Here is a 57,289-nt window from a genome sequence, read left to right as displayed (position 1 = left end):
GGCAGCGGCAGCGGGCGTGGATCTCGATGGCGCTGGCGCAGGAGACCGACCTGATCCTGCTCGACGAGCCGACCACCTACCTCGACCTGTCGCACCAGATCGACGTGCTCGAGCTGGTGGCCCGGCTGCACGCCGAGCGCGGCCGCACCGTCGTCGTCGTGCTGCACGACCTCAACCTGGCGGCGCGCTACGCGCAGCGGCTGGTGGCCATGCGCGACGGCGTCCTGGTGGCGTCGGGCACGCCGCACGAGGTGCTCACCGAGGAGCTGCTCGCCGACGTCTTCGACCTCGAGGCCCGCGTGGTGCCCGACCCGGTCGCCGGCACCCCGATGGTTGTCCCGGTCCGCCGCCTCCCCAGGTGAGGGGACGGGTAGTAGAAGCTCCGCGCACGTCCTGGGCGCCAGGACGTGCGCGGAGCTTCCAATACCTCGTCAGTTCTCGGCGCGGCCCTCGCGCCAGTAGCCCATGAAGGCCACCGAGCGCCGGTCGACGCCGAGGTCGCCGACCAGGCGGCGGCGCAGCTGCTTGACCATCCCGGCCTCGCCGGCCAGCCAGGCGTAGCAGCCCGCACCGGCCGCCGGGTCCTCAGGGACCTCCCACAGCAGCTCGGTGTCGAGGTCGACGTCCTCGGGGGCGGGCGCGGGCGCGGCGCAGACGCCGAGGTCGACCAGCGCGGCGTGCACCGCGGGGACCAGCAGCTCGCCGCGCGGGCGGTCGGCGCGGGCCAGCCAGCGCACCTGCACGCCCTCGGGCAGCCGCAGGTCCTGCAGGTCGCCGGCCTCGGGCACCTCCAGCACGGCGATCGCGCGGCGGCCGGCGGGCAGCGCCTCGAGGATGGCGCTCACGGCCGGCACCGCGGTCTCGTCGCCGGCCAGCAGCAGGTGCGTGGCGGATGCGGGCGGCGCCCACTCGACGCCCCACGCGCGGCCGCGGCCGGGCCGGTCGGGGCCCATGAGGACCATGCGGTCGCCGGGCGCCGCCTGCGCGGCCCAGGTCGCGGCCGGGCCCGCGTGCCCGTCGGTGACGCGGTGCAGGACGACGTCGACGTCGACCTCGGCCACCTCGGGCCGGGCGGCGCGCACGGTGTAGGTGCGCAGCACGGGCCGGCGCTCCTCCGACAGCGCGCAGTACGCCGGGTACCACTCGGCGCCGGCGGCGTGCAGCTCGGCCAGCGCGGTGGGGTCGGGGGCGAGCACGAGCTTGACCCGCTGGTCGCCGCCGGCGAGGCCGAACTCCGCGAGCCGGGGCCCGGTGAGCGTGATCCGCCGCATGCTCGGGCCGAGCGGCGCCACGCGGGCGACGACGGTGTCGAAGAACAGCCACTGGGGCAGCGCGGCGGTCGGGGCCTCGGTCGTGGTGGTCACCTGCAGGTCTCCGTCTCGCCGTCGGACGGCCCTTGCGGACCGCGTGTAAGGCAAGGCTAACCTGTGCGCCGCCCGCAGGGGAATCCCCCTGCCCGACCTGCGAGGAGACCCCGTGTCCCGACCCCCGCGCCTGCTCGGCGCCTCCCTCGCGCTGGTGGCGCTGCTCGCCGCCGGCGCCTGCTCGAGTGCCGAGGACACGGAGGCGGCCGCCGCGACCGACGAGGGCTGGTCGTTCACCGACGACCTCGGGAACACCGTGGAGCTCGACGCCCGGCCCGAGCGGGTCGCCGGCCTCAACGACGTCGCGTCGTCGCTGTGGAACTACGGCATCGCGCCGGTGGCCACCTTCGGCCAGACCTCCGCCGCCGACGACGTCCAGTTCGAGGGCCGCGACCTCTCCGGCGTCGAGATCGTCGGCGAGAGCTACGGCGCGATCGACCTCGAGGCGCTCGCCGCCACCGACCCCGACCTCATCGTCACCACCGTCTACCCGGTCGACTCCGAGGGGACGCTCGACGAGACCCAGCCGCTCTACGGCCTGGAGTCCCTGGAGCAGCAGGAGCAGCTCGAGCAGATCGCGCCGGTCGTCGCGATCGCCTGGCGCGGCTCGGCCGCCGAGGTCATCGAGCGCACCGCGGAGCTCGCCGAGTCCCTCGGCGCCGACATGGACGGCGAGGAGGTCCGCGCCGCCCGGCAGGACTTCGAGGACGCCTCCGCCGCGCTGACCGAGGCCGCCTCCTCCGGGGTCACCGTGCTGCCGGTCGCGGCCTACCCGGACGAGGGCTTCTACATGGCCAAGGCGCCCGACGACCCCTCCCTGCGGCTCTACTCCGACCTCGGCGTGCAGTTCGTCGACCCGGGCGGCGACGGCTACTTCTGGCAGACGGCGAGCTGGGAGCAGGTGCCCGAGTACGCGAGCGACGTCATCCTCTACTCGCTGCGCGGCGCCATGACGCCGGAGGAGATGGCCGGCCAGCCCACCTACGCGCTGCTGCCGGCCGCGCAGGCCGAGCAGGTGTACCCGTGGGAGTACGTCGGCATGGACTACGCCGCCCAGGCCCGCTACATGGAGCGCCTCGCCGGCTGGCTCGCCGACAGCGAGAAGGTCAGCTGAGCTGAGCTGAGCTACAGCGGCGCCGGCGTCTCGGGAACGGGCGCCGGCGCCGCCCGCCGCGCGGTGACCCGCGCGGTCTGGGCCAGCGCGATGCCGGTGAGGACGACGATCCCGCCGAGCACCTGCCAGCCGGTGAGCACCTGCTCCACCCACAGCCAGGCGACGACGGAGGCGAACACCGGCTCGACGGTGGCCACCAGCCCCGCGGTCGTGGGCGGCAGGTGCCGCAGCGCCGCGATCGACAGCCAGAAGGGCGTGATCGCCCCGAGGACGACGATCCAGGCGACCAGCACCCACAGCGGCAGCCGCGCCGAGCCCAGCGACACCGGCACCGCCTCGCCGAGCAGGGCGGGGTCGAACGGCGTCCACGGCGCGACGACGGCCCAGAACAGCGCCGCGGCCACGAAGCTCCAGCAGGTCAGCGCCACCGGGTCGCGGTCGGCGGCCCCGCGCTCGCCCATCAGGTAGTAGGTGGCCAGGCAGACGGCGGCCGCCAGTGCCGCGCCCACGCCGAGGGCGTCGAGCGAGCCGCCGCCCTGCCACACCTGCGCGACGAGCACGAGCCCGCCGAGGGAGAGCGACAGCGCCAGCCAGATGCGCGGCCGCACCGGCTCCCTGCGCACCAGCCGGACCCACAGGGCGATGAGGACCGGCGCGGTCATCTCGAAGACCAGCGCGATCCCGACCGGCAGCCGGCCGATGGCGACGTAGTAGAGGAACTGGGTCAGCGCGACGCCGACCACGCCGAACACCACGAGGAACGGCACCTCGCGCCGGGTGAGCCGCAGCCGCCGCGGCGACACCAGCGCCAGCGCGAGCAGCAGCCCGACCGCGGCGCCGCCGCAGCGCATCGCCGTCAGCCAGGTGGGCGGCACGCCGGAGCGCAGCGCCAGCGTGGAGACGGTGCCGTTGACGGCGAACAGCCCCGCCGCGGCGACGGTGAGCAGGTACCCGACGGCGGGACGGCGGTGCACGACGGCGACAGTAGCCGCCGTCGGCCCCGACGCCGCCTACGTCACGGCGTGCCGGACGGGTCCATCCACATGACCTCCCAGACGTGGCCGTCGGGGTCGGTGAAGCTGCCGCCGACCATGTAGCCGTGGTCCTCGGCCGGCCGCCACGTGCCGCCGCCCGCGGCGAGCGCCTTCTGCACGAGCGCGTCGACCTCCTCGCGGCTGTCGCAGGACAGCGCGTGCATCGCCGACGTCTGCCGGGGGTCACCGGCCTGCCGCCCCTCGGGCAGGAAGGACGCGAAGCGCTCGGTGCTCAGGAGCTGCAGGAAGATGGCGTCGCTGACGACGACGGAGACCGAGGAGTCGTCGCTGAACTGCTCGTTCACCGAGAAGCCGAGCGAGGTGTAGAAGGCGCGGCTCGCCGCGACGTCGGACACGGGCAGGTTCACGAAGATCATGCGCACGGGGGCTCCCGGGGTCGGTGGGCCCGGCGTGGGCCCGTCGGCAGGACAGACGCTGCCGTACGGCGGAACTCATCGGCAGGGGTGGTCCACAGGCAGGGCGGGCACCCTCGGGGCGTGACCGAGCCCCGTCCCCCGTGGTCCCGGCGCCGTCGGCGGCTGCTCGCCGGGCTCGCCCTCGGCGGCGTCGCGGGCGGGCTCGGCGCGCTCGTGCTGCCCGCCGAGGCGGGCGTCACCGCGGCGTACCTCGGCGCGCTGTGCGGGCTCCTGCTGGTCGCCGCCGTCGTCGTGTTCCTGGCGATCCCCGGGCCGGACACCCTCGGCACCCTGCTGCGGACGACGCCGCTGGCCGGCGCGGTGTGCGTCGTCGCGGCGCTGCTCGCGCTGTCGAACCCCGGGGAGTCGCTGCGCTGGCTGTGGTGGACGGCCGCCGGGGCCGGCGCGGCGTGGTCCGCCGCGGCCCTGTGGCTGAACCGCGGCGCCTGACCCGCGGCACGCGACCGCCGGCGCCGACCCCCGACACGACGGCGACCGGTTCGGCGCGAGACTGCCGGGCGTGGACCTCCCCCGCGCCTGCTACCTGCCCGACGGCGACGACGGGTACGTCGCCACCGCGCTGACCATCGGCCCGTGGGACCCCGGCCTGCAGCACGCGGGCCCGCCGGCCGCCCTGCTCGCCCGCGCGGTGGAGCGCACCGGCGGCATCCCGGACGGGCAGGCCGTGCGGCTGGCCTACGACGTCCTCGGGCCGGTGCCGGTCGGCCCGGTGCGGGTGACCGCGCGGGTGCTGCGCCCGGGCCGGCGGATCGAGCTGGTCGAGGCGGCGCTGGAGGCCGGCGGGCGCACCGCCATGCGGCTGACCGCCTGGCGGATGCGCACCCGCGACTCCGCGGCGACGGCCACGCCGCCGCAGCCGTTCGCCGTCGGCCCGGAGGAGGCCCGGCCCGCGGCCTTCGACGTCTTCTCCGAGGACGTCGCCTACCACCGGGCGCTGGAGTGGCGCGCGGCCGCCGGCTCGCTCACCACCACCGGGCCGGCCGCGGCCTGGACCCGCCCGCTGTGCGAGCTGGTCGAGGGCGAACCGATGACGCCGCTGGAGCACCTCCTCGTGATGACCGACGCCGCCAGCGGCATCTCGACCGAGATCGACTGGTCGCAGGCCACCTTCGCCAACGTCGACCTCGTCGTCGCGCTGTTCCGCCAGCCGGCCGGCGACTGGCTGGGCATGGACGCCGTCACCACGCTCGGGCCCGGCGGGGCCGGGCAGTGCGCCGCCGACCTCCACGACCGCCGAGGGCGCATCGGCCGGTCGGTGGCCTCGCTGTTCGTCGAGCCCCGGGAGGAGCCGTCTCCCAGGCGGACCGGGTTGGATGGGGCCCGACCGCGCAGCTGACCGACCGGAGGGGACCCGACACCCCATGGGACCGTTCACCGACCTGCTCGACTGGCTCGCCGGCCGCGGCCTGGAGATCGTGCTGATCATCCTCGGCTCGGTCCTGGTGGCCCGCTTCATCAGCTGGGTCGGCGACCGGATCACCAGCCGCATCGACGCCCGCTCCACCGGCGGCGACGTGCTGGTCCGCTCCGAGGCGGCCAAGCACCGGCACTCGCTCACCCAGGTCCTCACCTGGACGCTCATCGTGCTCGTCTACACGGTGGCGGCGTTCTACGTGCTCGACCGGCTCGGCGTCCCGGTCACCGGCCTGGTCGCGCCGGCCACCGTGCTCGGCGTCGGGCTCGGCTTCGGCGCCCAGCGGGTCGTCGGCGACGTGCTGGCCGGCTTCTTCCTCATCACCGAGCGCCAGTACGGCTTCGGCGACGTCGTCTCGATCCAGGTGGTCGGCGGCGGCGACCCGGCCAACGGCACCGTCGAGGACGTCACGCTGCGGATCACCCGGCTGCGCTCGGCCGACGGCGAGGTGGTCACCATCCCGAACGGGCAGATCGTCAAGGTGGTCAACCTGTCCCGCGACTGGGCCCGCGCCGTCGTCGACGTGCCGGTGCCGACCACGGCCGACGTCACCCGCGTCAACGACGTCCTCCGCGACGTCGGCCGGGCGGCCTTCGCCGACCCCGAGCTGCGCCGCCTGCTGCTCGACGAGCCGAGCGTCATGGGCGTGGAGAGCATCGACCTCGACCAGGTCAACGTGCGGGTCGTGGCGCGCACGCTGCCCGGCCGCCAGTTCGAGGTGGGCCGCGACCTGCGCGAGCGCATCGTGCTCGCCTTCGCCCGGGAGGGCCTGACCATCACCCCCGAGCCGCCGGCCGCCGCCCCGGCCCCGGCGCGGCAGGGGGCCCAGCAGTGAGCGTCCCCGGGGCGCCCCGCCCGGCCGACGGGACCGTCGGCGACCCCGCGGGCCGCGGCCGGTTCGGCCTGTCCGGCCTCCTGCGCCGCTCGCCCGGCCGCATCGGCCGGGCCCGCACGTCGACGCTGGTCCTGGTCGCCCTGTTCCTCGGCCTCGGCCTGCTCTACCTCTACGTCAAGCCCGCCGACGCCGGCACCGACCCGGCCGGCGGCACCACGACGGTCACCACCCCGGCGCCGGCCCCGGCACCGACGACCGCCCCGCCGACGACGGAGGAGGCGCCGGGGACGACGACGCCGGAGGAGACCGCGCCGACGACGACCGCGCCGCCGACGACCACCGCCCCGGACACCACCGCGCCGACGACGACCGCGCCGACGACGACCGCCCCGGACACGACGGCGCCGGAGCAGACCGCGCCGGACCCTCCGCAGGCGCCGGCCCCGACGACGGCCGTCCCCACCACCGGCAGCGCGCCCACCCCCTGAGCCCCCGGGCTGGACGTCGCGCCGCCGCCCGCTAGGGTCGCCCCAGGCTCCTGAGTGACAGCGCGAAGTACCTGGCTGGCTGTCCGGCAACCTCTCCTCCGTCTGAGGTGCTCCCAGGGGAAGAGCCGGCCGCGCTGCGCCCGCAGCACGGCAAGGACGGAGCACCTGTGCGCCGCAGGTCCTCCGGTACGAGAGGAGACGGCGCGATGACCGACCCGCAGAGCTGGAGCTTCGAGACCCGGCAGATCCACGCCGGCACGAGCCCCGACCCCACCACCGGCGCCCGCGCGCTGCCGATCTACGCCACCACCAGCTACCAGTTCCGCGACACCCAGCACGCCGCGGACCTGTTCGCGCTGGCCGAGCTCGGCAACATCTACACGCGGATCATGAACCCGACGCAGGACGCGCTCGAGCAGCGCGTGGCCTCCCTCGAGGGCGGCGTCGCGGCGCTCGCGGTGGCCAGCGGCCAGGCCGCGGAGACCCTGTCGCTGCTCAACGTCGCCGAGGCCGGCAGCCACGTGGTCGCCTCCGCCTCGCTCTACGGCGGCACCTACAACCTGCTGCACCACTCGCTGCCCAAGCTCGGCGTCGAGGTGTCCTTCGTCGAGGACCCCGACGACCCGGAGAACTGGCAGCGGCTGGTCCGCGAGAACACCAAGGCGTTCTACGGCGAGTCCATCGGCAACCCGAAGGGCGACGTCCTCGACATCGCCACGGTCGCCGAGGTGGCCCACCGCAACGGCGTCCCGCTGATCGTCGACAACACCATCGCCACCCCGTACCTGGTGCGCCCGCTCGAGCACGGCGCCGATGTCGTCGTCCACTCGGCCACCAAGTACCTCGGCGGCCACGGCACCGCGATCGCCGGCGTCATCGTCGACGGCGGCCGCTTCGACTGGACGCAGGGGCGGTTCCCCGGCTTCACGACGCCGGACCCGACCTACCACGGCGTCGTCTACGCCGACCTCGGCGCGCCCGCCTACGCGCTCAAGGCCCGCGTGCAGCTGCTGCGCGACCTGGGCCCCGCGATCAGCCCGTTCAACGCCTGGCTCGTGGTGCAGGGCATCGAGACGCTGTCGCTGCGCATGGAGCGGCACGTCGCCAACGCCCAGCGGGTGGCGGAGTTCCTCGAGGCCCACGACGAGGTGGAGTCGGTGCACTACGCCGGCCTGCCGTCCTCGCCGTGGCACGCCGCCCAGCAGCGCTACGCCCCGAAGGGCGCCGGCGCGGTGCTGGCGTTCGAGATCCGCGGCGGCGTCGAGGCCGGCCGGCGGTTCGTCGAGGGGCTGGAGCTGCACAGCCACGTGGCCAACATCGGCGACGTGCGCAGCCTGGTCATCCACCCGGCGTCCACGACGCACTCGCAGCTCACGCCCGAGGAGCAGCTCACCACCGGCGTGACGCCCGGCCTGGTGCGCCTCGCCGCCGGCCTGGAGGGCATCGAGGACATCCTCGCCGACCTCGAGGCCGGGTTCCGCGCCGCCAAGGGCGCCTGACGTGTCCGGGGTGCGGGACGCGGTGGCGTCCCGCACCCCGCCGCGCACCGGCGGGTGGCGCGAGGGCGACCCCGCCGGGGACCGGCTCTTCCTGGACCTGGACGGACCGGTCCGGCTCGAGCGCGGCGGGGTGCTGCCCGGCGTCCGGGTGGCCTACGAGACGTGGGGCGCGCTCGCGCCCGACGGCGCCAACGCGGTGCTGGTCGAGCACGCGCTGACCGGCGACAGCCACGTCACCGGCCCCGCCGGCCCCGGCCACCCGACGCCGGGCTGGTGGGCGTCGCTCGTCGGTCCGGGCGCGCCGCTGGACACCGACCGGTTCTTCGTCGTGTGCGCCAACGTGCTCGGCGGCTGCCAGGGCACCACCGGGCCGTCGTCCGCCGCGCCGGACGGGCGCCCGTGGGGTGGGCGGTTCCCCGAGGTGACCGTCGGCGACCAGGTGCGGGTCGAGGCCGCGCTCGCCGACGCGCTCGGCGTCCGGCGGTGGGCGGCCGTCGTCGGCGGGTCGATGGGCGGCATGCGGGTGCTCGAGTGGGCGGTGGCGCTGCCCGAGCGGGTGGCCGGCCTGTTCTTCCTCGCCTCCGGCGCGGCGGTCACCGCCGACCAGCTCGGCACCCAGACCACCCAGCAGGCCGCCGTGCGCGCCGACCCGGGAACCGGGCTCGGCATCGCGCGGCGGATCGCGCACCTCACCTACCGGAGCGCGCTCGAGCTCGAGGAGCGCTTCGGCACGACCGTGCAGGACGACGGCCGCTTCGCCGTCGCCTCCTACCTGGAGCACCACGCCGACAAGCTCGTCGCCCGCTTCGCCCCGGACAGCTACGTGGTGCTCACCGAGGCGATGAACACCTGGGACGTCGGCCGGGGTCGCGGCGGGGTGGAGGCGGCACTGGCGCGGGTGACCGCGCGGGCCGTCGTCGCCGGCGTCGACTCCGACCGGCTGTACCCGCTGGAGCTGCAGCAGCGGGTGGCTGACGCGCTCGGGGTGCCGCTGCACGTGGTGTCCTCGCCGTACGGGCACGACGGCTTCCTCATCGAGGCCGATGCCGTGGGCGCGCTCGTCCGTGGTCTGCTGGGCACGTGAGCGACGACCTCGACGCGCTGCGCCTGGCCTGCGACCGGGCCCTCAACGCCCACGGGGCGGTCCGCGCCGGCGCCCTGCTGGCCACCGTCCCGGCCGACACCGCGGTCGACCGCTACGGCGCGGGCGGCGTCGTCGCGGAGCTGGAGACCGAGGTCGCCGCGCTGCTGGACAAGCCCGCCGCGGTCTACCTGCCCAGCGGCACCATGGCCCAGCAGGCGGCGCTGCGGGTGCACGCCGGCCGCACGATGCGGCGCACCGTCGTCGCCCACCCCGAGTGCCACCTGTTCCGGCACGAGGGCGGGGCACTGGAGCGTCTCCACGGCCTCGTGCCGCGCCCGGTCGGCGACCGCAACCGGCTGCTCCTGCGCGCCGACCTCGACGCCGTCGCCGAGCCGCCGGCCGCACTGGTGGTGGAGCTGCCCCAGCGCGACCTCGGCGGGCAGCTGCCGCCCTGGGACGACGTCGTCGAGCAGGCCGCGTGGGCGCACGACGTGCACTCCGTGGCCCACCTCGACGGCGCCCGGCTGTGGGAGGCCTCCGCCGGGTACGAGATGCCCGCCTCCGACCTGGCGGCGCCGTTCGACACCGTCTACGTCAGCTTCTACAAGGGCATCGGCGCGCTCGCCGGGTGCTGCCTGGCCGGGCCGGCCGACGTCGTCGCGGAGGTCCGCGAGTGGCGCCACCGGCTCGGCGGCACGCTGTGGGGCCTGTGGCCGGGCGCGGCGTCGGCGCTGACCTGCCTGCGCGAGCGGCTGCCGCTGTTCCCCGCCTACCTGCAGCGGGCCCGCGAGATCGCCGACGCGGTCCGGGACCTACCCGGCGTGCGCGTGGTCCCCGACCCGCCGCAGACGCCGATGCTGCACCTGCTGCTCACGACGACGCCCGAGCGCTTCCGCGCCGCCGTCCGCGGGCTGGCCGAGGACGGGCTGTGGACCTGGAACGACGCCGCCCCGACCGCCGACCCGGCCGTGCAGCGGGTGGAGCTGTCGGTCGGCGACGCCACGATGGCGCTGCCGGTCGAGGAGGTCCGCGGCGCGCTGGCCCGCCTCGCCGGCGCCGTCTGACGCGCTAGTCCGCGGCGTCGCCGGGGAGCGCCGGAGGCGTAACGGAACGTGACCGGATTCGTTACGGATCCGTGGGGAATGCAGAGACCGTGAACGGGGAGCGGGGGTGTACCCGTCGGTCGGTGCTGACCGCGGGTGTTGGACTGGCGGCTCTCGCCGCGGTCGGGTGCACGGACGGGCCCGCGCGCCCGCGACGGACCGCGCCACTGGGGTTCGGGGTGACGACACCCGGCGGACCGCAGGCGGCCGGCGAGCTCGACGCCGTCGAGGCCGTGGCCGGCGAGCGGCCGTCGCTGGTGCTCTCCTACGCCGCACTGGCCGCCCCTCCCCCGCTGGCCGACCTCGACGCCGTCGCCGCGCGCGGCGCCACCCCGGTGCTCACCTGGGAGCCGTGGGACCCGGCGGACCGCGGTCGCTCGACACTGGCCGACCTCGCCGCGGGCGTGTGGGACGGCCAACTCGGGTGGTGGGCCGGCGCGCTGCGGGACTGGGGGCGGCCGGTCCTGCTGCGCTTCGCGCACGAGCAGAACGGCGACTGGTACCCGTGGGCGGTCGGCGTCGCCGGGACGACGGCGGAGGACCACGTCGGCGCGTGGCGGCACCTGGCGGAGGTGTTCGCCGGGGCCGGCGCGGACAACGTCGAACTGTTGTGGAACCCCAACGTCGCCTACCCCGGGTCGACGCCGATATCCGACACCTGGCCCGGCGCCGTGGGGCGGGTGGCGCTCGACGGCTACAACTGGGGCGCCGTCCCGGGCCAGGGCGGATGGCGGGAGCCGGCCGAGCTGTTCGGGCCGAGCCTGGAGGAGCTGCGCGGACTCGCGCCGGGGATCCCGGTGACCATCGCCGAGGTCGGCTGCGCCGAGGCCGGGGGCGACAAGGCCGCCTGGATCACCGACCTGGTCGCCTGGCTCGACGACCAGGCCGACGTCGAGGCCCTGGTGTGGTTCGACCACGACAAGGAGACCGACTGGCGGCTGGCCAGCAGCCCCGCCAGCGCCCGGGCAGTCCGGCGGGCACTGGCCGGGCGGAGCCTCGCCGGAGGTCGGCGGTGAGCGCGCTCCCCGACACCACCCGCGCCGCGTCGCCGGCCGTGCGTGCCGCCGACCCCGGGGAGACCCGGCGGCTGGCCGCCCTGGACGCGCTGCAGCTGCTCGGTACCGAGCGGGAGGAGCGCTTCGACCGGATCACCCGCCTGGCCCAGCGCGTCTTCGACGTGCCGATCGCGACCGTGACCCTCATCGCGGAGGACCACCTGTGGTTCAAGTCCGCCCAGGGCATGCCGATCGACCGGGCCGACCGCCAGGCGTCCTTCTGCGACCGCACGATGGCGCTGCGCCGCACGCACGTGGTGTCCGACGCACAGCAGGACCCCGTCTTCGCCGGTGCCCCCGCCGTGTGCGGGCCCCCGCACCTCCGCTTCTACGCCGGGCACCCGCTCACCGGGCCGGGCGGGATGGTGGTCGGGACGCTCTGCCTGTTCGACACACGCCCGCGCACGCTCGACGCCCACGACGTCTCGGTGCTGGAGGACCTCGCGCGCTGGACCGAGGACGAGCTCACCAACTCCGCCGAGATGGACCGCGCCCGCGAGGTGCAGGCGGCCCTGCTCCCCGGGGAACCGCCGGCGGTCCCCGGGTACGCAGTCGCCGGCACCTGCCGGCCCGCCTCGGCCGTCGGGGGGGACCTGCTCGACCTGGACGTCGTCGACGGCGACCTGGTGGTCACCCTGGCCGACGTCATGGGCAAGGGCGCGGGTGCGGCGATCCTCATGGCGACCGTCCGGGCGGTGCTGCGCGCCGCCTCGCGAGGAGACGACCCCCGGTCGTCGGCCAGGCGCACGGAGAGCACGGTGCTGGCCGCCGCCGCCGCGACGCTGCAGCCGGACCTCGAGCGCACGGGCTCGTTCGTCACCCTCTTCACCGGCCGGCTCGAGGCGGCGACCGGACGGCTGCGCTACGCCGATGCCGGCCACGGTCTGGCGGTGGTCCGGCGGGCCGACGGCGGCACGCAGCAGCTGGCCGGGGCAGACCTGCCCCTCGGCGTCGAGGCGGACCTCCCGTGGACGGCGCACGAGCTGGTGCTGGAGCCCGGCGACACGCTCCTCGTCTTCAGCGACGGCCTCTTCGACGTCCTCGGCGGCACCCGGGAGGCCCTGGACGCCGTGGCACGGCTGGTGCGCGCGCACCCCGACCCGGACGACCTCCTGGACCAGGTCCGGGGGCTCACCGCCGCCGCGACACCGCTGGACGACGTCACCGCCGTCGCCCTCCGCCGGCTGGCGACGCCGTGACCACGCACCGGGCAGCCCGCGGGCGCGACCCGCTGTCGGGTGCGCCGGTGACGGCGCGGGCACCTCGGGTCCCCCTGACCGGCCGGCTGCTGGCGCTGCGGGTGCTGGTCCTCGTGACCGCGTCGCTGGGGATCAACTACGTGGCCTGGCGGTGGCTGGAGTCGATCAACTGGTCGGCGTGGTGGATCGCGGTGCCGCTGGTGCTCGCCGAGACGTACAGCCTGGTCGACTCGCTGCTGTTCGGGCTGACCATGTGGCGGTTGCGCCGGCGCGGGGAGCCGCCGCCTCCTCCCGAGGGGGCCACGGTCGACGTCTTCGTCACCACGTACAACGAGCCGCTGGACCTGGTGATGGCCACCGCGGAGGCCGCGCAGCGCATCCGGTACCCGCACCGGACGTGGATCCTCGACGACGGCGCCCGGCCGGAGCTGCGGGCGCGGGCGGAGGCCGCGGGCATCGGCTGGATCACCCGCTCGGACGACTGGTCAGGGCACTCCCGGCACGCCAAGGCGGGGAACCTCAACAACGCGTTGATGACCACCGACGGCGAGTACATCCTGATCCTCGACGCCGACCAGGTGCCGGAGCCGGAGATCCTCGACCGCACGCTGGGCTGGTTCCGGGACCCGCGGATGGCCCTCGTCCAGACCCCGCAGGTGTTCGTCAACGTGCCCGACGACGATCCGCTGGGCAGCCAGGCGCCGCTGTTCTACGGGCCGATCCAACAGGGCAAGGACGGCTGGAACGCCGCCTTCTTCTGCGGCTCCAACGCGGTGCTGCGCCGGGAGGCGCTCATGCAGCTCGGCATCACCCGCTACGTGAGCGACGTCCAGCTCGCCGTCAACCGCGCGCTGCGCACCGCCGACCGGGTGGTCGCCCGGGCCCGCCGTTCCCTCGACCCGACGCAGACCGGTGCCCGGGTCGCCCTCGAGCAGGTGGTGGCGGCCGTCGCCCGGGCGCGGGCGGAGCTACGCGACGGCGCCGCCCTCGCCGACGTCACCTACCGCTTCCAGCAGCAGGTCGACGCCGCCGCCTCCGCGGTGGTCGCCGCCGACGTCGAGTCCCTGGAGGCCGACCTCGCCGCCATCGCCGAGCTGTCGACCGAGCTCGAGGAGGAGGACGGCGGGCTGGCGGAGGTCGATCGGGCCGCGTTGACCCGGCTCGCCGCCCGGGACTGGTCGCCGCTGGGCGCGATCGAGACCGTGCGGACGCTCGTGCGCGCCGTCGACGTCGATGTCGACGACGAGGCGCAACCGGTCATGCCCATGGCCACGATCTCCGTCACCGAGGACATGGCCACGTGCATGCGGCTGCACGCCATGGGCTGGCGCACCGCGTACCACGACGAGACCCTCGCGCTCGGCCTGGCTCCTGAGGACTTGGGCACGATGCTCACGCAGCGGCTGCGCTGGGCCCAGGGCACCGTGCAGGTGATGCTGCGGGAGAACCCGCTGGTGCAGCGCGGGCTCACCCTCGCCCAGCGGCTCATGTACTGGGCGACGATGTGGAGCTACCTGTCCGGCTTCGCCGCCGTCGTCTACTTCGCCGCCCCCGTGGTCTACCTGGTCTTCGGCGTGCTGCCGGTGACTGGCCTGACCGCCGAGTTCTTCCTCCGGCTGGTCCCCTTCCTGCTCGTCAACCAGCTGCTCTTCGCCGTCATCGGCCGGGGTCGGCGCACGTGGCGCGGACAGCAGTACTCCCTGGCGCTCTTCCCGGTGTGGATCCGGTCGGTGACCTCGGCCGTCGGCAACGTGGTGTTCGGCCGCAGCCTGGCCTTCGCGGTGACGCCCAAGGAGCGCCGGTCGGTCGAGCGGCGGCCGTGGCACCTGGTCCGTCCGCAGCTGGCCGTGATGGCCCTGCTCGTCGTCGCGGCCGTCGTCGGGACGGTGCGCATGGTCGTGGCCGACGCGTCGGTGCTGGGCACCGTGACCAACCTGGTGTGGGTCGCCTTCGACCTCGCCGTCCTGAGTGTCGTCGTCCGCGCCGTCCGGTACCGCGGACCCGAGGAGCCCGTGGGAGCCGCCGCATGACCGAGTTCCAGACCGAGACGACCGACGCCGGGGTGGGTGTCATCCGGCCCGTCGGCAGGCTCAACATGGTGGCCGCACCGAGGTTGCGGGCGCTGGTCTCCCAGTTGGTCTCCACGGGGACGCCGCGTGTGGTCGTGGATCTCTCCGCCACCGAGTCGATGGACTCCTCGGGCCTCGGCGCCCTGATCGCCGGGTTGAAGACCACCCGCCAGGCCGGTGGCGACCTCCGGCTGGCCGGCGCCGGACCCCAGGTGCAGGCCGTCCTGGAGCTGACCAACCTGGGACGGGTGCTGCGTCCGCGGCCGGACGTCGCCACGGCCTTCGCCGGCGACTGAGGTGCCCGGACCGACGCACGTGCTCCGGGCGCCCGCGCGCCCGGAGTCGATCGGCCCCGTCCACGACCTCCTGGCAGCCCTCTGGGCCGGCGAGGACGGCATCGGCGACGCGACGCGCGTGCGCTTCGAGACGGCCGTGGCGGAGATCGCCGCGAACATCGTCGAACACGCCGCCGCGTCCGGCGCACGTGAGCTGGAGCTCCGGCTCCGCGGTCTCCCCGACCGCGTGGAGGCCGTGTTCGAGGACGACGGCGGACCCGTGGCCCCGCAGCCGGGGGGATGGCCGCCCGACGATGCCGAGCGGGGCCGCGGCCTCGAGCTCGCGCGCGCCGCGGTGGACGCGCTGTCCTACGAACGCGCGGGCGACCGCAACCGGTGGGTCGTCGTCCTCGCCCGCTGAGCGACGGGACCTGCGGACGCGTGGCCATCCGGGGACGACAGCCACGGGTCGGTGCCCCGGGCGCCTCAGTCGGCGGCGTCGCCGGGGACGTGGCCGGCCGAGGGCAGCGGCCGGCGCACGACCGGCCGCACCCGTCGCGCGGAGGGCAGCCGCTCGGTGTAGGCGAGCGCGTTGAGCCGGATGTGCGTGAGGTCGTCCTCGGTGGCCTGCCGGATCACCTTCGCCGGGACGCCGGCCACCAGCGAGCCCGGCGGCACCTGCGTGCCCTGGGTGACGACGGCGCCCGCGGCGACGATCGAGCCCGACCCGATGTGCGCCCCGTTCATCACCACGCTGCCCATGCCCACGAGCACGTCGTCGTCGACCCGCGCGCCGTGCAGGACCACGCGGTGCCCCACGGTGACGCCGCGGCCGATGACCAGCGGGAACCCGGGGTCGGAGTGCAGCGTGCTGCCGTCCTGCACGTTCGAGTCCTCGCCGATCTCGATCACCTCGGCGTCGGCCCGGGCCACCGCGCCGTACCAGATGCTCGACCGCGGCCCCATGGTCACCGCACCGACCACCACCGCCGTCGGCGCCACGAACGCCTCGTCGTCGATGGCCGGTGCGCCGTTGTCGAGCTCCGCGATGTAGTTGTCCGCCACGGCCCCACCCCAGCACACCGGACCCCGCGCGGCCGCCCGGGGCAGACTCCACCCGTGCCCGCCGACCTGCCGTTCCTGCCCACCACCGTCGTCGGGAGCCTCCCGCAGCCCGGCTGGCTCATCGACCACGACCGCCTGGCCCACCAGTTCCCGCCGCGCGTGCGCGCCCGGGAGCTGTGGCGGCCGGCGCCGGAGCACCTGGAGGAGGCCCAGGACGACGCCACGCTGCTCGTGGTGCGCGCCCAGGAGGCGGCCGGCCTCGACCTGGTCGGCGACGGCGAGCAGCGCCGGGAGTCCTACTCCAACCACTTCGCCACGGCGCTCGACGGCGTCGACGTCGACACCCCCGGCACCGTCCTCAACCGCTCCGGGCAGCCGATCCCGGTGCCGCGGGTGACCGGGGAGATCGCGCGCCGCGGGCCGATCCAGGCGCGCGACGTGCGGTTCCTGCGGGCGGCCACCGACCGGCCCGTGAAGATCACGCTGCCCGGCCCGTTCACCATGGCCCAGCAGGCGGCCGACGAGCACTACGGCGACGACCGGGCGCTCGCGCTGGCCTACGCCGACGTCGTCCGCGAGGAGATCGCCGACCTGTTCGCCGCCGGGGCCGACGTCGTCCAGATCGACGAGCCCTGGCTGCAGGCGCGGCCCGAGGTGGCCCGCCGCTACGGCGCCGAGGCGGTCACCCGCGCCGTGGAGGGCGCGCTCGGCCCGGTGCACCTGCACCTGTGCTTCGGCTACGCGGCGATGGTCGCCGAGCGGCCGGAGGGCTACTCGTTCCTCCCGGAGCTCGCCGACACCCCGGTGGACACCGTGTCGGTGGAGACCGCGCAGTCGCACCTGGACTCGGCACAGTTGCGGCCGCTGCGCGGCAAGGGCATCGCGCTGGGCGTGCTCGACCTGTCCACGCCGGAGGTGGAGACGCCGGAGGTGGTGGCCGACCGCGTCCGCCGCGCCCTGGACGACGTCGACGTCGACCGGCTGGTGCTGTCCTCCGACTGCGGCCTGAAGTACCTGCCGCGGGCCTCCGCCGAGGGCAAGATGCGCTCGCTGGCCCTGGCCGCCCGGACGCTGCGCGCGGAGCTCTGAGCGCGGCTCAGCCGGCCCGCACGCTCCACCGGGCCAGGAACTCCTCCGGCCCGACGGCGGCCATCTCCGCGCGGACCGCCGTCAGCACGTGGGCGGTGCCGTCCTCGCTGGGCACCCGGAGCACCTCGGTGCCGTCGTCGCGGCGGCGCACGACGACGTCGTGCACGGTGGGCTCGGGCACCAGACCCTGCGCCAGCCCCGCGGCGAACGCCCCGGCCACGCGGGCCCAGTGCCGCACCCGCCCGCCCGGCCGGGGCTCGAGGGCGGCGGAGTAGCGCTCGCCGGCACGGTCCACCCGCACAGGGTGGCGCAGCGGGCGCCGCCGCCGCCAGGATCGCCGTCGTGACGCTGCCGACCGACCTGCCGGTGCTCGCCTTCCCCGACCAGGCCGCGTTCGAGGCGTGGCTGGAGGCCGAGTCGGCCACCGCGCCGGGCATCTACGTGAAGCTGGCCAAGAAGGGCGCGGGCGTGCCCTCGCTGACCCGCGACGAGATGGTCGAGTCGCTGCTGTGCTTCGGCTGGATCGACGGCCGCGCCAACAGCGTCGACGAGCACTGGTACCTGACCCGCGTCACCCCGCGGCGGCCGCGCAGCGTGTGGTCGGCCAAGAACGTCGGGATCGTGGCCGAGCTGGTGGCGGCCGGCCGGATGCGCCCGGCCGGCCTCGCGCAGGTGGAGGCGGCGCGGGCCGACGGCCGCTGGGAGCGCGCCTACGCGGGCCCGGCCACCATCACCGTCCCCGACGACCTGGCCGCCGCCCTGGCGGCCGAGCCGGCCGCCCAGGAGGCCTTCGCCGGGCTCGACGGCACCAACCGCTACGCGGTGCTCTGGCGGGTGCACACGGCGGCGAGCCCCGCGACGCGGGCCAAGCGGATCGCGGCCCTCGTCGCGATGCTCGCGGAGGGCCGCACGATCCACTAGGCGGCGAGCGGGTCGGCGTCCTCCGGGGCGACGCCGGGCCGCTCCTGCCAGAAGCGCCCGTCGCGCCGGCGCCACACGAGCATGAGCGCGACGCCGGCCAGCATGATCCCGACGCCGATCACCAGCGGCGGGCCCACGCCGAGCCAGGCCTGCCCGGTGTAGCTGTTGTCCGGGTCGGCGAGGTCGCGCACCGACAGGACGAGCAGCCAGGCCAGCAGCGCCGCGCCCACGAGCGGGCCGACGCCGAGCAGCAGCGCGTCGCGGAGGCTGTGCGCCAGCCGGCGGCGGAAGTACCAGGCGCAGGCGACGCCGGTGAGGGCGTAGTAGAGGGCGATCAGCAGCGACAGCGCGGTGATCGAGTCGAACAGCGCGTTCTCGCTGACCAGGTGCACGCCGACGTACCAGGCGACCGCCACGCCGGCGACCCACCAGGTGGAGACGTCGGGGGTGCGGAAGCGCTCGGACACCGACCCGAACCGCGCCGGCAGCGCCGCGCGCCGCGCCATCGACAGGCCGGTGCGCGACGCCGGGATGATCGTCGTCTGCGTGGAGGCGATCGCCGAGGTGGCGACGGCGGCCAGCACCACCCAGTCCCAGCCGCCCAGCGCCTCGGTGGACAGCAGCGCGAAGACCGCCTCCTCCTCGTCGGCGTTGCCGGCGAGGAACGCCGTCCCGGCGAAGGAGACGACGGCGATGGCCACGCCCACGTAGGTGAGCAGCAGGACCACCGTCGACCACACGCCGGCCCGGCCGGGGGCGACCCGCGAGTCGGTGGTCTCCTCGGTGAGGTTGACCGCCGACTCCCAGCCCCAGTACGCGAAGACGCCGAGCAGCAGCCCGCCGGTCAGTGCGGCGCCGCCGGCGCCGAAGGGGTCGAGCCAGTCCCACGCCGGCGTCAGCCCGCCGAAGGGCGAGTCCCCGCGCACGCCGCGCACGATCGCGACCACGGCGAACACCAGGAGCGCCGCCGTCTGGGCGAGGATCAGCGCGTTCTGAAGGCGTGAGGAGATCTCGGTGCCGAGCACGCAGACCGCCGACATGACGAGCACCAGCAGCACGCTCAGCGCGATGACGGCGGGCGTGGAGTCGGCCAGGGCGTCGAGGCCGACCATCAGCAGGGTGAACCGGACGCCGACCTCGGCCAGCGACCCCACCACCAGGACGCCGGTCATGGTGATCGCCCAGCCGCCGATCCAGCCGGCGGTCGGGCCGAACGCGCGGGTGACCCAGGAGAACGTCGTCCCGCAGTCGGGGTCGGTGCGGTTGAGGGCGGCGAAGGCCCCGGCGATGAGCAGCATCGGCACGAACGACGCCAGCATCACGCCGGGCGCGTGCACGCCCACGAGCGCCACGACGGGGCCGATGACGGCGGCCAGCGAGTAGGCCGGCGACGTCGCGGCGAGGCCGATGACGAGCGAGTCGAGGAAGCCGATGGCCCCGGGCCGCAGCGCGGGCTCCGGTCGCGGTAGTGCCCGGGTCACGGTCGGCCACGGTACGGCCTGCCGCCGCCCCCAGCGCGGGGGCGGGCCGGAGGCCGGGTGCGGCTAGGCGACGCGGACGGCGCCGCGGTACCCCGCCTGGTCCACGCTGGTCACCGCGACCGGCTGGCCGAAGGTGCGGGCGTGCACCATCTTCCCGTCGCCGATGTAGATGCCCACGTGGCTCACCGGCGAGTAGAAGTAGACGATGTCGCCGGGCAGCAGTTCCGAGCGCGAGACCGGGGTCCCCATCGTCGACTGGGCCTTGCTCGAGTGCGGCAGGGAGATGCCGGCGGCGGCGTAGGCGTACTGGGTCAGCCCCGAGCAGTCGAAGCCGTCCGGGCCCGAGGCGCCCCACACGTAGGGGTCGCCGATCTGCCCCAGCGCCGTCTGCACGGCGGTGGCGGCGGCGGGGCCGGGTGCGGCGGCCGCGGCGACGGCGGCCGACGGCGCGTCGAGCACGGGGCCGGCGAGCGCGGCGGTCACCCGCGTCTGCTCGGCGGCGGTGAGCCGGGCGAAGTCGGCCTCGTAGGCGTCGACCTGGGCCTGCACCTGCGCCTGCTGCTCCTGCAGGGTGGTGAGCGCGGCGGCGGCCTCGGCGGCCGCGGCGTCGGCCGTGGCGCGGGCCTGGTCGGCGGCGGCCTGGGCGACGGCGACCTCGGTGAGCACGCCGTCGGTGTGGTCGGCGATGAGGTCGAGCATCGTCATCTGCGCGACGAGGTCGTCGGCGGAGTCGCTGCCGAGGAAGGCGGCCACGCGGGAGCGGGTGGTGCCGGTGTAGCCGCTCTGCGCGATGGCGCGGATGGCCGGCTCGTACTGCTGCAGCGTGGCCTCGGCGACGGCGGCGGCCTGGTCGGCCTCGGCGGCGGCCTGCTGCTGGGCGGCGACGGTGAGCTCGGCCTGGTGCACCTGCTCGTCGACCGCGGTGAGCTGCCGGCCGGCCTCCTCGACCAGCTGGGCGGCCTCGTCGGCGGTCGACGGCGCGGCGGAGGCCGAGCCGGGCGCGAGCACGAGGGCCACCAGGCCGGTGGCGGCGACGACCGCACCCGTCCAGCGCCGTCCCGTCGTCCGGTTGCGCTGCACGTCCGGCCTCCTCCTGCCGCCCCCGCGGGCGACGTCCCCCTGGTCTGGTCCGTACGGACGGTAGGGAGGAGGTGAGCGGAGCGTGTGCAGGGCGCGCGGTGATCAGCGGGCGGGACGGTCCCACCGGCCCCGTTCGTCCCACCCGCCCCGCGGGTCGCGGGAACGGGCCGGTCCTGTCAGGGGGCGGTGCTCCGCCGGCGGTCGGGAGCGAGCGGGACCAGCGCGTCGGCCACCGCGCCGGTGACGAAGGAGTAGATCGCCTTGCCGGCGAGGTCGACGACCCGGTCCCGGCGCGACCACGTCCACGGCGGGTCGCCGACGCCGGTCGCGTTCTCCAGCGTCTGGTCGGTGGCCAGCCGGACCGAGGTGTGCCAGGCCGAGGCGCGCCAGCCGCGCAGCCCGCTGGCCGCCCACACGCCGCGCAGCGCGCCGACGGCGGCGCCGGTGCCCCAGTGCATGAGGTGGTTGCGCACGAACGGGCGCTCGGAGCCGGGCGGGCGGCGGCGGGTGGCCAGCGCCGTCAGCGTGCGCGCGGGCACGTAGGAGTCCGGCCGCCCGGTCACCTGCTGCTCGGCCTTCTCGGCCAGGGTCATCGCCGCGGTGCCGGCCAGTCCGGCCAGGGCACCGCGCATCGCCGCTCGTCCCAGCATGGCGACGTCCGTACCCCGCCGTCCGCGCGCGAAAGGCGGTCCGGGGAGGTGCCCCGACCGCGCGCCGCGGTGCCCGACCTCGCGCTGCAGCGAGAGGTCGGGCACCGCGGGCAGAGTGCGGGTCCCGCCGGAGGGCGGGAAGGTCCTTCCTCAGCCGGCGAGGGGCTCCTCGGCGTCGAGCCCGGCGACGACCTCCAGGTCGCGGAGGACGGCGGAGAGCTCGTCGGCGGTCCACGGCTCGCAGCAGTCGCAGCCGTCCTCGGCGAAGCAGCGCAGGCCGAGGGTGCCGCCGGCCTGGTCCTCGTCGATGGCCAGGTGCCCGCCCACGGGCGAGCGGTGGCAGGGGCAGCCGGCGGCGCACAGCCCGATGCCCCAGCCGGAGACGACGACCGTCCGGCCGTCGTCCCAGATCCTGCCGACCTGGAAGACGGACGGCTTCTGGTTGCGGGTCATGTGGGGGCTCCCCTCGCCGGCCCCCATTGCCGGAGGCCTCCTGCGGTTGCGCGGAAAAATAATCCGGGAACCGTGTTTGAGGGGAGGTGCCGTGCGGTACAGATGCGGGATTTCACTCTCCCGTCACAGGAGCCCCACGCGTGCGGCGGGCCGTCACACGTCGGTGACGCGCAGCCCCGCGTGCGCCTTGTACCGGCGGTTGACGCTGATCAGGTTGGCGGTGAGCGCCTCCACCTGGTGCGCGTTGCGCAGCCGGCCGGCGTAGACCCCGCGCATGCCCGGCACCGCGGACGCCAGCGCCTGCACCAGGTCGGTGGCCTCGCGGTCGTCGCCGAGCACCATGATGTCCGTGTCGACCTCGGCCACCTCCGGGTCCTCGAGCACCACGGCGCTGACGTGGTGGAACGCGGCGACGACGCGGCTGTCGGGCAGGAGCGCCGCGGCCTGCTGGGCGGCCGAGCCCTCCTCGACCGGCAGCGCGAAGGCGCCCTGCTTGTCGAAGCCGAGCGGGTTGACGCAGTCGACGACGACCTTGCCCGCGAGCTCCTCGCGCAGGCCGGCGAGCAGTTCGCCGTGCCCGTCCCACGGCACCGCCACGACGACGACGTCGCCCGCGCGGGCCGCCCCGCGGTTGTCGTCGCCGGTGACGTCGCCGCCGGTGGCCGCGGCCAGGTCGGCGGCCGTGGCGCCCGCGCGGCCGGCGTCGCGGCTGCCGAGCACGACCCGCACCCCGGCCGCGGCGAACCGCCGGGCGAGCCCGCGCCCCTGCGGGCCCGTGCCGCCGAGCACCGCCACGGTCAGCTCCTCGGGCACGCCGGCCCCGGTCGCCTCGGTCACTGGACGCCTCCTCGCCGCGCTCCCCGGCGGAGCGCCCGGGTGCGGACGCTAGCTGACGCCCGCGTCACATCGATCCGCGGGACCCCGCTCAGGCGGCGGGCGGCACGTCCGCGCCGATGGCCCGCACCCACACGGTGGTCAGCGTGCGGAGCAGGGCGTCCCGGTCGAAGTCGCGGCCGAGGTTGAGCCACACGTAGCAGGTGTGGTCGACCATCGCCCCGAGCACCTCGGCGGTCAGCACCGGGTCCAGCGACTTGTCGGCGATGCCCGCCTCCTGCTGGTGGGCGATGCCCCGCGCGGCGCGCTCGACGAACGCCTCGCGCACCTGCAGCCGCAGGTGCTTGAGCTCGGGGGTGAACGTCCCGACCTGCTCGACCAGGGCGATGATCCGGGCCCGCGGCCGGTAGGCGTCGACGAACCGCTCCATCGCCGCGTGGGCCCGCTCGTACGGCGTCCCGGCGTGCGTGTCGGCCCGCAGGGCGACGAGCATCTCCCCCACGACCCCGGTGGCGACCGCCTGGAAGACGGCGTCCTTGGAGTCGAAGTAGGTGTAGAACGTCCCCTGGGCCACCCGCGCCTCGGCGACGATGTCGGCGACCCTGGTGTCGAGGAAGCCGCGCTTCTCGAAGACGCGGCGCGCGGCGTCGAGCAGGGCGGCCTTGCGGGCCTGGCCCTTGCCGGTCAGCGGCCCGGCCTCGCGGCGCTCCTGCTGGCCGGCGCTCGCGACGGCGCCGACACCCGCTCCCCGTGGTCCGCTCACCGGCCGCTCCTCCCGCTCGGGTCCCCGGCCCGCGTCACCCGACGGTGACGTCGCCGTCGACCGGCGTCCGGCCGTCAGGGGACCGCAGGATCGTAACGGCTGGGGCCTCTGTTCCCCACCCGTTGCCCCCTGTCGCCCCGGACAGGGGAGCGCTACCGTGCCGCCATGCCAGTTGACACGCGCGTCACACGGATGCTGGGCATCGACGCCCCGATCATCTCCGCGCCGATGGGCTGGGTGGCCCGTCCCGAGCTCGTGGCCGCGGTCTCGCAGGCCGGCGGCATGGGCCTGGTGCCGGGCTCGCTGCCGGTCGACCAGGTCCGCGAGGACATCGCGCGCACCCAGGACCTCACCGACCGGCCGATCGGCGTCAACATCCCGCTGGCCTTCGCGAAGGACCCGGCGGTGGTCGACGCCGTCGTCGACGCGGGCATCCGGTTCGTCACCACCTCGGCGGGCTCGCCGGACCGGTACACGCCGCTGCTCAAGGACGCCGGGCTGACCGTCTTCCACGTCGTCCCGACGCTCGCCGCCGCGCGCAGGGCCGTCGACGCCGGCGTGGACGGCCTCGTCGTCGAGGGCGTGGAGGGCGCGGGCTTCAAGAGCCCGCACGAGGTGGCCGCCATGGTGCTGCTGCCCCTGGTCACCCGCGCGGTCGACGTCCCGGTGGTGGCCGCGGGCGGCATCGTCGACGGCGCCTCGCTGCTCGCCGCCTTCGCCCTCGGCGCGGAGGGCGCGCAGATGGGCACCCGGATGCTCGCCTCGGCGGAGTCGGCGGTGCACGCCAACGTCAAGGACGCCGTCCTGCGGGCCACCGAGACCGACACCGTGCTGCTCAACCGGGAGCGCCGCCGGCCGATGCGGGTGCTGCGCACCGACCTGGTGGCCGCCGCCGAGGCCGATCCCGAGCGCGACCCCACCCCGCTGCTCGGGCGGGTCCTGGAGACCTACCGCGACGGCGACCTCGAGGCCTCGTTGCAGCAGCTCGGGCAGGTGGCCGGGCGGATCGACGAGGTGATCCCGGCCGCGGAGATCGTCGCCCGCACGATGGCGGAGTTCGAGCACCTGCTCGGCACGCTGGCCGCGCGGCACCTGCCGGTCCCGGCCTGACCCGGTGGCCGGCCGGCGCCCGTTCGGCGGCTGGCGGGTCGTCGCGGCGCTCGCGTGGACCAGCGGCGTCACGGTCGGCGTCAGCTTCTACGGCGTCTCGGTCTACCTCGAGGCGCTGACCACCGGCCCCGGCGCACTGCCGGTCGCCGTCGTCTCGCTGGCCACCGGCGCCTTCCTGCTGGTGAGCGGCGTGTCCGGGCTCGGCGTCGCCGCGCTGCTGGACCGGCTCGACCCGCGCTGGGTGGTCGGCGGCGGCGCGGTGCTGGTCGCCGCGGCCGTGCTCGGCCTCGGCCGGGTGCAGACCAGCGGCGAGTTGCTGGCCGCCTACGCCGTCCTCGGCGTCGGGTTCGCCGCCACCGCCGCCATCCCGGCCAGCACGCTGGTGGCCCGCTGGTTCGTCCGCCGCCGGACCACGGCGCTGTCGCTGGCCTTCCTCGGGCTCCCGATCGGCGGCGCGGTGCTCACCCCGCCGGTGGCGCTGCTCGTCGACGAGCTCGGCGTCGCCGGAGCCTCGCCGTGGCTGGCCGGCGGGCTGCTGGTCGCCGTCCTCCCGGCCGCGCTGCTGCTGCGCGCCGACCCTGCGTCGGCGGGGCAGCGGCCCGACGGCGACGCCGGCCCGCCCCTGCCCCCGGCCGGCGACGGCGGCGGCGCCCCCGGCGTGGGCCCCGCGCTGCGCACCGGCTGGTTCTGGGTGGTCACCGCCGCGCTGACGCTCGGGATGCTCGGGCAGGTCGGCACGCTGTCGCACCTGTTCAGCGCGGTCACCCAGCGGCTGGACACCGCGACGGCGGCGCTGGCGGTCTCGGTGACCGCCCTGGCCAGCCTCGCCGGGCGCCTGGCCGGCAGCTGGCTGCTCGCGCGGGTGCGCCTCGCACCGGCCGCCGTGGCGCTGCTGGCCGTGCAGGGCCTCGCGACGGCGGCGACGGCGGTGGCCTCGGGCGCGCCCGCCGTCGTCGGGGCGGCGGCCCTGTTCGGCGTGACGATGGGCAACCTGCAGGTGCTGCACCCGCTGCTGGTGGCCGAGCGCTTCGGCGGCGGCCGGGCCTACGGGCGGGTGCTCGCGGCCTCCAACCTCGTCGTCACGGCCGGCATGGCCGGCGGCCCGGCCGCGGTGGGCGCGGTGCGGGCGCAGACCGGCGGCTACACGGCGGCGCTGTGCCTGGCCGGCGCCGCCGCGCTCGCCGGGGCGGCGGTGCTGGCCGCCGGGGCCCGCACGGCGGGGCGGCCGGTGGCCGCCGGACCGGGCCGCGCGGCCGACGGCGTCGCCGTCCGGCCCGGGTGACCTGCCGAGACGGCCACGGCGGCGGGCGACCTCAGAGGCGGGCGACCTCAGAGGCGGGCGACGTCAGAGGCGGGCGACGAGCTCGTTCTTGCGGACCTTGCCCGTGGGGTTGCGGGGGAGCTCCACGAGCACGTGGTACTCGACCGGCACCTTGTAGGACGCCAGCCGCGCCCGGCACATCTCCTCCAGCGCCCCGACCGCCGGCGCCGGCTGCTCGCGGTGCTCGACGAAGGCCACCACGACCTCGCCCCACGTCTCGTCGGGCCGGCCCACGACGGCGGCGTCGGCGACCCCGGGGACGTCGGTGAGCACCTGCTCCACCTCGGCGACGTAGATGTTCTCCCCGCCGCGGATGATCATGTCGCGGCTGCGGCCGCCGAGGAACAGGTAGCCCCGCTCGTCCATCCAGCCGCGGTCGCCGCCCCAGAAGAAGCCGTCGTGCAGGGCGGTGGTGGTCAGGTCGGCCATGTCGAGGTAGCCGTCCATGACGCAGTCGGTGCGGGCGGCGATGTTGCCGACGACGCCGGGCGGGCACGGGCGGCCCTCGTCGTCGAGGATGCGCAGGTCCACGCCGAGGATCGGCTGGCCGGCGGAGGCGAGCAGGTGCTCCTCCCCCGCGAGGGCGCGGCGGTGGTCGTCGGGGCGCAGCAGGGTCTGCAGGCCGGACTCCGTGCCGGCGCCGAAGAGGTTGTAGAAGTCGACCGACGGCCAGCGCTCCAGCGCGCGGCGCAGCAGGCTCGGCGGCATCGGCGCGGAGCCGTAGAGCAGGGTGTCCAGCCGCTCACCGGGGCCGGCGCCGCCGTCGGCCTCCATCACCTGCTGGATCATCGTGGGCACGAGGAAGCAGCCGGTGAGCAGGCCCGAGGAGATGGCCCGCGCGACGACGTCGGGCTCGAACTGCGGGTGGATCAGCGACGTCGCCCCGTGCGCGACCTGGTTGAACACGATCGCCCAGCCGGCGATGTGGAAGATCGGCGAGGCCGTGTAGCGCACCGCGCCGGGGCGGGCCGCGGTCTCGCCGCCCATCCAGAGCATCGTCTTGAGCATCCGCGCGCTCTGCACGACGCCCTTGGGCAGGCCGGTGGTCCCGCTGGTGAACATGATCCCGAGGACGTCGTCGTCCTCGACGCGGACCTCGGGAGGCACGGGGCGGCCCTCGGCGACCAGCGTCTCGACGTCGTCGTCGAGGCAGCCGTCGAGCGACCAGAGCCGCACCTCGCCGGGCAGCGTACCGAGCACCTTGCGGGCGGTCTCGAGGTAGCGCTCGCCGACGAAGAACCAGCCCGGCCGCGCCCGGCCCAGGACGTTCTCGATCTCGAACGGCGCCAGCCGGTAGTTGACCGGCACGTAGGTGAGGCCGAGCTTGAAGCAGGCGCCGAGCAGCTCGGCGTAGGCGAAGGAGTCCGTGTCGAGCAGCGCGACCCGGTCGCCCGTGCGCGCGCCGCGGGCGGTGAGCGCGTCGCAGATCCGGTCGATGCGCTCGTCGACCTCGGCGAAGGTGCGCGACCGGCCGTCGACGGTGGTCCAGCACGCCCGGTCCGGCCAGCGGCGGGCGGCGTGGGCGAAGAGGTGTCCGAGGGGCCAGGAGGTGCTGGTCGTCGTCACGGGGAGGGCTCCTGTGTCGGCGGGGCGGGTGGTCAGCCGGTGATCGCGCGCTCGGCGACCGAGGTGTCGAGCTCGGTGAAGCCCTCGTCGTTGACCGGGGCGAGCGTCCCGTCGTCCTGGACCTCGAAGAAGATCGCCTCGTGGCTGCAGGCGCCGGGGCGGCCGGGCCACTGCTCGCCGTCGCAGGTGACCTCGGGCCCGAGGAACGTCTTGAAGTCCTGCACGCCCTTCATCGCGTCGGTGACGGCCTGCGCGGTGATCTCGCCGTCCATCTCGTCGAGGATGGTGGCGAGGTTGACGATGCCGGCGAAGGAGTACAGCGACCGGGCCGACAGCTCGTCCTCGTACCCGACGGCCTCCATGGCCTCGGAGAAGGCGTCGAGCTCCTCCTGCACCTCGGCGGGCGCGTTGTCGTAGGACCGCGGCACCCACAGGCGCGGCTGGACGATGGCGCCCGCGGCCTCGCCGCCGAGCTCCTCGATGAACTGCGAGCAGGAGCCCGCGAACATGGTGCCCTCGAAGCCGTTCTGGCGGAGCGCCTGGACCAGGCCGGTGCAGGCGTCCTCCGGGAGTGCGATGACCCCGGCGACGTCGGGGTCGCTGGCCAGCTCGGTCTGGGCGAGCACCTGGTAGTTGAGGTTGTCGACGGTGGTGTAGACGCCGGTGACGTCGAGACCGAGCTCCTCGCCCAGCGGCTTGACCAGCTGGTCGACGTAGCCGTGCGACGACGGCGCGTCGGTGACGGCGAGCGCGGCGGTGGCGGCGCCCTGGTCGGAGAGCACGGTGACCATGCCCAGCGCGCTCGTCTCCAGCGGGCCGGAGAAGTAGAAGGCCGTGCCGTACTCGGCGGCCTCCGCGACGCCCTGGCCGGCGAGAGTGCCGACGATCGGGATGCCCGCCTCGGCGAGGATCGGCGTCATCGCGCCGACGCTCGTGCCGTCGTAGGCGTCGAAGACGACGGGGACGTCGGAGCTGACGAACCCGTTCGCGCAGTTGACGCCGGTCTCAGGTGTGCCGTCGCCGGAGCAGATGTCGAGCTCGAGGGGGCGGCCGCCGATGCCGCCGAGCTCGTTGTTGACGTACCACTCCGCCGCCTCGGCCCCGTAGGTGTTCTGCGGGTAGGCGACGGGGCCGGTGTCGAGGGACTGCACCCCGATCACCACGGGGTCGCCGCTGAGGTCGCCGCTCGAGTCCGCGTCGGCCGCGGGCTCGCTGCACGCGGTGGCCAACAGCAGGACCGCCGCGCCGGCCGATGCGGCCGCCAGTCGCTTCATCTGACTCTCCTTCGAGTCCGGGTGGTGCGGACGGGACCGGCCGGGGCCGGCGGGGTGCCACGGCCTGTGGCACGCGTCACGCAGCGGAGCCTGGCCCGACCTGACGTTGACGTCAAGGTCTAGCGACGTGCGAACCCGTCGAAGGTAGCGAGGACGTCGTCGAGGGCGGCGAGCAGCGCCTGCTGGGTGCCCGCGACGTCGTCGAGCACCAGGTGGTGGCCCGCCCCGGCGACGGTGTGCTGCGGCACCGGCCGGCCCCACCGGCGCGCCAGCGCCGCCGCGGCGTCCGGGCCCACCAGCGCGCTGTGCTCGCCGCGGACGACCGACACCGGGCAGGTCACGCCGTCGAGGGAGTCGGTGAGGCCGGGGCGCAGCACGACGTCGAAGATGGCGCCGTCGACCTTCCACCCCACCCCGCCGGGCACCGGCCGCACGGAGCGCCCGGCCACGTATGCGAGCGCGGCCGGGTCGCCCACGTCCTGCGGCGGGGCGAGGCGGTAGGCCGCGACCGCCGCGGCGACGTCGGGGAAGACCCGGGTCCCGCGCGGCCGGGAGGGCGCCGGCGGGGGCTCCGGCGGGCGTGCGGGCTCCTCGGGGATCGAGTCGAGCAGCACCAGCCCCGACACCGCCTCCGGCGCCCGGGCGGCGGCGCCGGCGGCGACCAGCCCGCCGACGCTGTGGCCGACCAGCACCGGGCGGTCCAGGCCGAGCGCGGCGACCACGGCGAGCACCTCGGCCGACCAGCCGGCCATGGAGTAGCGCGCGCGGCGGCCGCTGTCGCCGTGCCCGGACAGGTCGAGCGCGACGACGTCGTGCCGCCCGGCCAGCGCCGGCACGGTGCCGTGCCACCAGCCGGTGTGGGCGGCGGTGCCGTGCACCAGGACCAGCGACGGCGCCCCGCCCGGCCAGCGCTCCCAGGCGACGGCGGCGCCGTCGACCGGGACCGTGCCGCGCTCCGTCAGGAGGCCACCACCGCGGCGCTGGTGGACCCGCTGCCGCCGACCCCGCTGCCGCCGGCCCCGCCGCCCGTGGCCCCGCCGGTGGCGTCGCTGCCGGAGAACTCGTCGGCGCCGAAGTAGGCGGCCTCCACCTGGTCGCGGTGCGCCAGCAGGTCGCGGGCGGCGCCCTCGAGGACCACGCGGCCGTGGTTGAGGATCACCCCGCGGTCGGACACCGACAGGGCGAGCTCGATGTGCTGCTCGACCAGCACGACGCCGATGCCCTCCTCGCGGGCCAGCGCGCGGATCGAGGGCAGCATCTCCTGCACGATCTTGGGCGCGAGCCCGAGGCTCATCTCGTCGATCATCAGCACCCGCGGACGGCCGAGCAGCGCCTTGGCGATGGTGAGCATCTGCTGCTCACCGCCCGAGCACAGCCCCACCCGGCGGCCCAGCAGGCCCTTCAGCGCCGGGAAGCGGTCGAGGACGGCGGCCTCGCGGGCCGGGTCCTGCTTGCGCTGGGCCAGCCGGAAGTGGTCCCGCACCGTCAGGCCGGGGAAGATCCCGCGGTCGTCGGGCACCAGCAGCACCCCGCGCCGGGCCAGCTCGTGCGGGCGCCGCACGTTGACCGGCCTGCCGAGCGCCGTCACCGAGCCGGCCATCGGCGGCACGAGGCCGACGATCGCCAGCAGCGACGTCGTCTTGCCCGCGCCGTTGGGGCCGAGCACGGAGACGACCTCGCCGGCGCCGACGGTGAACGACAGGTCGCGGATGGCCGGCACGCCGTTGTAGCCGGCGGTGAGGCCGTCGACGACGAGCAGCGGGCCGCCGTCAGGGGCGGTGGTGTCAGGCATCGACGGTCTCCATCGGGGCTCCCAGGTAGGCCGCGACGACGGCCGGGTCGGTGCGGGCCACCGCGGGCGGCCCGGTGAAGATCGGCTTGCCGAACTCGAGGACGCACACGACGTCGCAGACGCCGAGCACCAGCGACATGTCGTGGTCGATGAGCAGCACCCCGGGGCCCTGGGCGGCGATGCTGCGCACCCGCTCGGCGAACTCGAGGCTCTCGTTGGAGTCCAGGCCCGCGGCGGGCTCGTCGAGCAGCAGCAGCCGGCAGGTGCCGGCCAGCGCCCGGGCGACGCCGACCAGCTTCTGCTGGCCGAGGGTCAGGTCGCGGGCGAGGGTGCCGGCCACGCCGGTGAGCCCGACGGCGTCGAGCGCGCGGCCGACCACCGCCTTCCCTGCGGCGTCCCGGCGGCCGAAGACGTCGCGCCACAGCGCGCCCGCGCCGCCCGGCCGGGCCGCCACCAGGATGTTCTCGGCGACGGTGAGGTTGCCGAACAGCTCCCCCGACTGCCAGGTGCGGGTGAGGCCCAGCGCCCGGCGGCGGTGCGGGGGCAGCCCGTCGAGCGGCTGCCCGTCGAGCTCCACGGAGCCGGTGCAGGCGGTGAAGCCGGTGACGGCGTCGACGAACGTCGTCTTGCCCGCGCCGTTGGGGCCGATCAGGCCGACGACCTGGCCGGGCTCCACCGACAGCGAGATGTCGGCGTTGGCGACCACGCCGCCGTAGCGGACGGTCAGGGACGTGGTGTGCAGACCTGCGCGGGGCTCAGACACCGGTGGTCTCCCTCGGCTTCTCGGCGGGGACGGGGGCGGGCGCGGCGTCGGCCGCCGCCGGGGGCGCGGCGCGGCCGGAGCGCAGCTTCCTCTTGACCCACTCGACCTGGTGCCGGGTCTCGCCGGCGATGCCCGAGGGGTTGAGGACGGCGGTGAGGATCAGCCCGATGCCGGTGATCAGCGGGTAGGCGTTGCCCATGTCGAACACCGAGTGCAGGGCGGTGTAGACCAGCCCCAGCGGGCCGAGGACGCCGGCCACCAGGGCGCCGCCGAACGAGGTGATCCCGCCGAGGTAGGCGACGGCGAGCACCGAGAGGCCGACGACCACGGAGAACGACTCCGCCGACAGCTCGCCGCGGCTGTAGCCGATCAGGCACCCGGCGACGCCGGCGATGAACGCCGACAGGCCGAACCCGATGAGCTTGGTGCGCCGGACGTCGATGCCGACCGAGGCCGCGGCCCGCTCGTTGGCACGGACGGCGAGGAAGGCGCGGCCGGTGTCGCCGCGGGCGATGCGGACGAACAGCAGCACCATCAGCACGAGGATCGCCAGGACCATCAGCGAGAACTCCAGCCGGGCGAGGTTGCGGCCCTCGCGGATGGCGAAGTCGATGCCGAACAGCGTCGGCCGGCCGATCGGGTTCCCGGTGGGCGGCGTCAGGCTGTAGTTGTCGAAGACGAACCGCTCGATGGCCAGCGCCGCGGCGATGGTGACGATGGCCAGCTGCACGCCGCGGATCCGGAAGGCGGGCAGCGCCACGAGCATGCCCAGCGCCGCCGCCAGCGTCGCGCAGACGACGATCGCGATCGGGAAGGGCACGTCCCAGGCCGTCGTCAGCTTCGACAGGGCGAAGCCGGCGGCGCCGGCGAACGCCGACTGGGCCAGCGAGATCTGCCCGAGGTAGCCGGTGATGACCACGTAGGACAGGGCGAGGATCGCGATGATCAGCGACGTCGTCAGGCCGAAGCGGTAGCTCGGGGTGAAGAACACCAGGCAGGCGACGGCGATGCCGACCAGCAGGGCGGCCTTCCAGGGCACGAACCGCGGGACGACGACGTCGGGCAGCCGCACCGACTGCAGCGACCCGCGGGCCGGCAGCCGCTTGCCGAAGGCGAACAGGATGACCATCACCAGGAGGAAGGGCAGCACCTGGTCCAGGCCCGACTGCGCCCACTGCGGCCACCAGCTGCGGGTGGCCAGCAGCGACAGCTCCGACTGGATGATCCCCAGCCCGATCGCACCGGCCACCGCCAGGCCGATCGACTCCAGCCGGGCGATGAGCACGACGGCGAGGGCCGGGACGACCAGCAGCGTGTAGTTGGCGGGGCTCAGGCCGGTGAGCGAGCCGCCCATGACGACGGCCATCGTGCTGACCAGCGAGGCGAGCACCAGCGCGATGAGGGCGAGCCGGTCGGGCGAGAAGCCCATGAGCACCGCGCCGCGCTCGTTCTCCGATGCCGCGCGGGTGGCCCGGCCGGACGCGGTGAGCCGCAGGTAGGCCCAGACCGCCGCCGCGAGGACGATCATGATCGCCACCATCGTCAGCTCGCGGAGCGGCACGGTGGCGCCGAGGAGCTCGATCGAGCCGGTGGGCAGGATCGACTCCACCTGGATGCTGTTGGGCCCGAACCGGATGACCGCCAGCGCCTGCAGCGCGACCATCAGGCCGATCGAGACGACCACCTGGGCCAGCGCCGGCGCCCGCCGGACCGGGCGGAACACCAGGTAGTGCGCCAGCACGCCGAGCACGACGGCATTGGCCAGGCCGACGAGCAGGGCGACCGCCGTGCCCGGCGGCTCGGGGAACCAGATCGTGCCGATCGGCAGCACCAGCTCGCCGTCGTCCTGCACGCGGGCGAAGACGTAGGCGCCCCACATGGCCATGGCGCCCTGGGCGAAGTTGATGATCCCGGTGGCCCGGTAGACCAGCAGCAAACCGGTGGACAGGCCGATGTAGACGGCTCCGAGCCCCAGCCCGAGGGCGGCGAACTCGAGAAGGGTGGTCATCGTTGACTCCTCGCGGTCAGCGGAGGCCGGGGGTGCGGGCGGGCGGGGTCAGGTGCCGACGACGCGCTCGGCGACGGCGGTGTCGAGCTCGGTGAAGCCGTCCTCGGAGACGGGCGCCAGCGTCCCGTCGTCCTGGACCTCGAAGAAGATCGCCTCGTGGCTGCAGGCACCCGGGCGGCCGGGCCACTGCTCGCCGTCGCAGGTGACCTCCGGGCCGAGGAAGGTCGGGAAGTCGCGGACGCCCTTCATGGCGTCGGTGACCGCCTGCGCGGTGAGCTCGCCCTCGACCTCGTCGAGGATGTTCGCGAGGTTGACGAGGCCGGCGAAGGAGTACAGCGACCGGGCCGACTGCTCGTCCTCGTACCCGACGGCCTCCATGGCCTCGGCGAACGCGTCGAGCTGCTCCTGCACCTCGGTGGGCGCGTTGTCGTAGGACCGCGGCACCCACAGGCGGGGCTGCACGATCGCCCCGGCCGCCTCGCCGGCCAGCTGCTCGATGAACTGCGAGCACGACCCGGCGAAGACGGTGCCCTCGAAGCCGTTCTGGCGCAGCGCCTGGACCAGGCCGGTGCACGCCTCCTCGGGCAGCGAGATGACGCCCGCGACGTCGGGCTCGCCCGCGAGCTCGGTCTGGGCGAGCACCTGGTAGTTGAGGTTGTCGACGGTGGTGTAGACGCCGGTGACGTCGAGACCGAGCTCGCCGGCGAGCGGCTTGACCAGGTCGTCGACGTAGCCGTGCGACGAGGGGACGTCGTTGACCGCCAGCGCCGCCGTCGAGGCGCCCTGGTCGGCCAGCACCGTGACCATGCCGAGCGCGCTGGTCTCCAGCGGGCCGGAGAAGTAGAAGGCGGTGCCGTACTCGGCGGCCTCCGCCACGCCCTGGCCGGCGAGCGTGCCCACGATCGGGATGCCCGCCTCGCCGAGGATCGGCGTCATCGCCCCGACGCTGGCCTGGTCGTAGGCGTCGAACACGACCGGGACGTCGGAGCTGACGAACCCGTTCGCGCAGCTCACCCCGGTCTCCGGCGTCCCGTCACCGGAGCAGACGTCGAGCTCCAGCGGCCGCCCGCCGATCCCGCCGAGCTCGTTGTTGACGTACCACTCCGCCGCCTCGGCCCCGTAGGTGCTCTGCGGGTACGCCGAGGGCCCGGTGTCCTGGGACTGGACGCCGAGGACCACGGGGTCGCCGGACAGGCCGCCGGAGGTGTCGGTGTCCGCCGCCGGCTGGCTGCAGGCGGTGAGGGTGACGGCGAGCGCCGCACATCCGGCGAGGGTCTTCCTGGTGCGCAAGGGGGGTCATCCTGTCGTCGGCGGTCCGCCCGGCGTCGTCGCCGGGCGGGCTGTCGGGGGGCGGGCGGCGCCGCGGGCGGGCGCGCCCGGGTCCGGCCGCGGCGGCGTCGGACGCCGCCGCGGGACCGGGAGGGCGGTCAGGCGCCGGTGAGCCCGGCGGCCTTGAGGGCCAGCTGCTTGGCGCGGTCCATGTCGTAGTGCCGGCGGGTCACCAGCCGCTGGGCGAACATGCCGCCGCCGGACTGCAGGTTGGTGACGTGGTGCCAGCCGCCGTAGGCGTCCGCCGTGGTGTCGCGGATCGCGTGGAACAGCTGGGTCCGGTACCGGCCGCTGACGTCGTCGCCGGTGGACATGTACTTCTCGAGGAACGGCGCGAGCGTCTCGTTCTCGAAGTCGGAGTTCGACGGCGCGGTGAGCACGGCGCCGCCGGCGATCTCGTGCAGGTGGCGCACCATCTTCGAGAACTGCGCGGCACCCTGGAACTTGGTGACGTTGGTGTACATGTCGTCGGGGTAGTAGTACCCCTGCGGCGTCGCGTGCGCGTGCAGCAACGCCGCCTCCAGGCCGGCCCGCAGCAGGGTGGCGTGGATCATCATCTCGTCGATCTTCTCGCGGATGTGCGAGATCTTGGCCGCGCCGTTGGCCTCGGCGATCAGCTGCGCGAGGCCCACCAGCTCGTCGGCCTGCTCGACCATGAACGCGGTGCCGCCGAGGCGCTCCCACAGGCCCAGGGAGTGGGCGAAGACGGCCGCCTGCTCGGCCTGGCCGTCGAGGAAGACGCGCTCGTGGGGCACGAAGACGTCGTCGAAGATGCACATGCTGTCGGGCACGCTGATCTTGGCGCTGGTGGGGTGGTCGCGCTCGTCGCGGCCGTAGGGGTGGTAGCTGGTGTTGGTGATGTGCACGCCCGGCGCGTTCACCGGCACCGCGGCGCAGATCGCCCAGTCCTCCTCGCCCGGCCGCATGTTCTTGGTGGGCATGACCATGAGGTCGTGGCCGAGCGCGGCGGCGCTGATGTGCAGCTTGGCGCCGCGGATGACCACGCCGTCGGCGGTCCGGTCGACCACCCGCACGTAGGAGTCGGGGTCGTCCTGGGCGGCGGGGTGGCGGCTGCGGTTGCCCTTGGCGTCGGTGATGCACTCGGTGATCCGGATGTCGCGCCGCTTGGCGTCCTCGACGTAGGCGGTGATGCGCTCGACGTACTGCGGCGCCACGGCCTCGATCCGCGGCGCGGCCACCAGCAGCGTCATCAGCGACTGGTAGGTGACGTTGAGCAGCAGGTCCATCTCCATGAACACCGGGATCTTGTCCCGGAGCTCCTCGGGGGACCGCGGGGCGTCGATGAGCGGGTTCACCGCGCCGGGCTCGCTCGAGTAGTGCTTGTCGTAGCCGTCGGCGGCGACCTGCAGCGGGACCGCGAGCGCCGGCTCGGTCTCCATGTCCTCGATCTCGCGGCCCTGGAAGTAGACCTTCCGGCCGTCCTTCAGCGAGTCCTTGTACTGCTGTCCGGTCAGCATCCGGGGAGCTCCTCGAGGGGGTCGGGGACCGCCGGCACGGGCCGGTCGGCCGCGCTCGCGGAGGGGGTCCGTCCGGTCCGACGAGCGGAGAGTGACAGTGACGTCGGTGTCACATTGGCAGTGAGCCAGGACACTGTCAAGGGCCCTCCGGGACGCCCCGGTCCGCGGTCGGGCGGCCCGGTCGCGGGCACGCCGGAGAGGCCCCCGGGCGCCGCCCGGGGGCCTCTCCGTGCCCGTGCGCTAGACGCCGCGGCTGGGGCCGCCGGCGCCCTCCACGAGACCTGCGACGGTGAGCGCCGCGTGCTTGGCGGCATCCATGTCGTAGTGCTTGCGCGTGACGATCCGCTGGGCGTAGAGCCCGCCGCCGGCCTGCACGTTGGTGACCTGCCGCCAGCCACCGAAGGAGTCCGCGGTGAGGTCGCGGATCGCGTGGAACAGCCGGGTGCGGTACTCGCCGTCGACGTCGGCCCGCGTGGACATGTACTTGCGGGCGAGCGAGCCGACCTCGGGGTTCTCCAGGTCGGCGAGCGTGGGCGCGGTGACCACCGCGGCGCCCGCGATGTCGTGCAGGTGCCGCACCATGAGGTTGTAGGCGGTGGCTCCGGTGTACTTGCCCGCGTTGGTGTAGAGCTCGCTGGGGAAGACGGCGCCCAGCGCCCCCGTCTCGGCGTGCACCAGCGCGGCCTCCAGGCACGCCCGGACGACGGTCGCGTGGATGACCATCTCGGAGATCTTCTCCTTGACGTGGCCGATCCGCGCCAGGCCGTTGGCCTCGGCGACCAGCTGCGCCAGCCCCACGAGCACGTCGGCGCCGTCGGCCATGGAGCTCAGCCCGCCCAGCCGCTCCCACAGGCCGAGTGAGTGGGCGAACACGGCGGCCTGCTCGGTCTCGCCGTCGAGCAGCACCCGCTCGGTGGGCACGAAGACGTCGTCGAAGATGACGAAGCCCTCGGGGAAGTGCTCCTGGCCGGAGATCGGGAAGTGCCGGACGTCGGGGTGCCGCGGCGCGTAGCTGGTGTTGATGATCTTCACGCCGGGTGCGTTGACCGGGATGACCGCCGCGATCGCGTAGGCCTCCTCCCCCGGCTTCATCGCCTTGGTCGGGATGGTCATCAGCTCGTGGCCGAAGGAGGCGGCGGTGATGTGCAGCTTCGCGCCGCGGATCACCACGCCGTCGGGCCCGCGGTCGACCACGCGCACATAGGCGTCGGGGTCGTCCTGGCGGGTGGGCGGCAACGACCGGTCGCCCTTGGCGTCGGTGATGCACTGGGTCATCCGGATGTCGCGGGCCTGCGCGGTCCGGACCACCTCGTCGAGCCGCTCGACGTACTGCGGCGCGGTGGTCGCCAGCCGCCCGGCCGCCGTCGCCAGCGTCATGATCGACGTGTAGTTGACGTGCGCCATCATGCCGGCGGTGTGCACCAGCTCGACCTTCTCGCGCAGCTCCTCGGGCGTGCGCGGGACGCCCGCGGCGGGGTTGACGCCGTCGACCGCCTGCGAGGCCAGCCAGTCGTAGCCGTCGGCCACGTTCTGCACCACCTGGCCGAGCACGGGGTGGCCGGGCAGGTCCTTGACCCGCTCGCCCTCGAAGTAGGTGGCGCGGCCGTCGTCGAGCGTGGCCTTGTACTGCTCACCGGTGAGCACGGGACCTCCAGGGTGGGGACGGGTCAGGAGAGCTGGGCGCGGCCGCGGTCGAGCAGGCCGGCGCGGCGGCGCTCGACCTCGGCGGGGTCGTAGCGGGCCGACCACTCGGCGCAGGTGGCCGCCTCGACCGCGAGGCCGTCGCCGACCAGCTCGGCCTCGATGTCGCGGTAGGAGCGCAGCAGCCGGCGGACGGCGGCGCGGTCGTTGCCGGCGATGGTCGCGGCCAGCCGGCGGGCGGTGGGCAGCAGCTGCTCGTGCGGCACCACCTCGGTGACCAGGCCCGCGCGCAGCGCCTCGGCGGCGGGCAGGTGGTCGCCGGTCAGGCTCATCCGGCGGGCCAGGCCGCGGCCGACGGCGAGCGGCAGCAGCACCGACAGCCCCCAGCCGGGCAGGATGCCGACCCGCGCGTGGGTGTCGGCGAACCGGGCGCGCTCGGAGGCGACCAGCACGTCGCAGTTGAGGGCGAGCTCCAGGCCGCCGGTGACCGCCGCGCCGTTGACCGCGCCGATGACCGGCTTGGACAGCTGGGGCCACGGGTGCCAGGAGGGCCGGCCGCCGTCCCCGTCCCCGAGGGACAGGTTGTCGCCGCTGCTGCCGAGCTGCTTGAGGTCCAGCCCGGCGCAGAAGGCGGGGTCGGCGCCGGTGAGCACGACGGCGTCGACGTCGTCGTCGGCCTCGAGCGCCGCCATGGCCTCCCGCAGGCGGGCCATGAGCCCGGCCGACAGGGCGTTGCGCGCGGCGGGCCGGTTGAGGGTGACGGTGGCGACCGGTCCGTCCCGCTCGACGAGCAGCACGTCCTGCGCGGTGCCGGTGCCGGTGGCGGGCACGGCGGTCACCGGCCCCGCCAGACCGGCGGGCGCTTCTCGGCGAAGGCGGTGGCGCCCTCGCGGGCGTCCTCCGAGCGCGCGACCGGCCCGGCGATGACCTCCTGCTCGCGCCAGCCCTGCTCCTCCGGCCAGTCGAGCGCGGAGGCGACGATCCGCTTGCTGGCGATGACCGCGAGCGGGCCGTTGGCGGCGATGCCGGCGGCGAGCTCCAGCGCGGCGTCCAGCGCCGTGCCGTCGGGGACCAGCCGGTTGACCAGGCCGAGCTCGCGCATGCGGGGCGCGGGGACGTGGTCGCCGAGCAGCGCCAGCTCCATCGCCTGGTGGTAGGCGATGCGGCGGGGCAGCCGCAGCAGCCCGCCGCCGGCGGCGACCAGGCTGCGCTTGACCTCGGGGATGCCGAAGGAGGCACCCTCGGCGGCGACGACGAGGTCGCAGGCCAGCACGATCTCGAACCCGCCGGCCAGCGCGTAGCCCTCGACGGCGGCGATCAGCGGCTTGGCCGGCGGCCGCTCGACCAGCCCGGCGAACCCGCGGCCGGCGACCACCGGCGTCTCGCCGCGGACGAAGGCCTTGAGGTCCATGCCGGCGCAGAACGTGCCGGCGGCGCCGGTGAGCACACCGGCGCGCAGGTGCTCCTCCTCGTCGAGCCGGTCCATCGCCTCGGCCACCGCGGCGGCCAGCGCCTCGTTGACGGCGTTGCGCGCCTGCGGCCGGTTGAGCGTGACGACCAGGACGCCATCGCGCTCCTCGGTGAGCACCTCGTCGCTCATGGGGTCTCCTCTGCGGGGTCGGGGCCGGTCAGGCTGGCTCGAGGACGGCGTCGGCCAGCCGGGCGGCGGCTGCCGCCCGCCCGCCGAGCAGCGCGGCGTCGCTGACGGCGCGCTTGTAGTGCAGGTGGGTCGGGTGCTCCCAGGTGAAGCCGATGCCGCCGTGCACCTGGACGGTGCTCTTCGCGACCCGCAGGTGCGCCTCGGCGGTGACCACGGTGGCGAGGTCGGCGGCCAGCTCCGGGTCGTCGGTGCCGGCGTCGGCGGCCCAGGCGGCGTGGTAGGCGGCCGAGCGGGCGTGCTCGACGTCGACCAGCATGTCCGCGCAGCGGTGCTTGACCGCCTGGAACGACCCGATGGGCCGGCCGAACTGCAGCCGCTGGCGGGCGTACTCGACCGAGGAGTCGAGCATCCGCTGGGCGCTGCCCACGGCGGCCGCGGCGAGCACCACCGCGGCGGTGCGCCGGGCGGTGGCGACGGCGGCCGCGGCGGTGGCGGCGGACCCCACCGGCCGGGCCGCGACGCCGTCGAGGCGCAGCCGCGCCTGCCGGCGGGTGAGGTCGAGGCCGGACTGCACCTCGCGGGTGAGGCCCGCCGCGTCGCCGTCGACGAGGAACAGCGCGGGGCCGTCGTCGGCGGCGGCGAGGACGAGCAGCGCGTCGGCGGCGGCGCCGTCGAGGACGTGCGCCTGCTCGCCGGTGAGCCGCCCGCCGGCGCCGGCGGCGACCGCGGGCTGGGCCGGCGCCCAGCCGCCGCGGTCGTCGGTGGCGGCCAGCGCGAGCACGGTGGCGCCCTCGACGACGCCGGGCAGCAGCTCCTTGGCGACGGCGTCGTCGCCGGTGGCCAGCAGCGCCGGGACGGCCAGCGACACGGTGCCCAGGAGCGGGCCTGGCAGCAGCGTGCGGCCGGTCTCCTCGGCCAGCAGCGCGAGCTCGACCAGCCCGGCACCGGCGCCGCCGTGCTCCTCGGGGACGGCGAGGCCCAGCAGCCCGACGTCGGACCCCAGCCGCCGCCAGACGGCGCGGTCGAAGCCCTCGGCGGTGCCCATGAGCCGGCGCACCTCCTCCTCGGGGGCGGACCGGGTGCAGACGTCGCGGGCGACCTCGCGCAGGGCGCGCTGCTCGTCGGTGAACTCGAACTCGACCACGGGCCGGTCCTCCTTAGAAGGTGCCGCCGTCGACGACGACGCGCTGGTCGGTGAGGTAGGAGCAGGCGGGGTCGACCAGCGCGCGGACGACGGCGGCGACGTCCTGCGGCGAGCAGACCCGCCCGAACGGCGAGCCGGGGTCGAGCAGCCGGATGTCGGTCACGTCCTGCGTGGCGCGGACCAGGCGGCGGCCCATCTCGGTGTCCACCAGGCCCGGGGCGACGATGTTGACCCGCACGCCGTGCGCCCGCTCCTCGCGGGCGAGCACGTGCGCCATGGCCTCGGCCGCGGCCTTCGCCATGGCGTACGGGGCGCCGTTCACCGGCCAGGCGTCGCCGACGGCGATGCTGCTCACCACGACGACGTCGGAGCGCTCGTGCGCCCGCAGGTGCGGCAGCGCGGCGCGGACCAGCTGGTGCGGCCCGACGGCGTGCACCGCGAGCAGCCACTGCAGCTCCTCCGCCGTCGTCGCGGCCACCGGCAGGCCCCTGCTGGCCACGCCGGCGTTGCTGACCAGCAGGTCCAGGCCGCCGAACTCCGCGACGGCGGCCTCGACGGCGCGGGCGGAGGCGGCGGGGTCGTCGACGGACGCCTCCACCGCGAGCACCGCCGCGCCGCCGGCACCCAGCTCCTCGGCGAGCTCCTCGGCGGCGGCCCGGTCGCGGCGGTAGGTGAAGGCCACCGCGGCGCCGGAGCGGGCGAGCTCGGCGGTGATCGCCGCGCCGATCCCCCGGCCGCCGCCGGTGACGAGGGCGACCCGGCCGGTGAGCGGGCCGGCCGCCGTCGCGCGTTCGGCCGCGGGCGCCTCAGCCACGGGGCACCTCGCGCCACGGCCGGCCGGTGTCCACCCGGATGTCGCCGGGCAGGCCGAGCAGCCGCTCGCCGAGGATGTTGCGCAGCACCTCCGACGTGCCGCCCTCGATCGTGTTGGCCCGGGAGCGGAGGAAGGCGCGCTGCACGTCGTGCGGGCCGGCGTGCTCGTCGGTCTCGTCGTCGACGCCGTCCGGCGGGTCGTAGGAGCCGTAGAGCGTGGCCTCGACCCCGAGCAGGTCCATGCAGAAGTCGTAGACGGCCTGGTTGAGCTCGGCGCCGACGAGCTTGCCGATGCTGCCCTCGGGCCCGATCGGCCGGTCGCCGCTCTCGACCCGCTGCCGCTCGCCGGTGAGCCGCGCGGCGTCGGCGAGGGCGAACAGCGCGGTGAGCCGGTCGCGCAGCGCCGGGGTGCGCAGGTCGGGGCGCTCGCGCCACAGCTGCAGGGCGGCGCCGATGCTGCCGCTGCCGCGCCGGCTGCTGCCCCCGCCGATGGCGCGCCGCTCGTTCATCAGCGTCGTCATGGCCACCCGCCAGCCGTCGCCGACCTCGCCGAGGCGGTGGGTGTCGGGGATGCGGGCGCCGTCCAGGTGGACCTCGTTGAACTCCGCGGCGCCCGTCATCTGGCGCAGCGGGCGCACCTCGACGCCGGGGTCGGTCATGTCGAGGACGAAGTAGGTGAGGCCGCGGTGCTTGGGGGCGTCGGGATCGGTGCGGGCCAGCAGAAGAGCGCGCCGCGCCCGGTGCGCCAGCGACGTCCACACCTTCGCGCCGGTGACCACCCAGGTGTCGCCGTCGAGGACGGCGCGGGTGGCCAGGCCGGCGAGGTCGGAGCCGGCGCCGGGCTCGCTGAACAGCTGGCACCACAGCTCCTCGCAGGTGGCCAGCGGGCGCAGCAGCTCGGCGGCCACCTCGGGGCGGGCGTGCTCGACGACCGTGGGCCCGGCCATGCCGTAGCCCATGGGGTTGATCGAGAACGGCACCGGCCCGCCGGCGCCCTGCAGGATCGAGTCGGCGACGTCCTGCAGGCCCGCCTCGACGCCGAGCCCGCCCGACCCGCGCGGGAAGTGCACCCAGGCGAGGCCGGCGTCGAAGCAGGCGCCGAGGAACTCCGCGCGCGGGGTGGACTCCGGCGGGTGCTCGGCGACGACCCGGCGGGCGGTGTCGGCGACCAGGTCGCGGTTGGTGAGCGGGGCGGTGGTGGTCACCGGTGACCTCCGGTCTCGCGGGTGGTGGCCGCCTTCCGCGCGCGGGAGGCGGACAGGGCCATGAGCGCTACAAGGGCCCTCTCGGGCGTCAGGCGTCGAGGAAGGACGGGGCGCGCCGGCCGCGGAAGGCCAGGGCCGCCTCGTCGGCGTCGCGGGTGTAGCTGGTGAGGATCTGCGTGCGGTTCTCCAGGTCGATGCCGGCCTGCAGGCTGCCGACCTCGAGCTGGCTCCACATGACCTCCTTGGTCATGCGCACGCCCATCGGCGAGTTGGCGAGCACCGCCCGCGCGGTCTCCAGCGCCGCGTCGAGCACCTCGCCGTCGGGGACGACGCGGCTGACCAGGCCCGAGCGGTCGGCCTCCGCGGCGTCGACCAACCGGCCGGTGAGCAGCATCTCGAAGGCCCGCGACGCCCCGACCAGCCGCGGCAGCAGCCAGCTGACGCCGATGTCGCAGCCCGACAGCCCGATCCGCACGAACGCCACGTTGAACCGGGCGCTCGCCGCGGCGATCCGGACGTCGGAGGCCAGCGCCAGTGCCAGTCCCCCGCCGGCCGCAGGGCCGTTGACCGCGGCGACCACCACCTGCGGCAGCGCACGCAGCTTGGGCACCAGCGCGGCGATGGACTTCTGCAGCGCCAGCCGCCGCTGCGGGCTGTCCCAGTCGTCGCGCCGGTCGGCGCCGCCCATGTCGTAGGCGGTGAGGTCGAGGCCGGCACAGAAGCCGCGGCCGGCGCCGGTGAGCACGAGCACCCGCACGGCGGGGTCGACGGCGAGGCGGTCGAGCGTGGTGTGCAGCTCCAGCAGCAGGTCCGGCGACAGCGCGTTGAGCCGCTCGGGCCGGTCGAGGGTGAGGACGGCGATGCCCGGCTCGGGGTGCTCCAGGCGCAGGGTCGTCGTCTCGGGGGTGGTCTCGGTGGTCGTCACGGGAGGCGCTCCTCGGGTCGGGCGCGGCTGCGCCGGGGCATCAGGCGCGGCTGCGCCGGGAGAAGGGCAGGTCCTTCTCCGGGTCCGGGTCCTTGGGCAGGCCGAGGAGTCGCTCGGCGATGATCGTGCGCTGGATCTCCGAGGTGCCGCCGGCGATCGAGGTCTGCTTCATGGCCAGGAACTCGTGCGCGGCCGCCGGCAGCGGGGCGCCCTGCGGCCAGCCCAGCGCCGTCACCGGCTCGACCTCGGCGGCCAGCGAGCCGGCGGTCTCCTCGAGGCCGGAGCTGACCAGCTTGCGGATCGACCCCTCGGCGCCGGCCATCGCGCGGCCGGAGGCGACCGAGGCGCGCACGGTGGTCATCTGCAGCACCCGCTCCTCGACCAGCATCGCCAGCAGCCGGTCGCGCAGCACCGGGTCGGCCCAGGTGCCGGCGGCCGCGGCGCGGCGGGCGAGGTCGTCGGCGACGCCGGGCCCGACGGCGGGCCGGCCGCTGAGGCCGTTGCGCTCCTGCATGAGCGTGGTGATCGCGACCGCCCAGCCGCCGTCGACCTCGCCGAGCAGCGCGTCGGCGGGCAGCACGACGTCGGTGAGGAAGACCTCGTTGAACTCCGCGTCGCCGGTCATCTGCCGGAGCGGCCGGACCTCGAGGCCGGGCGTGCGCATGTCGACGAGGAAGTAGGAGATGCCGCGGTGCTTCGGCTTCTCCGGCGACGTGCGGGCCATCAGCAGCCCCCGGTCGGCGATGTGGGCGAAGGAGTTCCAGACCTTCTGCCCGTCGACCCGCCAGGTGCCGTCCTCCTGCCGCACGGCCCGGGTGGACAGCGCCGCGAGGTCCGAGCCCGCGCCCGGCTCGCTGAACAGCTGGCACCAGCGCTCCTCGCCGCGGGCGATCGGGCGCAGGAACCGCTCCTTCTGCTCCGGCGTGCCGTGGGCGAGCACCGTCGGGCCGGTGAGGGTGAGGCCGATGAAGTCGTCCATCGGACGGTTCGCCCGGTAGCGCATGAGCACGTCGGCGACGGCGGCCGCCTGCTCGGCGGAGAGGTCCAGCCCGCCGTACTCGCGCGGCCAGGTGGGCGTGGCCAGGCCCGCGTCACCGAGCGTGGCGAACCAGCGGCGCATGCCGTCGGCGTCGGCGAGGTGCGCGGCCACGACGGTGCGGTCGTCGTCGAGGACGGCCTTGAGCCAGGACGGCGGCAGGTTCTCGTGCAGCCAGCGCTCGGTGGCCGCGGCCACCTCGTCCTCGGTCGCGGTGGGGGACAGCTCGATCACGACGGCACCTCCGTGTGCCCGGGGGCGACGAGGTCGGGCAGGACCAGCGGGACCAGGGCGGCGCGGTGCTCCGACGGCGGCCCGGTGAGCGTCGCCGCGGCCCGGGCGCGCCGGAGGAACAGGTGCGCGTCGTGCTCCCAGGTGAAGCCGACGCCGCCGTGCAGCTGGATGGTGTCCTTCGCCGCCTGCAGGAACGCCTCGCCGCAGTACGACGCCGCCACCGCCGCGCCGAACGCCTCGTCGGCCGAGCCGGGATCCTGGAACGCCGCCCAGGCCGCGGCCGAGCGGGACATCTCCAGCCGCACCGCCATGTCGGCGAGCCGGTGCTTGACCGCCTGGAACGCCCCGATCGGCCGGCCGAAGGCGCGCCGGGTGCGGGCGTACTCGGCGGTGCGGGCCACAAGGGTGTCCATGGCCCCGACCTGCTCGGCGGCGACCAGGACGGCGGCCGCGCGGTGCACCCGCTCGACCACCCCGGCGCCGCCGCCGGTCAGCCCGAGCGGCCGGGCGGGGACGGCGGCCAGGTGCAGCCGGGCCATCGGCCGGGTGAGGTCGAGGACGTCGAGCCGCTCGACCGTCACGCCCTCGGCGTCCCGGGGGACGGCGTAGAGCGTCGGGCCGCCCTCCGCGCGGGCGAGCACGAGCAGCAGGTCGGCGTCGGCGCCGTCGAGGACGAGCTCCTCGGTGCCGCTGAGCACCGCGCCGTCCCCGCTGCGGGTGGCGACCGTGGTCGGCGACGACGGCCGCCAGCGGCCGGTGCTGCCCAGGACGGCGAGCGTGGCGGTGCGCTCGCCCTCGACCAGGCCGGGCAGGTGCTCCTCGAGCGCGGCGTCGTCGCCCGCGGCCAGCAGCGCCTCGATCGCCAGGACGGTGGGCAGCAGCGGGCCGCCGAGCAGCACCCGGCCGGCCTCCTCGAACACCACCGCCTGCTCGACCCGCGAGCCGCCCGCGCCGCCGTGCTCCTCGGGGACGCCCAGGGCGAGCAGGCCGACCTGCTGGGTCATCGCCGTCCAGGCGGCCTCGTCGCGGCGCCGGCCGGCCTCGGCCAGCTCGCGGGTGCGGGCCAGAGGCGCCCGGGTCTCCAGCAGCCGGCGGGTGCTGCTGCGGAGGTCGAGCTGCTCCGGCGTCCAGGTGAACTCCATCGTCCCTCCCGGGTGCCTCAGCGGCCGGTGAAGCGCGGGTCGCGCTTGTCGTGGAAGGCGGCGACGGCCTCGGCGAGGTCGTCGGTGGCGAAGTTGATCTGCTGGCTGCGCGCCTCGTCCTCCAGGGCCCGCTCCAGCCCGGTCTCGAAGGAGTCGGTGAGCATCCGCTTGGACTGCCGCATGGCCACCGGGGCGCCGCTCGCCAGCCGGGCGGCCAGCGCGGCCACGGTGGCGTCGAGCTCCCCGGCCGGGACCACCTCGCGCACCAGCCCGGCCTCGAGCGCCTCGGCGGCGCCGATGATGTCGCCGAGCAGCACGAGCTCCTTGGCCCGGCGCAGGCCGACCAGCCGGGGCAGCAGCCAGGAGCCGCCGAAGTCCACCGACATGCCGCGCCGCACGAAGATCTCGGAGAACCGGGCGCGGTCGCTGGCGACGACGAAGTCGCAGCCCAGGGCGAGGTTCATGCCCGCGCCCACGGCCACGCCGTCGACCCGGGCGATGGTCGGCACCGGCAGCCGGTGCAGCGCCAGGCACGCGTCGTTGACCTCGGCCATGCTCGCCATCGGCGCCGGCGGCCGGTCCTCGCGGGCGGAGAGGTCGGCGCCGGCGCAGAAGTCGGTGCCCGCGCCGGTGACCACGAGCACCCGCGCGTCGGAGCGGCCGACCTCGACGAGCGTCTCGCGCAGCATCCGCCACGCCTGCGGCGTCATCGCGTTCTTCCGCCGCGGGTTGGCCAGGGTGAGCGTGGCGACGTCGCCGTCGCGCGCGAGGGACACCGGCGGCGGCGAGCCCCCGTTGAGGGTGGCCGGGGCGGCCGGGGCGGTGGTCATCGGGCGGTCCTCCCGGGAGGGGTGGTGCGGGCGCCGGTCACAGGTCCAGCGCCAGCTGCTTGAGCTGCTCGACGGTGCGCAGCCGGTCGGCCCGGTCGGGCTGGACCAGGGAGGTGACGAGCGTGGTGACGCCGGCGTCGCGGAAGGCGGCCAGCCGCTCGGCGACCCAGCTCCGCGGGCCGACCAGCGAGGTGGCCGCGACCATCTCGTCGGGCACCGCGGCCGCGGCCTCGTCCTTGCGGCCGGACAGGTAGAGGTCCTGCACGGTGGCGGCGGCGTCGGGATAGCCGTAGCGGACGGTGAGCTCGTTGTAGAAGTTCTTGCCGCGGGCGCCCATGCCGCCGATGTAGAGGGCGAGGTCGGCGCGGGACTGCTCGCGCAGGCCCTCCAGCCCCTCCCCGATCGCGCAGGGGACGCCGACGCGCACGTCCAGCGGCCCGAGCGCCGGGTCCCGCCGGGCGAGGCCGGCGTCGACCGAGGCGCCCCAGGTCTCCCGCGCCTTCTCCGGCACGAAGAAGATCGGCTCCCAGCCCTCGGCGATCTCGGCGGTCATCTCGACGTTCTTCGGGCCGATCGAGGCCAGCGTGATCGGGATCCGCTCGCGCACCGGGGTGTTGATCAGCTTGAGCGGCTTGCCGAGACCGGTGCCCTGGTCGGGCGGCAGCGGGATCGTGTACTTCCGGCCCTCGTACACGACGCGCTCGCGGCGCCACACCATCCGGCAGACCTCGACGATCTCCCGCAACCGGGCCAGCGGGGCGTCGTAGCGGACGCCGTGGAAGCCCTCGACCACCTGCGGCCCGCTGGCGCCCAGGCCCAGGGTGAACCGGCCGTCGGAGACGAAGTCCAGACCCGCCGCCGTCATCGCCGTCAGCGTGGGTGTCCGGGTGAGCGCCTGGAGGATGCCGCTGGTCAGTTCCATCCGCTCGGTGACCGCGGCGAGGTACCCGAGCTGGCTGACCGCGTCGAAGCTGTAGGCCTCGGCGATCGAGACCACGTCGAGGCCGGCCTTCTCCAGGTCGCCGATCTCCTGGGCGGCCTCCCGGAAGCCGCCGCTGTACTGCACCCGCATGCCGATGCGCATCGCGCCCGTCCCCTCTCCCCCGCGACCGGTCAGCGGGCGCCGGCGGGCTGCGCCGCCGCGTCCGGGCCGGGAGCGGGGCTCTCCACCGGTTCGGCCGGGAGGTCCCACAGCCGCAGCTCGCGCTTCAGGATCTTCCCGCTGGCGTTGGTCGGCATCGCGTCGACGAGCACGAGGTCGCGGGGCACCTTGTACCGGGCCAGCCGGCCGCGGCAGTGCTCGGCGAGCTCCCCGGCCGTCACCGTGGCGCCGGTGCGCAGCGTGACGAAGGCGCGCACCGCCTCGCCCCAGTGCTCGTCGGGGACGCCGACGACGGCGGCCTGCGCGACGGCGGGGTGCTCGGCGAGGACGGTCTCGATCTCGAACGGGTAGATGTTCTCCCCGCCCCGGATGACCATGTCCTTGCTGCGCCCGTGCAGGTACAGGTAGCCCTCCTCGTCGAGGTAGCCCATGTCCCCGGCGCGGAACCAGCCGTCGCGGAAGGCCCGCGCGGTGTCCTCGGGTATGCCGAGGTAGCCGTCCATGACCATGTCGCTGCGGGTGGCCACCTCGCCGACGGCGCCGGGCGGCAGGTCGCGCATCTCCTCGTCGACGATCCGCATCGCCACGCCCAGCGAGGGCCGGCCGGCTGAGCGCAGCAGCCCCTCCCGCCCGGCCAGCGCCCGGCGGTGGTCCTCGGGGGTGAGCACCGACTGCAGGCCCGCCTCGGTGCCGGCGCCGAAGGCCTGCAGGAAGTCGCAGCGGAAGGTGTCGATCGCCCGGCGCAGCAGGGTCGGCGAGATCGGCGCCGCGCCGTAGGTGATGAGCTCCAGCCGGTCGTAGTCGTACGCGTCGACGCCGTCGAGCTGCAGGATGCTGCTGATCATCGTGGGCACGAGGAAGACGGCGTTGACGCGGTCCTCCGCCATGAACCGGTGCACGGTGGCGGCGTCGAACTGCGGCAGCAGCAGGCTGGTGAACCCGCGGGTGACGCCGGCCAGCAGGCCCGAGACGCCGGAGACGTGGAAGGTCGGCGCCGCGCAGTAGCGGACGTCGTCCTCGCGCATCCGGTACTCGTTCAGGCAGATCGTGACCATGTTCTTGTGCATGCGCTGCGACTGCACGACGCCCTTGGGCAGGCCGGTGGTGCCCGAGGTGAAGGCCAGGGCGAACGGGTCGCCGTCGCGGCAGACGACCGGCGGGACGACGTCGTCGCCGGTGGCGAGGAGGTCCTCGTAGTCGCCGTCCGGCCCGTCGAAGGTGACCGTCAGGCGCAGCGAGGGGTGGGCGGCGGCGACGCCGTCGAGCAGGCCGGCGTAGCGGGCGTCGGAGAACAGCGCGACCGGCTCCGACCGGCGGAGCAGCACGTCGACCTCGGGGCGGGTCAGCCGGTAGTTCAGCGGCACGAACACCGCGCCGGCCTTGGCGCAGGCGAGCACGACCTCCATGTACCGGTGCGAGTCCAGGGCGAACAGCGCCACGCGGTCGCCGCGGCCGACGCCCTGCCGGGCCAGGGCCGACACGAGCCGGTCGACCCGGCCGTCGGTCTCCGCGAAGGTCTGCGCGCTGCCGTCGGGGAAGAGGAAGGCGGGCTTGTCGGGGTGCCGCCGGGCGCTCAGCGGGAGCATCTCGCCGAGCGTGATGCCGAGCCCGTCGGGCCGCTGCGGGCCGTGCGTGTCCATCGGGGTCCTTCCTGCGTCGTTGCGGGAGGCGTCGTGCGGGAGGCGGGGTGCGGGGTGCGGGCGGGCCTCAGCCGGCGAGGGCGGCGGCCTGCGCGGGGGCGAGGCCCCACTCGTCCAGGACGGCGGGGTCGCCGGCCGAGGGCGGCCCGGAGACGACGGCCGGCGTGCGGTCGAAGCGCGGCGCGGGCGCCGGCTGGGTCACCCCGCCGAGGGTGAGGAAGGCGCCGCGCTCGCGGGCCTGCGGGTGCCCGGCCGCCTCGCCCGGGGCGAGCACCGGGGCCACGCAGGCGTCGGTGCCGTCGAACACCGCCGTCCACTCGTCGCGGGTGCAGGTGCGGAAGGCCTTGGCGAACGCGGCGTGCACCTCGTCCCAGCCGTCGCGGTCGAGCTGGGCGGGCAGGTCGCCGGCGGGGATGCCGAGCCGGTCGAGCAGCAGCGCGTAGAACTGCGGCTCGATCGCGCCGACGGCCACGTGCCCGCCGTCGCTCGTCTCGTAGGTGCGGTAGAACGGCGCCGCGCCGTCGAGCAGGTTGCTGCCGCGCTCGGGCGTCCAGGAGCCGGCGGCGAGCATGCCGTGCAGCGAGGCGGTGAGCAGCGCGGCGCCGTCGACCATGGCGGCGTCGACCACCTGGCCGCGGCCCGAGCGCCCGCGCTCGACCAGCGCGGCGAGCACGCCCGTGGCCAGGAGCAGCCCGCCGCCGCCGAAGTCGCCGACGAGGTTCAGCGGCGGCACCGGCGGGCCGCCGCGGGTGCCGATCGGGGACAGGGCGCCGGCCAGCGCGATGTAGTCGATGTCGTGCCCGGCGGCCGCGGCCAGCGGGCCGGTCTGGCCCCATCCGGTCATCCGGCCGTAGACCAGCCCGGGGTTGCGCTCCAAGCAGACGTCGGGCCCGAGGCCGAGGCGCTCCATCACGCCGGGCCGGAAGCCCTCGACCAGCACGTCGGCGCGGTCGACCAGCGCCAGGACGGCGTCGCGGGCGGCCGGGTCCTTGAGGTCGGCGCCGACCGCGTGCCGGCGCCCGCGCAGCAGTACGTCGGTGTCGCGGGCGGGGACCGCGCCCGGGCGGTCGACCCGCACGACCTCGGCGCCGAGGTCGGCGAGGACCATGCAGGCGAAGGGAGCCGGCGCCAGGCCGGTGAACTCCACGACGCGGGTGCCCGCCAGGGGTCCCGAGGCCATCTGCCCTCCCGGTCGTTGCGGCGACGTCTCCGTCGAATGACGCTGACGTCAAGTTCACGCAGTCAAACCGGACAGGCGGCATGCTGTCAACGTCCCGCGGCGCGTCGACCGGACGAGCACTCTCCGCGGTTGACGCCCTCCCGTCCGCGACGCTAGGAACACCTGATCCTGACGTCAATCCCGGCGGCGGCCCGGCCGCCGTGCGGGTCTCCGGAGGTGTTCCCGTGCGGCCCATGACGCGCGCCGGCCAGTTCCTCGCCCTGTCTGCCGCCCGGCACCCCGACCGGCCGTGCCTGGTCTTCGGCGACGGCTCGTCGCGCAGCTTCGCCGAGACCGACCGGCGGGTCGACCGCCTCGTCGACGCCCTCGCCCGGGCCGGCATCGGCCACGGCGACCGGGTGGCGATCGTCGCCGTCGACGGCGGCGGCTACGTCGAGGTGCTGCTGGCCTGCATGCGCGCCGGCGTCACCTACGTGCCGCTCAACAACCGGCTCGCCGACGACGAGCTGCTCACCCTGCTGCGCCGGGCGGCGCCGGCCGCGCTGTTCGCCAGCGAGCGCTACCTGCCCACCGTCACGGCGCTCGCGCCGCAGGTGGGGTCGGTGCGGCTGGTGTGCGCCTTCGACGGCCCGCCCGCCGACGGCTCCCTGCCCGACGGAGTGGTCGGCTACGAGGACCTGCTGGCCTCCGGCGAGCCGGTGCGCACCGACGTCCCGGTGGCCGACGACGACGTCCTCGGCCTCGCCTTCACCAGCGGCACGACCGGCCTGCCCAAGGGCGTGCTGCAGTCGCAGCGGATGGTCAAGGCGCTGTTCACGAACATGTCGATCGACTACGAGATCGCGCCCGACGAGTTCCGCTACACCGCCTCGCCGCTGTTCCACATCGCCGGGCAGGGGATGGTGCTCATGCACGTGTGGCGGGGCTTCCCCACCCTCGTGCTGCCGCAGTTCGACCCGGCCACCGTGCTGCGCTGGATGCAGGGCGGGCAGCTCACCGGCGCCTTCCTGGTGCCCACGATGATCAGCACGCTGCTCGAGCACCCCGACGTGCGCGCCGGGGACTACTCCTCGCTGCGCTCGATCATCTACGGCGGCGCCCCGATGTCGCCCGCGCTGCTGGAGCGGGCGATGGCCACCTTCGGCTGCGACTTCATCAACGCCTTCGGCGCGGCGACCGAGGGCGGCCTGCAGTCGGTGCTCGGCTCGGCCGACCACCGCCGTGCCGCGGCCGGCGCCACGCACCTGCTCGGGTCGATCGGCAAGCCCGCCTACGGCGTGGAGCTCCGGATCTGCGACGAGACCGGCCGCGAGGTGCCGCGCGGGGAGGTCGGCGAGATCGTCACCCGCTCCGACGCGGTGATGAACGGCTACCTGGAGATGCCCGACCAGACCGCCGAGGCCATCCGCGACGGCTGGTTCTGGGGCGGCGACCTGGCCCGCATGGACGACGAGGGGTACCTCTACCTGGCCGGCCGGTCGAAGGACATGATCATCCGCGGCGGGGAGAACATCTACCCGGTGGAGATCGAGTCGGTGCTCGCCGACCACCCGTCGGTCGCGCAGGTCGCCGTCGTCGGCCGGCCCGACGACCACTGGGGCGAGGTCGTCGTCGCCGTCGTGACCGGCGACCCGGGCGGGCCGGCGCCGGACCCGGAGACGCTGCGCGAGCACTGCCGGGGCCGGCTGGCCGCCTACAAGGTGCCCGCCGAGGTGGTCGTCGTGCCGGAGATGCCGCTCAACGCCAGCGGCAAGATCCTCAAGCGCCGGCTGCGCGAGCAGCTCCGCGAGGCCGCCGCCGTCCCGGTGCCGTAGCGGCATAGGAAGCTATCCGCACGTCTCGAGCGCAGAGACGTGCGGATAGCTTCCCGTGCCGCGTCCCGGGTCAGCGTGGGGCCATGCGGATGGCGCCGTCGAGGCGGATCGTCTCGCCGTTGAGCATCGGGTTCTCCACGATCGCCTGCACCAGCGCCGCGTACTCCGCGGGACGGCCCAGCCGGCTCGGGTGCGGCACCTGGGCGCCGAGGGAGTCGCGCGCCTCCTGCGGCAGCTGGCCGAGCAGCGGCGTCTCGAACAGGCCCGGGGCGATGGTGACGACGCGGACCTGCAGCGAGGCCAGGTCGCGCGCGATCGGCAGGGTCATGCCCACGATGCCGCCCTTCGACGCCGAGTAGGCCGCCTGCCCGATCTGCCCGTCGAAGGCGGCCACCGAGGCGGTGTTGACGACGACGCCGCGCTCACCCTCGACCGGCTCGGTGCGCGCGATCGCCTGCGCGCCCAGCCGCAGCACGTTGAACGTGCCGATCAGGTTCACCTCCACCACCCGGCGGAAGGCGTCGAGCGGGAACGGCCCGTCCCGGCCGACCGTGCGGACGGCGTTGCCGATGCCGGCGCAGTTGACCACCGCGCGCAGCGGGCCGCGCTCCTCGGCGGCGGCCACCGCCTCGGCCACCTGCTCCTCGCTGGTGACGTCGCCGGCCACGAAGGTGACCCGCCCGCCGAGCCGCTCGGCGACGGCCTTGCCCTGCGACGACGGCAGGTCGACGATCACCGCCTCCGCACCCGCACCCACCAGGCGCTCGACCGTCGCCAGGCCCAGCCCGGAGGCGCCCCCGGTCACCAGCACCGTCATGCCCGAGACGTCCACGTCCCACTCCCTCTGCTCGTCCGACCGACGGGCCGTGAATAGTCGACGTTGACGTCAAGTGTCAACGCTGTCATGGTCGGGGGGACCGGCACCGGCGCCGGACAGGAGGCCGCATGACCACGCTCGACCAGCCCGCCCGCGCCGCGGCGGACGGGGCCCTGCCCGGCTCCTCGCTGCCGCCGCGGCTGAACGCGGTCCTCGACGAGCTCGACGCCTTCGTGGCCGCCGAGATCGAGCCGCTCGAGCAGCAGGACGACAACGTCCGCTTCTTCGACCACCGCCGCGAGTTCGCCCGCACCGACCTCGAGGCCGGCGGCGTCCCCCGCGCGGAGTGGGAGGAGCTGCTCGGCGAGGTCCGGCGGCGCGCCGACGCCGCGGGCTGGCTGCGCTACGCGCTCCCGGCCGAGCTGGGCGGGCGCGACGGCGGCAACGTGGACATGGCGGTCATCCGCGAGCACCTGGCCTCCCGCGGCCTGGGCCTGCACAACGACCTGCAGAACGAGCACAGCGTCGTCGGCAACCTGGTCATGCCGCACCTGCTGCACCTGTTCGGCAGCGCCGAGCAGCGCGCGGAGTTCGTCGAGCCGCTGATCACCGGCGAGCGGCGGATGTCCTTCGCGCTCACCGAGCCCGAGCACGGCAGCGACGCCACGTGGATGGAGACCCGCGCGGTCCGCCACGGCGACGACTGGATCATCACCGGCCGCAAGCGCTGGATCACCGGCGTGCACACCGGCACGCACCTGCTCGTCTTCGCCCGCACGTCCGGGACGCCCGGGCAGGCCCGCGGGATCACCGCGCTCGTCGTGCCCACCGACGCGCCCCGCCTGTCGGTGCCGCAGTTCTGGTGGACGCTCAACATGCCCACCGACCACGGCGAGGTCGTCCTCGACGGCGTCCGGGTGCCGGGCGCGGCGGTGCTGGGCGCCGAGGGCGAGGGCCTGGCGGTCGCGCAGACGTTCGTGCACGAGAACCGCATCCGGCAGGCCGCCTCCGGGGTGGGCGCGGCGCAGTTCTGCATCGACCGGTCGGTGGAGTACGCCCGCCGGCGAGTCACCTTCGGCAAGCCGCTGGCCGAGCGGCAGGCGATCCAGTGGCCGCTGGTGGAGCTGCACACCGAGGCCGAGCTGGTGCGCACGCTCATCCGGGCCACGGCGGCCGACCTCGACGAGCTCACCGCCCGCGGCGAGCCGGCGGTGACCATCGGCCACCGGGTGTCGATGTGCAACTACCGCGGCAACCGGCTGGTCTGCGACGCCGCCGACCGCGCCATGCAGGTGCACGGCGGCATGGGCTACTCGCGGCACCTGCCCTTCGAGCACATCTACCGGCACCACCGCCGCTACCGGATCACCGAGGGGTCCGAGGAGATCCAGATGCGCCGGGTCGCCGGGCAGCTGTTCGGCTTCCTGCGGTGACCGGCACGCTGGCCTCCCCCACGTCCACCGACGGGCTCGCCGGCGCGCTCGCCGCGCGGCTCACGCACCGGCTCGGCCGCCCGGTCGCCGTCGACGGGCTGACCCGGCTCACCGGCGGCGCCAACCGCGAGACCTGGGCGTTCACCGCCGACGACGGCGGCACGCGGCGCGAGCTGGTGCTGCGCGGCGGCTACTCGACCGGCGGGCGCCCGGTGGCGGTGGAGGCCGCCGCGATCGCCGCCGCCGCGCGGGCCGGCGTGCCGGTGCCCGACCTGGTCGACGTCGGCACCGGCGAGGACGCCCCCGGGCTGCCCGCCGAGTACCTGCTCATGGGCCGGGTCGACGGCGAGACGATCCCCCGGCGGCTGCTGCGCGAGGAGGCCTACGCGCCGGCGCGGGCGCGGCTGGCCCGCGAGCTCGGCGCCGTCCTCGCCCGGCTGCACGCCGCGCCGCTCGACGGCCTGGGTCGGGTGCCCGCCGTCGGCGACCCGCTGGAGCGGCTGACGTCGTCGTTCCTCGTCGAGGGCACCCCGCCCCCGCCCGGGCTGGCGCTGGGCCTGCGCTGGCTGCGGGAGAACCGCCCGCCGTCGCACGGGCCGGTGCTCGTGCACGGCGACTTCCGGATGGGCAACCTCATGGTCGGCCCCGACGGGCTGCGCGCGGTGCTCGACTGGGAGCTGGTGCACCGCGGCGACCCGCTGGAGGACCTCGGCTGGTGCTGCGCCAAGGTGTGGCGCTTCGGCTCGGCGCTGCCCGCCGCCGGCACCGGCACCCGCCGCGACCTGCTCGACGGGTACGCCGCGGTGGCCGGCTGGCGCCCGACGGCGGCCGAGCTGCACTGGTGGGAGCTGCACGCGACCGTGCAGTGGGGCCTGATGTGCCGGGCGATGACCGAGCGCCACCTGTCGGGCGCCGAGCCGTCGGTGGAGCTCGCCGCGATCGGCCGGCGGGCCGCCGAGCAGGAGTTCGACGTGCTGCTCGCGCTCGGCCTCGACCGGCCCGACGCCACCGCGCCCGAGGAGCCCGGCGGCGACGACGACCTGCTGTTCGGCCGGCCCACCGCGGCGGAGCTCGCGGCGGCGGTCGCCGGCTTCCTGGGCGGCGAGGTGCGCGGGGCGACGTCCGGGCGGACCTCGTTCCACGCGCAGGTGGCGGCCAACGTCGTCGCCACCGTCCGGCGCGAGCTGCTGCTGGGTGACGGCGCCCGCGCGCGGCGACGGGCCCGGCTGGCGGGGCTCGGCGTGCGCGACGACGACGCGCTGTCCGAGGCGATCGCCAACGGCTCGCTCGACGACCGCTGGGACGAGGTGGTGGCCGCCGTGCGCGAGGGCGTGCGCGACCGCCTGCGGGTGGCCAACCCGCGGCACCTGGCCGTGCCCGACGCGGCCGGCGAGGGATGACACCAGGAGTGCCCGGCCGGCCGGCCGGGGTGCACGAGGACGGGCCGGCGGCCGACGCCGGCACGACGACGAGAGGGACCAGACATGCGTGACGCGGTGATCGTGGAGGCGGTGCGCACGCCGGTGGGCAAGCGCAACGGCGGGCTGTCCGGGGTGCACCCGGTGGACCTGTCGGCGCACGTGCTGAACGCCCTGGCGGAGCGGGCGGGCCTGGACCCGGCCGGCGTGGACGACGTCATCTGGGGCTGCGTGTCCCAGGTGGGCGAGCAGACGATGGACATCGCCCGCACCTCGGTGCTGGCAGCGGGCTGGCCGGAGACGGTGACCGGCGTGACCGTGGACCGGCAGTGCGGCTCCTCGCAGCAGTCGGTGCACTTCGCGGCGGCCGGGCTCGTCGCCGGGCAGTACGACGTCGTCGTCGCCGGGGGCGTGGAGTCGATGTCGCGGGTCCCGATGGGCGCCTCGTCGGCCGGCGCGGACCCGATGGGGCCGCGGTTCATGGAGCGCTACGGCGTCGCCCCGAACCAGGGGATCGGCGCGGAGATGATCGCCGAGCGCTGGGGCTTCTCCCGGCAGCAGCTCGACGAGTTCTCCGTGGCCTCGCACGAGAAGGCCGCGGCCGCGCAGGACGAGGGCCGCTTCGACGCCCAGATCGCGCCGGTGACCACGCCGGACGGCACCGTCGTCAGCCGCGACGAGGGCATCCGCCGGGGCTCGACCGTGGAGACCCTCGGCGGGCTGAAGACCCCGTTCAAGGCCGACGGCGTGATCAGCGCGGGCAACGCCTCACAGATCTCCGACGGCGCCGCGGCGCTGCTCATGACGACGTCGGAGAAGGCCCGCGAGCTGGGGCTGACCCCGATCGCGCGGGTGCACACCGCCGTGCTGGCCGGCGCCGACCCGGTGATCATGCTGACCGCGCCGATCCCCGCGACGCAGAAGGTGCTGCAGCGCTCCGGGCTGTCGGTCGACGAGATCGGCGCGTTCGAGGTGAACGAGGCGTTCGCGCCCGTGCCGCTGGCGTGGCTGGCCGACATCGGCGCCGACGAGAAGTCGCTCAACCCGAACGGCGGGGCGATCGCGCTGGGGCACCCGCTCGGCGGTTCCGGCGCGCGGATCATGACGACGCTCGTGCACCACATGCGCGACAACGGGATCCGCTACGGCCTGCAGACGATGTGCGAGGGCGGCGGCCAGGCCAACGCCACCATCCTCGAGCTGCTCTGACCCGCCGGGTCCGGCTCCCGCGCGCGGAGCGCGGACCCGGCCCCGCGCGGGGGGCGGACCCGGCCCCGGGGGGGGGGGGGGGGGGGGGGGGGGGGGGGGGGGGGGGGGGCGGGGGGGGGGGGGGGGGGGCGCGCCCGCCGGGGCCGCGCCGGCCGCGCA

At 75.5% G+C, this 57,289-nt stretch carries 55 protein-coding genes and 1 riboswitch (1 of these 56 cut by a window edge); of the genes, 22 read left to right on the top strand and 33 right to left on the bottom strand.

All coding sequences use genetic code 11. The features are described 5' to 3' along the window. Positions 1-362, top strand: partial view of an ABC transporter ATP-binding protein gene (locus ACI78R_RS18970; protein WP_457041886.1) — the 3' portion only. It extends 505 nt beyond the left edge of the window; only the last 362 of its 867 coding nucleotides appear in the window; the start codon falls outside the window, past its left edge; the stop codon is at positions 360-362. 69 nt (positions 363-431) lie between these two features. Here ACI78R_RS18970 and ACI78R_RS18965 read toward each other — a convergent pair whose 3' ends face one another. Continuing rightward, positions 432-1,364, bottom strand: a complete 933-nt coding sequence (locus ACI78R_RS18965; RefSeq protein ID WP_457041885.1) for a siderophore-interacting protein — start codon at positions 1,362-1,364, stop codon at positions 432-434. Positions 1,365-1,476: 112 nt separating this feature from the next. Here ACI78R_RS18965 and ACI78R_RS18960 point away from each other — a divergent pair, with 112 nt between their 5' ends. Then, positions 1,477-2,478 carry an ABC transporter substrate-binding protein gene (locus tag ACI78R_RS18960; RefSeq protein ID WP_457041884.1) on the top strand — a complete coding sequence of 334 codons (1,002 nt, stop codon included), beginning with the start codon at positions 1,477-1,479 and terminating at the stop codon, positions 2,476-2,478. 11 nt (positions 2,479-2,489) lie between these two features. On the opposite strand, the gene ACI78R_RS18955 is transcribed toward ACI78R_RS18960, so the two are convergent. Both ACI78R_RS18955 and ACI78R_RS18950 read right to left on the bottom strand, forming a co-directional pair. Next, positions 2,490-3,452, bottom strand: coding sequence for an EamA family transporter (locus ACI78R_RS18955; protein WP_073420943.1), 963 nt, complete (start codon positions 3,450-3,452; stop codon positions 2,490-2,492). Between the two features lie 41 nt (positions 3,453-3,493). Beyond that, positions 3,494-3,889: a VOC family protein gene (locus ACI78R_RS18950; RefSeq protein WP_073421869.1), complete on the bottom strand. Its 396-nt coding sequence runs from the start codon at positions 3,887-3,889 to the stop codon at positions 3,494-3,496. 120 nt (positions 3,890-4,009) lie between these two features. Between ACI78R_RS18950 and ACI78R_RS18945 the strand changes: the two genes are divergently transcribed. The 12 genes from ACI78R_RS18945 to ACI78R_RS18890 all read left to right on the top strand — a co-directional run bounded on the left by ACI78R_RS18945 (position 4,010) and on the right by ACI78R_RS18890 (position 15,391). Continuing rightward, positions 4,010-4,378 carry a hypothetical protein gene (locus ACI78R_RS18945; RefSeq protein WP_073420942.1) on the top strand — a complete coding sequence of 123 codons (369 nt, stop codon included), beginning with the start codon at positions 4,010-4,012 and terminating at the stop codon, positions 4,376-4,378. Positions 4,379-4,448: 70 nt separating this feature from the next. Then, positions 4,449-5,285, top strand: a complete 837-nt coding sequence (locus ACI78R_RS18940; protein ID WP_457041883.1) for a thioesterase family protein — start codon at positions 4,449-4,451, stop codon at positions 5,283-5,285. 25 nt (positions 5,286-5,310) lie between these two features. Further along, on the top strand, positions 5,311-6,198 hold the full coding sequence (locus ACI78R_RS18935; RefSeq protein ID WP_073420940.1) for a mechanosensitive ion channel family protein: 888 nt from the start codon (positions 5,311-5,313) through the stop codon (positions 6,196-6,198). Then, positions 6,195-6,686, top strand: coding sequence for a hypothetical protein (locus ACI78R_RS18930; RefSeq protein WP_457041882.1), 492 nt, complete (start codon positions 6,195-6,197; stop codon positions 6,684-6,686). The genes ACI78R_RS18935 and ACI78R_RS18930 overlap by 4 nt, the downstream gene beginning before the upstream one ends. Before the next feature lie 46 nt (positions 6,687-6,732). Next, a riboswitch (SAM riboswitch) is annotated at positions 6,733-6,849 on the top strand. Between the two features lie 43 nt (positions 6,850-6,892). Further along, entirely contained in the window at positions 6,893-8,185 is a 1,293-nt protein-coding gene (locus ACI78R_RS18925) for a bifunctional o-acetylhomoserine/o-acetylserine sulfhydrylase (protein WP_073420938.1), read from the top strand. Position 8,186: 1 nt separating this feature from the next. Continuing rightward, on the top strand, positions 8,187-9,269 hold the full coding sequence (gene metX, locus ACI78R_RS18920; protein WP_457041881.1) for a homoserine O-acetyltransferase MetX: 1,083 nt from the start codon (positions 8,187-8,189) through the stop codon (positions 9,267-9,269). Continuing rightward, on the top strand, positions 9,266-10,333 hold the full coding sequence (locus ACI78R_RS18915; protein WP_457041880.1) for a threonine aldolase family protein: 1,068 nt from the start codon (positions 9,266-9,268) through the stop codon (positions 10,331-10,333). Before metX ends, ACI78R_RS18915 begins: the two co-directional genes overlap by 4 nt. Before the next feature lie 218 nt (positions 10,334-10,551). After that, positions 10,552-11,388 carry a glycoside hydrolase family 26 protein gene (locus tag ACI78R_RS18910; protein WP_457041879.1) on the top strand — a complete coding sequence of 279 codons (837 nt, stop codon included), beginning with the start codon at positions 10,552-10,554 and terminating at the stop codon, positions 11,386-11,388. Continuing rightward, positions 11,385-12,626: a PP2C family protein-serine/threonine phosphatase gene (locus ACI78R_RS18905; protein ID WP_457041878.1), complete on the top strand. Its 1,242-nt coding sequence runs from the start codon at positions 11,385-11,387 to the stop codon at positions 12,624-12,626. Before ACI78R_RS18910 ends, ACI78R_RS18905 begins: the two co-directional genes overlap by 4 nt. Next, positions 12,623-14,656, top strand: a complete 2,034-nt coding sequence (locus ACI78R_RS18900; RefSeq protein WP_457041877.1) for a glycosyltransferase family 2 protein — start codon at positions 12,623-12,625, stop codon at positions 14,654-14,656. Before ACI78R_RS18905 ends, ACI78R_RS18900 begins: the two co-directional genes overlap by 4 nt. Further along, positions 14,653-14,991, top strand: a complete 339-nt coding sequence (locus tag ACI78R_RS18895) for an STAS domain-containing protein (protein WP_457041876.1) — start codon at positions 14,653-14,655, stop codon at positions 14,989-14,991. The genes ACI78R_RS18900 and ACI78R_RS18895 overlap by 4 nt, the downstream gene beginning before the upstream one ends. Before the next feature lies 1 nt (position 14,992). Continuing rightward, positions 14,993-15,391 carry an ATP-binding protein gene (locus tag ACI78R_RS18890; protein ID WP_457041875.1) on the top strand — a complete coding sequence of 133 codons (399 nt, stop codon included), beginning with the start codon at positions 14,993-14,995 and terminating at the stop codon, positions 15,389-15,391. Between the two features lie 65 nt (positions 15,392-15,456). On the opposite strand, the gene ACI78R_RS18885 is transcribed toward ACI78R_RS18890, so the two are convergent. Beyond that, positions 15,457-16,035 carry a gamma carbonic anhydrase family protein gene (locus ACI78R_RS18885; RefSeq protein WP_457041874.1) on the bottom strand — a complete coding sequence of 193 codons (579 nt, stop codon included), beginning with the start codon at positions 16,033-16,035 and terminating at the stop codon, positions 15,457-15,459. 54 nt (positions 16,036-16,089) lie between these two features. On the opposite strand from ACI78R_RS18885, the gene ACI78R_RS18880 reads away from it, so the two are divergent. After that, on the top strand, positions 16,090-17,124 hold the full coding sequence (locus ACI78R_RS18880) for a uroporphyrinogen decarboxylase family protein (protein WP_457041873.1): 1,035 nt from the start codon (positions 16,090-16,092) through the stop codon (positions 17,122-17,124). A 7-nt stretch (positions 17,125-17,131) separates the two neighbouring features. Here the strand turns inward: ACI78R_RS18880 and ACI78R_RS18875 are convergent, their stop codons facing one another. Beyond that, on the bottom strand, positions 17,132-17,419 hold the full coding sequence (locus tag ACI78R_RS18875) for a hypothetical protein (protein WP_457041872.1): 288 nt from the start codon (positions 17,417-17,419) through the stop codon (positions 17,132-17,134). 47 nt (positions 17,420-17,466) lie between these two features. On the opposite strand from ACI78R_RS18875, the gene ACI78R_RS18870 reads away from it, so the two are divergent. Next, a complete protein-coding gene (locus ACI78R_RS18870; RefSeq protein ID WP_457041871.1) occupies positions 17,467-18,045 on the top strand; it encodes a YdeI/OmpD-associated family protein in 579 nt (192 codons plus the stop codon). Here ACI78R_RS18870 and ACI78R_RS18865 read toward each other — a convergent pair. The 6 genes from ACI78R_RS18865 to ACI78R_RS18840 all read right to left on the bottom strand — a co-directional run bounded on the left by ACI78R_RS18865 (position 18,042) and on the right by ACI78R_RS18840 (position 23,306). Further along, positions 18,042-19,526, bottom strand: coding sequence for an APC family permease (locus ACI78R_RS18865; protein ID WP_457041870.1), 1,485 nt, complete (start codon positions 19,524-19,526; stop codon positions 18,042-18,044). The genes ACI78R_RS18870 and ACI78R_RS18865 overlap by 4 nt on opposite strands. Before the next feature lie 63 nt (positions 19,527-19,589). After that, positions 19,590-20,606 (bottom strand): C40 family peptidase, encoded by a 1,017-nt coding sequence (locus tag ACI78R_RS18860; protein ID WP_457041869.1) that lies wholly within the window; start codon positions 20,604-20,606, stop codon positions 19,590-19,592. Positions 20,607-20,782: 176 nt separating this feature from the next. Continuing rightward, positions 20,783-21,256 carry a hypothetical protein gene (locus ACI78R_RS18855; protein ID WP_457041868.1) on the bottom strand — a complete coding sequence of 158 codons (474 nt, stop codon included), beginning with the start codon at positions 21,254-21,256 and terminating at the stop codon, positions 20,783-20,785. Positions 21,257-21,406: 150 nt separating this feature from the next. Next, complete coding sequence (locus ACI78R_RS18850) at positions 21,407-21,709, bottom strand: hypothetical protein (RefSeq protein ID WP_073420929.1); 303 nt, start codon at positions 21,707-21,709, stop codon at positions 21,407-21,409. A 153-nt stretch (positions 21,710-21,862) separates the two neighbouring features. Then, positions 21,863-22,546, bottom strand: a complete 684-nt coding sequence (gene npdG, locus ACI78R_RS18845) for an NADPH-dependent F420 reductase (protein WP_073420928.1) — start codon at positions 22,544-22,546, stop codon at positions 21,863-21,865. 88 nt (positions 22,547-22,634) lie between these two features. Next, entirely contained in the window at positions 22,635-23,306 is a 672-nt protein-coding gene (locus ACI78R_RS18840; protein WP_083628694.1) for a TetR/AcrR family transcriptional regulator, read from the bottom strand. Between the two features lie 99 nt (positions 23,307-23,405). Here ACI78R_RS18840 and ACI78R_RS18835 point away from each other — a divergent pair, with 99 nt between their 5' ends. Both ACI78R_RS18835 and ACI78R_RS18830 read left to right on the top strand, forming a co-directional pair. Beyond that, on the top strand, positions 23,406-24,416 hold the full coding sequence (locus ACI78R_RS18835; protein WP_457041911.1) for an NAD(P)H-dependent flavin oxidoreductase: 1,011 nt from the start codon (positions 23,406-23,408) through the stop codon (positions 24,414-24,416). Between the two features lie 4 nt (positions 24,417-24,420). Further along, positions 24,421-25,698 carry an MFS transporter gene (locus tag ACI78R_RS18830; protein ID WP_457041867.1) on the top strand — a complete coding sequence of 426 codons (1,278 nt, stop codon included), beginning with the start codon at positions 24,421-24,423 and terminating at the stop codon, positions 25,696-25,698. A 63-nt stretch (positions 25,699-25,761) separates the two neighbouring features. Here ACI78R_RS18830 and ACI78R_RS18825 read toward each other — a convergent pair whose 3' ends face one another. The 21 genes from ACI78R_RS18825 to ACI78R_RS18725 all read right to left on the bottom strand — a co-directional run bounded on the left by ACI78R_RS18825 (position 25,762) and on the right by ACI78R_RS18725 (position 50,439). Then, positions 25,762-27,303 (bottom strand): AMP-binding protein, encoded by a 1,542-nt coding sequence (locus tag ACI78R_RS18825; protein WP_457041866.1) that lies wholly within the window; start codon positions 27,301-27,303, stop codon positions 25,762-25,764. A gap of 32 nt (positions 27,304-27,335) precedes the next feature. Next, positions 27,336-28,577 carry an ABC transporter substrate-binding protein gene (locus ACI78R_RS18820; RefSeq protein ID WP_457041865.1) on the bottom strand — a complete coding sequence of 414 codons (1,242 nt, stop codon included), beginning with the start codon at positions 28,575-28,577 and terminating at the stop codon, positions 27,336-27,338. A 119-nt stretch (positions 28,578-28,696) separates the two neighbouring features. After that, positions 28,697-29,458, bottom strand: coding sequence for an alpha/beta fold hydrolase (locus ACI78R_RS18815; RefSeq protein WP_457041910.1), 762 nt, complete (start codon positions 29,456-29,458; stop codon positions 28,697-28,699). A gap of 77 nt (positions 29,459-29,535) precedes the next feature. After that, positions 29,536-30,369: an ABC transporter ATP-binding protein gene (locus ACI78R_RS18810; RefSeq protein WP_457041864.1), complete on the bottom strand. Its 834-nt coding sequence runs from the start codon at positions 30,367-30,369 to the stop codon at positions 29,536-29,538. Beyond that, on the bottom strand, positions 30,362-31,132 hold the full coding sequence (locus ACI78R_RS18805) for an ABC transporter ATP-binding protein (RefSeq protein WP_457041863.1): 771 nt from the start codon (positions 31,130-31,132) through the stop codon (positions 30,362-30,364). Before ACI78R_RS18805 ends, ACI78R_RS18810 begins: the two co-directional genes overlap by 8 nt. After that, positions 31,125-33,140: an ABC transporter permease gene (locus ACI78R_RS18800; RefSeq protein WP_457041862.1), complete on the bottom strand. Its 2,016-nt coding sequence runs from the start codon at positions 33,138-33,140 to the stop codon at positions 31,125-31,127. Before ACI78R_RS18800 ends, ACI78R_RS18805 begins: the two co-directional genes overlap by 8 nt. 48 nt (positions 33,141-33,188) lie before the next feature. Then, positions 33,189-34,430 carry an ABC transporter substrate-binding protein gene (locus tag ACI78R_RS18795; RefSeq protein ID WP_457041861.1) on the bottom strand — a complete coding sequence of 414 codons (1,242 nt, stop codon included), beginning with the start codon at positions 34,428-34,430 and terminating at the stop codon, positions 33,189-33,191. A 137-nt stretch (positions 34,431-34,567) separates the two neighbouring features. Next, positions 34,568-35,947: a 4-hydroxyphenylacetate 3-hydroxylase N-terminal domain-containing protein gene (locus ACI78R_RS18790; RefSeq protein WP_457041860.1), complete on the bottom strand. Its 1,380-nt coding sequence runs from the start codon at positions 35,945-35,947 to the stop codon at positions 34,568-34,570. A gap of 240 nt (positions 35,948-36,187) precedes the next feature. Continuing rightward, positions 36,188-37,591, bottom strand: a complete 1,404-nt coding sequence (locus ACI78R_RS18785) for a 4-hydroxyphenylacetate 3-hydroxylase N-terminal domain-containing protein (protein ID WP_457041859.1) — start codon at positions 37,589-37,591, stop codon at positions 36,188-36,190. Between the two features lie 23 nt (positions 37,592-37,614). After that, positions 37,615-38,427: an enoyl-CoA hydratase gene (locus tag ACI78R_RS18780; RefSeq protein WP_457041858.1), complete on the bottom strand. Its 813-nt coding sequence runs from the start codon at positions 38,425-38,427 to the stop codon at positions 37,615-37,617. Further along, entirely contained in the window at positions 38,424-39,188 is a 765-nt protein-coding gene (locus ACI78R_RS18775; RefSeq protein ID WP_073420917.1) for a crotonase/enoyl-CoA hydratase family protein, read from the bottom strand. Before ACI78R_RS18775 ends, ACI78R_RS18780 begins: the two co-directional genes overlap by 4 nt. Positions 39,189-39,216: 28 nt before the next feature. Continuing rightward, complete coding sequence (locus ACI78R_RS18770; protein ID WP_457041857.1) at positions 39,217-40,332, bottom strand: acyl-CoA dehydrogenase family protein; 1,116 nt, start codon at positions 40,330-40,332, stop codon at positions 39,217-39,219. Between the two features lie 13 nt (positions 40,333-40,345). Further along, the gene (locus ACI78R_RS18765) at positions 40,346-41,146 is read right to left on the bottom strand and encodes an SDR family NAD(P)-dependent oxidoreductase (RefSeq protein WP_457041856.1); all 801 of its coding nucleotides are present in this window, start codon (positions 41,144-41,146) and stop codon (positions 40,346-40,348) included. Next, positions 41,139-42,350 (bottom strand): acyl-CoA dehydrogenase family protein, encoded by a 1,212-nt coding sequence (locus ACI78R_RS18760; protein ID WP_457041855.1) that lies wholly within the window; start codon positions 42,348-42,350, stop codon positions 41,139-41,141. Before ACI78R_RS18760 ends, ACI78R_RS18765 begins: the two co-directional genes overlap by 8 nt. Before the next feature lie 88 nt (positions 42,351-42,438). After that, on the bottom strand, positions 42,439-43,275 hold the full coding sequence (locus ACI78R_RS18755) for an enoyl-CoA hydratase/isomerase family protein (RefSeq protein ID WP_457041854.1): 837 nt from the start codon (positions 43,273-43,275) through the stop codon (positions 42,439-42,441). 40 nt (positions 43,276-43,315) lie between these two features. Continuing rightward, positions 43,316-44,545: an acyl-CoA dehydrogenase family protein gene (locus tag ACI78R_RS18750; RefSeq protein ID WP_457041853.1), complete on the bottom strand. Its 1,230-nt coding sequence runs from the start codon at positions 44,543-44,545 to the stop codon at positions 43,316-43,318. After that, entirely contained in the window at positions 44,542-45,687 is a 1,146-nt protein-coding gene (locus tag ACI78R_RS18745) for an acyl-CoA dehydrogenase family protein (RefSeq protein WP_457041852.1), read from the bottom strand. The genes ACI78R_RS18750 and ACI78R_RS18745 overlap by 4 nt, the downstream gene beginning before the upstream one ends. A gap of 17 nt (positions 45,688-45,704) precedes the next feature. Then, the gene (locus tag ACI78R_RS18740; protein ID WP_457041851.1) at positions 45,705-46,517 is read right to left on the bottom strand and encodes an enoyl-CoA hydratase/isomerase family protein; all 813 of its coding nucleotides are present in this window, start codon (positions 46,515-46,517) and stop codon (positions 45,705-45,707) included. 37 nt (positions 46,518-46,554) lie between these two features. Further along, positions 46,555-47,601 carry an LLM class F420-dependent oxidoreductase gene (locus tag ACI78R_RS18735; RefSeq protein ID WP_457041850.1) on the bottom strand — a complete coding sequence of 349 codons (1,047 nt, stop codon included), beginning with the start codon at positions 47,599-47,601 and terminating at the stop codon, positions 46,555-46,557. 29 nt (positions 47,602-47,630) lie between these two features. Further along, positions 47,631-49,259: a class I adenylate-forming enzyme family protein gene (locus ACI78R_RS18730; RefSeq protein ID WP_457041849.1), complete on the bottom strand. Its 1,629-nt coding sequence runs from the start codon at positions 49,257-49,259 to the stop codon at positions 47,631-47,633. Positions 49,260-49,326: 67 nt separating this feature from the next. Then, positions 49,327-50,439, bottom strand: a complete 1,113-nt coding sequence (locus tag ACI78R_RS18725) for a CaiB/BaiF CoA transferase family protein (protein ID WP_457041848.1) — start codon at positions 50,437-50,439, stop codon at positions 49,327-49,329. Between the two features lie 233 nt (positions 50,440-50,672). On the opposite strand from ACI78R_RS18725, the gene ACI78R_RS18720 reads away from it, so the two are divergent. Next, positions 50,673-52,253 carry a class I adenylate-forming enzyme family protein gene (locus ACI78R_RS18720; RefSeq protein ID WP_457041847.1) on the top strand — a complete coding sequence of 527 codons (1,581 nt, stop codon included), beginning with the start codon at positions 50,673-50,675 and terminating at the stop codon, positions 52,251-52,253. Between the two features lie 70 nt (positions 52,254-52,323). Here ACI78R_RS18720 and ACI78R_RS18715 read toward each other — a convergent pair whose 3' ends face one another. Next, a complete protein-coding gene (locus ACI78R_RS18715; RefSeq protein WP_175562892.1) occupies positions 52,324-53,085 on the bottom strand; it encodes a 3-hydroxyacyl-CoA dehydrogenase in 762 nt (253 codons plus the stop codon). A 113-nt stretch (positions 53,086-53,198) separates the two neighbouring features. On the opposite strand from ACI78R_RS18715, the gene ACI78R_RS18710 reads away from it, so the two are divergent. The 3 genes from ACI78R_RS18710 (at position 53,199) to ACI78R_RS18700 (ending at position 57,130) form a co-directional block, all read left to right on the top strand. Continuing rightward, entirely contained in the window at positions 53,199-54,503 is a 1,305-nt protein-coding gene (locus tag ACI78R_RS18710; RefSeq protein WP_457041846.1) for an acyl-CoA dehydrogenase family protein, read from the top strand. Then, complete coding sequence (locus ACI78R_RS18705; RefSeq protein ID WP_457041845.1) at positions 54,500-55,903, top strand: phosphotransferase family protein; 1,404 nt, start codon at positions 54,500-54,502, stop codon at positions 55,901-55,903. The genes ACI78R_RS18710 and ACI78R_RS18705 overlap by 4 nt, the downstream gene beginning before the upstream one ends. An 84-nt stretch (positions 55,904-55,987) precedes the next feature. Next, positions 55,988-57,130, top strand: coding sequence for a thiolase family protein (locus tag ACI78R_RS18700; RefSeq protein WP_457041844.1), 1,143 nt, complete (start codon positions 55,988-55,990; stop codon positions 57,128-57,130). Positions 57,131-57,289 lie beyond the last annotated feature (159 nt).

This window comes from Geodermatophilus sp. SYSU D01106 (assembly GCF_054049995.1).
This window is presented reverse-complemented; position numbering and strand designations above follow the sequence as displayed.

Bases quoted from the DNA above. Each gene is read 5' to 3' on its own strand.
- ACI78R_RS18950 (WP_073421869.1), bottom strand. From the start codon at position 3,889: ATGATCTTCGTGAACCTGCCCGTGTCCGACGTCGCGGCGAGCCGCGCC.
- ACI78R_RS18935 (WP_073420940.1), top strand. From the start codon at position 5,311: ATGGGACCGTTCACCGACCTGCTCGACTGGCTCGCCGGCCGCGGCCTG.
- ACI78R_RS18925 (WP_073420938.1), top strand. From the start codon at position 6,893: ATGACCGACCCGCAGAGCTGGAGCTTCGAGACCCGGCAGATCCACGCC.
- ACI78R_RS18895 (WP_457041876.1), top strand. From the start codon at position 14,653: ATGACCGAGTTCCAGACCGAGACGACCGACGCCGGGGTGGGTGTCATC.
- ACI78R_RS18855 (WP_457041868.1), bottom strand. From the start codon at position 21,256: ATGCTGGGACGAGCGGCGATGCGCGGTGCCCTGGCCGGACTGGCCGGC.
- ACI78R_RS18850 (WP_073420929.1), bottom strand. From the start codon at position 21,709: ATGACCCGCAACCAGAAGCCGTCCGTCTTCCAGGTCGGCAGGATCTGG.
- ACI78R_RS18820 (WP_457041865.1), bottom strand. From the start codon at position 28,577: ATGAAGCGACTGGCGGCCGCATCGGCCGGCGCGGCGGTCCTGCTGTTG.
- ACI78R_RS18810 (WP_457041864.1), bottom strand. From the start codon at position 30,369: ATGCCTGACACCACCGCCCCTGACGGCGGCCCGCTGCTCGTCGTCGAC.
- ACI78R_RS18800 (WP_457041862.1), bottom strand. From the start codon at position 33,140: ATGACCACCCTTCTCGAGTTCGCCGCCCTCGGGCTGGGGCTCGGAGCC.
- ACI78R_RS18790 (WP_457041860.1), bottom strand. From the start codon at position 35,947: ATGCTGACCGGACAGCAGTACAAGGACTCGCTGAAGGACGGCCGGAAG.
- ACI78R_RS18775 (WP_073420917.1), bottom strand. From the start codon at position 39,188: ATGAGCGACGAGGTGCTCACCGAGGAGCGCGATGGCGTCCTGGTCGTC.
- ACI78R_RS18745 (WP_457041852.1), bottom strand. From the start codon at position 45,687: ATGGAGTTCACCTGGACGCCGGAGCAGCTCGACCTCCGCAGCAGCACC.
- ACI78R_RS18740 (WP_457041851.1), bottom strand. From the start codon at position 46,517: ATGACCACCGCCCCGGCCGCCCCGGCCACCCTCAACGGGGGCTCGCCG.
- ACI78R_RS18735 (WP_457041850.1), bottom strand. From the start codon at position 47,601: ATGCGCATCGGCATGCGGGTGCAGTACAGCGGCGGCTTCCGGGAGGCC.
- ACI78R_RS18730 (WP_457041849.1), bottom strand. From the start codon at position 49,259: ATGGACACGCACGGCCCGCAGCGGCCCGACGGGCTCGGCATCACGCTC.
- ACI78R_RS18725 (WP_457041848.1), bottom strand. From the start codon at position 50,439: ATGGCCTCGGGACCCCTGGCGGGCACCCGCGTCGTGGAGTTCACCGGC.
- ACI78R_RS18720 (WP_457041847.1), top strand. From the start codon at position 50,673: ATGACGCGCGCCGGCCAGTTCCTCGCCCTGTCTGCCGCCCGGCACCCC.
- ACI78R_RS18710 (WP_457041846.1), top strand. From the start codon at position 53,199: ATGACCACGCTCGACCAGCCCGCCCGCGCCGCGGCGGACGGGGCCCTG.
- ACI78R_RS18700 (WP_457041844.1), top strand. From the start codon at position 55,988: ATGCGTGACGCGGTGATCGTGGAGGCGGTGCGCACGCCGGTGGGCAAG.